The organism is Candidatus Kosakonia sp. 282A-S69, assembly GCF_029433855.1.
GTDB classification, from domain to species: domain Bacteria; phylum Pseudomonadota; class Gammaproteobacteria; order Enterobacterales; family Enterobacteriaceae; genus Kosakonia; species Kosakonia cowanii_A.
This window is the reverse complement of the sequence record NZ_JAROAU010000003.1, coordinates 2,597,158-2,654,828: the sequence shown is the minus strand read 5'-3', so window position 1 is coordinate 2,654,828 and position 57,671 is coordinate 2,597,158. Positions and strand designations below refer to the sequence as shown.

The following is a 57,671-nucleotide window of genomic DNA, read 5'->3' as shown; positions in this document are numbered from 1 at the left end:
TCGAGCAGAGCGAAGCTCTGACATTCGAGTCTGTCGCAAGGGACTGGCATACTGCCTGTAAAAGGAAATGGTCTGATTCCCACAGCGAGAGAGTTCTAAAAAGCATGGAAGATGGTCTCTTTACTGCTATTGGTAGAAGAAAAATATCCGAACTTAATACCAGAGATCTCCTTGCCCCTATCAAGGCTGTTGAAGCTTCGGGGCGATTGGAAGTTGCTGCCCGATTACAGCAAAGAACAACGGCAGTAATGAGATATGCTGTCCAGAATGGGCTGATAGATTACAACCCTGCTCAGGAGATGGCAGGAGCTATTGCGGTAGCTAAAAGAGTCCACAGGCCAGCTTTACCATTCGAACGATTCTCAGAACTTTTAGAACGAATTGATAGTTTCAAGGGTAGAAAACTCACGAAGTTAGCCGTGAAACTCACATTGCTCATTTTCATTCGGTCAAGTGAACTCAGGTTTGCTCGTTGGTCAGAGATAGATTTCGACAATGCCATGTGGACTATCCCTGGGGAACGTGAGCCATTGCCAGGGGTCAAACATTCTCATCGAGGCTCAAAAATGAAGACCCCACACCTCGTGCCGTTAAGTCGTCAGGCTTTAGAACTCCTCAAAGCTATCAGAGAAATCAGCGGTGAATGTGAACTTGTGTTCATTGGTGATCATGATTTTAGAAAGCCTATGAGTGAAAACACGGTAAACAAGGCTTTAAGGTCTATGGGCTACGACACTACTGTTGAAGTATGTGGACATGGTTTTCGTGCGATGGCATGTAGTGCGTTGATCGAATCGGGAAAATGGTCAAGGGATGCAGTTGAACGGCAGATGAGCCACCAAGAGCGAAACTCCGTTCGTGCTGCCTACATTCATAAAGCAGAACACCTTGATGAAAGAAGGCTTATGTTGCAGTGGTGGGCTGATTACCTTAATGCCTTGAAAGATAGGTTTATCAGTCCCTTTGATTTTACAACAAAGTAGCTTGATCAACGATTAACTATCCACTGGCATAGCCGTGTGATATGATTACAATGGCTATATTTTTAATTTAAATTTAATAGGTAAAAAATGTCCACAATTAACCCCGCAATTTTTTCTTTTTTCTCTGGTTCAGGATTTCTTGATCTTGGATTTGAAAAAAATGGTTATGAAGTGGTTTTCGTGAATGAATACCATGCTCCGTTTATGGATGCATATAAACATTCGAGGAAAAAATTAAATATAGCACCACCTCGTTTTGGGTATGCAGAGTGCAGTATTGAAGATGTAGAACATGAAAAAATTAAGTCTTCTATGCTTCAACTTAAAAATGAGGGGCGATTGACTGGATTTATTGGTGGTCCACCATGCCCGGATTTCTCTGTAGCGGGTAAAAATAAAGGTCGAGATGGTGAAAACGGTCGGCTTTCACAAAGCTATATTGATATCATTCTTGAAATGAAACCAGATTTCTTTCTTTTTGAGAATGTTAAAGGTCTATACCGTACCAGTAAACATAGGGAGTTTTTTGACCATTTAAAAACTCAATTAGAATCGGTTGGTTATTGTTTGCATGAAAAACTAATAAATTCTATTGAGTATGGTGCTCCTCAAGATAGGCAACGAATCATATTGATTGGTTTCCTTGATGAAAAATATGCAAGTCAGTTCAATTGGGGGCAAAGAGTCTACCCTGAAAGAACTGCATTTGAATATAATTGGCCGACGACAAACCAATTTTCAGAAAACACTTCTGTTATAAAACCAAAGGGTATCCCAGAAGAGTTAACAGTAGAGCATTGGTTCAAGAAAAACCAGGTTGATAATCATCCAAATGCAAAGCATGTATTCGCGGCAAGAGCAGGGCTTGCGAGGTTTTTGACTGTCGAAGAAGGGGACGATAGTAAAAAATCCTATAAAAGATTGCATAGATGGAGATTTTCACCAACTGCTGCTTATGGTAATAATGAGGTACATTTACATCCTTATAAACCAAGAAGAATTACTGTTGCCGAAGCATTAGCAATTCAGTCTTTACCAAAAGAATTTGAATTACCTGCTTATATGACTCTGTCTAATATGTTTAAAACAGTCGGTAACGGTGTACCCTACTTAGCAGCGGCCGGTATTGCCAAATCTATTATAGAGCATTTAGGAATCGAATATGAGAGTAACTGCGGCGAACTTAGCACAGGCGATTGCCAATCTACCAAGAAACACGCAGTTTAATTATGTAAATGTGCGAAATTCGGGAAGAATCATTGTAACGAATGTCCAACTTCCCGAAGGCCCAATAGAATTTAAAAGATTCGATCCAAAAAAGGGTGAGACACTACATAGTTCTAAATCGGAAAGCATCTCCACACAAATGCTGTGGAGATTGGCTAATGCTTTACAGGAAGATGTCCCTGTCAATTTGGATCGTATTTTTGGTGCAAGCTATAATACACGTGCTGTTCTCGAAAGCCTTTTGGCCCATACTCCTGAGTTTTATTGGTGTAAGCTTGATCGCCTTGAGGTAATGAACACTCAGAAAAACATTAAAAAAGGTCACAAGCACCTTATTTATAGACCAAATGACCCACATGAAAATGGTGTAGCAATAGAACATATTACTAATGTTATAATTTCTGAGATGAATTTAGATGTTGTCCATCAATCAGTTGATATAGAGACAATCTTACCTACTAAAGGAATGACGATTGAGGAAAAAAGACGTCATGCACAAATTCAAATCTCATTAGTAAAAATAGGTCATTACTTAGGTTATCGAACATGGGTTGCAGCAAATGATCGAGGCCTCCAATATAATGGAAAATCTATAGCCCAAATGGATGGGGTCATAGATAATTTAAGAAATGAACAAGTGCTTCAATCATATGATAAAGCTATCAAGGAAGCTCGGCTTATAGATTGCATTTGGTTTCGAAATGGAAAATTAATGCCTGCAGTTATGGAGATTGAACATAGCACTGGTATTAAAAGTGGTTTGGTAAGAATGAAACAATTTTATGATTATGCACCACAGTTAAAAAATATACGTTGGACCGTTGTGGCACCTGACGAATATAGAAATAAAGTTATAGAGTTTTCTAATATGCCACAGTTTAAAGAATTAGATACTCGATTCTTCCCCTATTCTGCTGTAGAGGAACTCTATTCATTATGTGCAAGAAGGAATCCTCAAGGAATTACAGACGATTTCCTCGATGCATTCATGGAAAAGTGTGTGACACATTAGTACTCCATAATCAGTTACCGGAGCAAATTACTTTGCTCTGGTTGGTTAACTGAAAATTAGTATTAAAATATGAAGGTGTTTATTTTATAAATAAATATCAAATTTAATGTTTTTTTCAATGATTATTTCTAAGAGCGGTTTATGAGAGCAATTAGCCCCTTTGAGGAATTGAAGAACTGGTTTAATCTTGATAACTACGAACCGATAAAATCGGTTACAATCAAGGAACTGCATAGAGAAATTGTGTTTAGAGAAGTGATTTTTGATAGTATAAATTTTGAATGGGAAGATGAAAATCAAAATTTGAAGTCAATCCTTGACGGTAATCCTATTTTAAGTAGACAAGAAAATTATCATGATCCCTATGTTAAGGGACAAAAACATGTTGTACAGATAAGTTTCGGTGATATAGAAAAATTAGAAAAAAAACTAATAATGTTTGATATGGATTTCTTTGAACAGAATGGTGATTTCAAGAAAGAATTAAAAAATAAACCCATAACACAAACCATGAGAGACTTTTTTCTCAACAAAAATAGCAGCAAGATGTATGTATCATTTGATTTGGGGTTATCTAGTGATGAGGAAATTATATCAGCCCTGCAAACTATGCTTCCAACTCTAAGGAAAGAATACGAGATTGATCCAGTAAAAACAGAAAAGATAGGGCTCGCAAAAATAAGAAAACTTATCGATTACAACATTATTCCTATGATGGACCTACTAATTTGGTCAAAATTCAAAAAAGCAAAAATCTCAAATATGGTCTTGTCTCGTGTGTTGTATCCTGATTTCACTCACGAGATTAGAGGCGAAGATCACATTAAAGATACAGATAGGCCCGTTGCTGAGAAGGCTTTAAATGGAGAGATAACTCGTAGTTTGGAGTACTTTCTTAGTAAAAACAGTCATCTCACCAACATACCGATTTCAGAACTCGGATCTCTCTAGCTATAAATCATCATGCATTTGTCAAGGGGATGGTGAAAATATTTTTCTTCCCCTAAATTTCTCTCCATTCTTCCCTCATCTAAATTTTCAGTTATCAGCACTCCCTTCATAGATACAAATCTGTGTGGCTAATATCTCCTTAACGGAAGCGGAGGAGACAGCCAAATGAATACAACCAATCAAAGCTTAATTCGTTTACCAGAAGTCTTGAAACGAATTGGTTTCGGCAAGGCCTGGATCTATCGTCTGATCAGTGAAGGTCGGTTTCCGGCACCCGTTAAGATAGGAGTTCGTGCCGTTGCTTTTATCGAGAGTGAAGTTGACGAGTGGATTCAATCAGTTATCGAAACAAGTCGAAATAATGTTGCTTAGTTAATTTGGGGAGACATGTTATGAATATCGAAGAATTTGTGAGTGAAGATAACCATATGTGTAATCTGGGTCAGGAACTTTTTTGTGAAATTTTCGAACCCGGAGCGATTTACGATTTACCTGATAATGAGTTTAACAGAAAGATTGTTTACTGGTTAAGCCAGTATTTAGTGGGGAATCTAAGAGAACCGTTAGATTCGATCTCTGAGCTTAATATTTTCGAACAGTTTTATGTTTATGAGACATGGTTCTCGCTAATTAAATGCCCTGATGAAATTAGGAGTTTATCGAAACGGATAATTCGATATCAGATTGGGCTGAAAACTCTTTTATAAAAATGTAAAGTTTGGCCCCATATTTTGGCATAAAACCTTACAAAATAACTTACATTATTTTGGTTGCCGTTTATTTGCAAGGCAGTGAGATAGTTTTCGAAGTATTAGGTGTACATAACCTATATTCATAATAGCATTCGGTATAATGGGGTTTATATTTTTTAGAAAGGGCTATGACGATCTTTAGAGTTTTTGATACTACGCAGTAAGCTTATTGCATTTGATAAATTGGAGATTAATTCATCCTTGGTATTATGTTTTTTATTGAACTCTGCTAATTTTTCGAAATAAAACTCTAAGATCGATATAAAGAATTTTGCAAAAGAACATAGTAAAATCATAGCCTTAAATAGAGCAAGAGTATGCATGTCAATAGCATTCTCTATTAATGTCAAAATATCATTAGGGTTTTGATCATAAGTTTTATATAATACAATTGCCGCAGAAAAGAATAATGCACAATCATTTAGAGACTTAACTGACTTGCCGACCTTTTTGAAAAAAAATGAAATGAATAAACCACCTATCATTGCACTAATTAAAAGAATGTCTTCTTTATATATTGTCATTAAAGGTGTTGTTAAATTAAATATTTCTAAATCAAATTTATCCACAAGGTACTTAATGCTGATACTAAGGGCTACCAATAAACCCAAGAAAAAGATGCCCTCGATAATTATTTTCCTAAAAAAAAATCGTTTTAATGATGGTGTCATTTAAGCTCCCAGCAGTGATTAATATACATTATGTAAAATTTTTTAATTAATTTAAATTATTACAAAAAATAGCTCATGAACGTTTCAACTAAAAACTGTAGCACCACTATCTCAAAAAAGAAATAGGGTGCTAAACCATATGTTATGTAATTTGGTTTTTATTCTAATAGTTCAATTTGAAATGATAACTAACTGACCATTTTTTTCGATGAAGGAATTGGGCTACCGACAATTGATAACGTTATGTTAGTATTCGAAGTGATTATAAAAGTTATTCTTTTATATTTCCCCAAATTTCTAACCAACATTGATAGATAAATGATCTTAGTTATTATATATTAGATGATATAATAAATCGAAAGGATTTATTATAGATTATCATTTGATTTCCACGTAATATGAAAACCAATCTTGTCAGCTATCATGAGGGAAAAAGGAATGACAAAAATAGTTAGTTTTATTAATTTAAAAGGAGGTGTCGGAAAAACGACAACTTCAGTCAATATCTCTGCCGTGCTTGCAAAAAAAGGATATAAAGTTTTAGTGATTGATTTAGATCCACAAACGAATGCAACAGTTTCTTTAGTAGATCAGAATAAATGGCAAGAAGTACATGATTCAGGGCAAACACTGTACCACCTTTTTAATGATAGATTAAATGGAACTAATGACTTTGATATTAACAAAGCTATACTAAAAGATGTCGGTGGGATAAAAAGATTAGATTTATTACCTTCAAGCATTCATTTCGTTGAAATACAAGATAATATTCCTGATATGGACACAAAAGCATATGTTAGTCATGTAGATGTGCTTGGAAATACTATTGAGCCTATTAAAGAGGAATATGATTACATTATAATTGATTGCCCACCTAATTTGGGGGCTATCACATTAAATGGCATATCCATCAGTGATTACTACATTGTCCCAACAGTCCCTGATATCTTATCAAAAATTGGTATAAGTTTGATTCTTAACCGGATAGACAATTTTGTTTCTAAAAAAACAGCTTGTAAAATTGAGCTTGGTGGCATTATTTTTACTAAAGTCGATTATCGAACTAATCTACATAAATCTACCATGCAGGAGCTAAGATCGGGTCAGTTAGGTAACTTTGTTTTCGATAATGAATTCCCCCAACGAATCTCAGTTGCAGAGGCTCCCACAGACTCCAAACCGTTCATAACTTCTTCAATTGCCCAGAAAAAGCAAGACTTTTACGATACAAAGGCAATCATTGAAGCCATTACCAATGAATTTATCGCATGTGTTGAGGATTGAAAATGACTCAAATTTCCAAAAAGGATATTATAGCTTTTAGTCGAGTTCTTTCTGAGCTTGCGGAATCAATTGGTAGAGAACCTGAAATTATTTTAGATCTCATAGCTAATAAAAAACCAGGAAAATCTATAAAGCCAACATCTTCCATTGTGACTGAACCTGTAATCAGTGATGTTGCATCCACCATCAATTTATTTGAAGATTTTAAAGGAAAAGATAAAGACACTATTTTCGATGCTCTTAAAGAACTACACAAAAACGATTTATTATTTCTTATTAAAAAATACAATTTGGGCTACACACGCTTGAAGTCACAAGAAACTATTGCTGATTACATCGCTGATTTAGTTAGCAAGCGAAATACAGATGTTTTTATTAAGCAGAAATAAAAATGAAATTTGTTCTCCCTTCATCTATGGGAGAACATTTCAGTTTCATAAATGATCACCAATATGTGCTATTGCAATCTTAGGATTTTCTGTTGGGATTTTGTTAAAAAAACCAAAATATATCCTGTTGTATCTATACGTTCCTGTTTTATTGCAACCGTCTTCATATTCTAATTTATAATGAAACTCACAGTTTACATTTTTATATATTACACCGTTAACTTTGAAATCTCTTTTCAACTCTCCAATAGAACGACGATTTTTTCCTCCCCCCTCTGGTGTTACTGGATATATTAGAGATGCTTTCATTGCATTAATATTATTTAAAGAATCATTTGGTATTATTTTGTAACTATTAACGAAATATAAAAATTCAGTAATGCCTTTAAGAAAGTTTACATATCCACCTTCCATTTTGTCGATAGCATTAAATGTGTATGGTGGATTATCTAAGAATATTATATTCTTGAAAACCTCCTGGATTGCAGAAGCATATTCCTCAGAGCTTCTTGGGTGATTTTCTAGAATACTCTTACAAAATAGAATAAGGTCTTCTTCATTTTCTATAAATCCAGTGGTTCCGCTGATAGGGGAAGTACAAAGTGGATCTTTGTACACGGATAATAATCTACCTAAATGGATGGGGGGGGGATTATTGATTAATAACTGCAGATTTTCACAATTTAAATCTAACACCTCAGATTTTATCTTATAAAATTCATTCATCAGACCCCCATGGTCAGATGAGGTTGACATAATAAATTCGATAAATTTTTGATCAAAGGTATTTGAACGAAAAAATTTTTTGAAATCAGAACATACTTTAGATACAAAATCTTGTAGTCTTAAAATCTTCGTTAAAATATCTAAATTATCCTCTTCAAAGGATAGGTTTTCGATAAATAAGCAAATTCCAGCCTTCATCCTATTTCCTTATTTAGTGATATTAGGAATGTCGAAAGATCCTGTCATTATTGTATACATATCAAGTGTTTGTTGATCAAAAAAGCCCTTCGGCCAACTTGAAAGTTTTCCATCTTTGCCAATAGATATCTTTTCTGCAGTAGATTCATTATTCTCATGTGAAATATAAAATAACGAAATTAGCTCAGGTGAAAAGTCAGGAGATGTTCTTGCTACGACACGGATTCCGTTGAGAAGGTGATCGCTATGAGTTTCTATCAATACCTGTACTCCCGCTTGAGCAGTGTAAGCTATTAATCTACCCATATAGCTTTGTCCTCTGGGGTGCAAATGGGCTTCCGGGTTTTCTAAAACTACTAATTCGCCGGGTTTTGCTAAAAGTAATGCTGAGACAATACTCAAAGCATAGCTATAACCAAAACCAATATTTTTGGGTTTAGTTTGTTTTCCTGACTCAGCCTGTATTGTGTTATAAGCAATGTTTGCATTAACTTCCAATTTTGGATGTATTTTATAATTTGGGGATATTTCATCCATCCATGCCTGTATATTATTCGCAACCCTGACATTATTATAATTATGATGTATTCTTGGGTCGTCTTTGTTTGGATTACCATCTTTCAGTATTAGTCTATCTTGTCTATTCATTATATTGTCTAATACTTCGATGACATATTCACCTTTTTTCCCCAACCAATCGCTATGAAAATTGTGTTGTGATAAAGAAATATTGTCTCTTGGACCAATACGTTCGGCTTCAATATATTGAAAATTACTTGCATTTATAAAGTCTTTGATTTTTTTAATGCTATCCATACCTGAAATACATGGAAGTTCATTACGAAGATTTGCTGAGTCCTCTTGTGTAACCCCCCAACTGACTTCACATTCTTTAACTGATAGAGTGATTTTCAGTTGATCATCATCTGAAATAAAGTCATTAATAATATCGTCAATACGACCAATGTTTATCAGTTCACCATTTAACTTTATATCATTTTTACTACCAAAATCAGACTGTAACACCATACCTATGGCTTGCATTACTGTACTCTTACCGACAGAGTTATTACCACAAAATACATTTAGACCTGACAAATCAAAAGATTGCTCTTTGTATGATTTAAAATTTTTGAGTTTTATCGATTTAATAGGGAGCATTATCAATTACCCTCATTAGCATTAACAATCTTAATGCCTGTGCTTTGTTCAAGAATTTTCGCAAAAGAATTGAATCTATATAATATGGTTATTTTCTTTCCTGTTGAGGTAGAGATAGAGTCCTTAAACCCTCGCTCTGCTTCAATGTAAGTCTGTGAATCCCATGTGGCATATTCTTTTGAATTGCTATCAATAGCAGAATAAAGGGTATCAACCAATTTATCAGAATTTTTAAGCAATAATTCTTCTTGTTCCTCAGTAACATAATAGAAATAGTAAATTATCACTTCATAAAGTTGCTTACTTATAGGTGATGTATTAGAGCCAATCTCTTTTATGAAAGCTAAATCACCGAAAACATCATAGGCGAGGTTTAAAGCCCTCAAATATTTTCTTTCTATTTGAAGATACTCGTTGCATTCATTCGAAATGTACGCACTTCCTAAATCTATTTCTTTTTCGTTTAATAAGTTTAGTTTATATAGATTTAAGTTTTCCATGGCTTTTGATAAAAACTTATCATAGGAATTAAAATTATAATTTTTAAAGCCAATATTTATAAATGCAAGAGCAGCAAGGCAAAGCTCCATATCCTTTTGTCTATCAGGCTTAACCTTACCATGCGTTGCTTGTTTGAATTCGTTTTTGGATGCCAGATACCGTAAAAACTTAACACTTGAACCTTGATTCAGGGCCGAACGAATTTCTTGATCACTTAACTTAACACCATATGTATTGATACGGTGGAATAATTCAACTATGAGATCAGTGCTATCTTTATTCATTTCTATAAAGTAAGCCGTGATTTCATATTCTCTTATGGCTCTTTGTTCAGTGCGAGTAAGCTTACCAAACTCTTTACCATTTAAATCCTCAAGGATATCAAGTTTAGAAAGTTTAAATTCTCCACTCATAAAATCATAAATTGTTGTGATCCGTTGTAAACCATCAACAACGACCCACTTATCTTCTGCGATTCGATTACCAAAATAAAATACAGGAAGTGGGAGTTTTAAGAGAATAGACTCGATTAATTTAGACTTCTTCTCATTATTCCAAATACGATCTTTTCTTTGGAAGTCAGGTTGTAGTTCAATATCACCAAAATGAACCCGATCAAAAATGAGAGATAAAACCGGAGTCTTGGAAGTAATTCTTGCAACACCAAGTTTAGCTTGTAGAGTTTTTAATTCCAAGTTCAACTGTGATGATGTTGTATCATTTTCACCCTCATCTACTCCATAAGTATTGGGTGACTCTATAAGTTCTTCTACAGTAGTATTATTACTAATTTTTAATGTTGGCACCTCTATATTATAATCAAGAGTCACAACTGAGTTAGCCATATCTGCGGAAAGCTCTTTAAATCTATTAAGAGTAACCTCAACCTTTTTTGAAGCAATTTCAGATGGGAATTTCTTCAGAACTATTTGATAAGCATCATCAAGGCTTTGAACTAATTCAACCTGCTGTTCATAAATTTTCCCAAGATTCAAATTGAGAAAATTATCAATTTTTTTTCTTAAAATTCTAAATTCAGAGCCTTGAACTTCTGATAATGTCGCTGCCTCATGGACATTATGACTACGCAATAACAGATGTTTTTTGTTTTCATACTTGAAATGTTGAATATAGGGTAAGTTAGCAAATATTGTTTCTGGTTGGTTCCTGCTCGAAGAACTACCGTAAAGAACCTGCTCTACATTACAAAAACCTCTAATATTTAAATTGCTGTAAATCGATTCAAGCTCTGATAATGAACGTGTTTTAGATTCAGAATTAGAAGAGACTTTATATTTACCGTTTTCACGATCAATGCTTATAATACATAGTGGAGGCGTAGAAGGATTAATTGGCTGTAGCTGTTTGCCAAAAAGAAGATTTTCGATGTCGTTTAGCACTTGTTCAAAGTTAAGCATTAGTGCTTCCTAAATCCATGTTAGAATTGAAAACCATCCTGTAGCATACCATCATTTGGGTATTGGTTCAATTTTTATCTTTACTTCAATAAAAAATTGCGTTATGCGTTTAAATGACTATGTTGCGTGATGGTATTTATGATGGTATTGATTATATTGTATTCAGAAAATGACATATAAACCAATGAGGTAAGTACGATGTTCGAGTCCGGCCTTCGCACCAAAGGATAAAGAAAGTGGCTAAGATCACTTAATTTTCCTGTACCATGTATCCGCAAGGCTTTCTGCGCTTTTCAGTCAACCTAAACAACCTTACTCACTCAAAAAATTTACTAACATGCGCAAATCTGGTTGAACATCCCGGCTAGATAAATCTTTATGAATATCACTTGATTAATCAAATAGGGATAGTAATACTTATTTTAACTATTTCTTATTTCTGTATTTGAACTCAATGAAAGCTTCCCCATGTTTATAAATCCTTATTTTCTCTATCCTATCTTTTCTTATATTGAGCGTTGTAAGTCTGGACAATTCTAATAGCCCTCAATAAAATCCTTAGCTCTCATGGTTTAAAAGGACTTAATTATGTCAGCAATTGATATGCAACCAGAAGAAGGGACGTTGCGTCTGATGACTCCCGGTGAGATAGCTATGGCTCGAAGGATCTATGGTGATTCGATTGTGTATAGCCGGGTATGGATACACTGCGATAGCTATTTACCTTTTGGATGGCAGCATCCAAAGTTTGCGATGACACCGAATGGTGAGCTGTGGTTAAGAAAAGAGAAGTATGTTGCGGACTACTCAAAAGCATCAGTATCAATCGGTCTGAAGCATCTATTTATTCATGAACTGGCGCACGTCTGGCAGCACCAGACAGGACGATGGGTAAGATTACGTGGTTCTTTTAGCTGGGCTGCTGATTATACTTACAGGCTCGATAAAGAGAAGCTTACGGATTATAGCCTCGAAAGGCAGGCATCTATCATCGCGGACTACTGGCTGTTAACGGTCTACGGAATGAGGACATGGCGTGATAATCAAGGAGATAAACTGATGGGCAATTACCGGGGCGTAGACCATTTAAAAGATGTTCCTGCACTCTATGAAAAAATCATTTATGGGCGAGGGTAGACGATGAATAAATTCATTTTAATCGCGGCTGTATTTCTGCTCACCGGCTGCCCAGGGCCTATGGATCCTGTTCCTCAAGAGCACCCCGCACAAGCCCGATTGGTCGACAATCAGGTATGCATCACCGTTCCGGCCAGGGCGGGCGATAAAATATTTTCTGTGCAGTTTGGTACTGAATCAGGCCGTGAGGTATACAAAACTTTTGGTCAGTCTAAGCAGCAACTCCCCGTTGTTCAGGGTCAATGCCTGCCCACGTTTGATTTTCAGTTCAGGCCGGGTGACAGGTACGCGGTTTATTATAAGTTAACAAACCCGCACACCGGGCCGGGTAAGTTGTTTGCCGCGCGGTTCTCGCTGGAGAAGAGTGAAAATGACCACCTGCAGCTGAAACAATACAGTCGTAGTGAATATTAGAATTTTGAGAGGATTGCTTTGTGGGCGTAAAACCAGGCCTGGCGGAAAAAACTCATTCTGGACGCTCTATTCAGTAGGAATAAAAACTTCAATTAATAAGTTATTTTCAGCGCGTCTTTCAGATGCGCTTTTTATTTTTTCTCAAAAAATAAATCTCACTTCTTAATATTTAAATCGCTTCAGAAGCTTCTTATTTTATCCTGTTTTTATCTGGACTTTATTTCTGTTTATTGGTGATATGTACAGGTTTTTAGCGCGATGCGGATGTGCTGCAACACACCCGCACCGCTCATCACAATCACTATTTACGGAGAATAGCAATCATGACTGACACGCATTCTATTGCACAACCGTTTGAACCAGAAGTCTCCCCGGCAAATAACCGTCAACTGACCGTAACTTATGCGAGCCGCTATCCGGATTACAGCCGTATTCCCGCCATTATTATGAAAGGGCAGTGGCTGGAGGCCGCCGGTTTCAACAGCGGTACGGGAGTCGATGTGAAAGTAATGGAAGGGTGCATTGTGCTCACCGCCCGAAAAGCCGCACCCGAAGAGAGCGAACTGATGCGATCGCTGCGCCAGGCGTGCAAGCTTTCAGCGCGGAAACAGAAGCAGGTGCAGGAGTTTATAGGAGTGATTTCCGGTAAACAGAAAGTCGCCTGAATATAAACCCCCTCCCGGCACAGAGCCGGGAGGGGGTAATTATCAGCAAGCGATCGTTCCCCGCAGCATATCTGCTGCCGACTCTCTTCTCTGTTAGTCACATATCCTCCCCGAAATGCCAGCATCAAAATAATCTCCCCAACTCCCCCTTTCCAAAATGCTATCCTGTCGCTGGATTCAGGCCGGGCGACATTCATGGTACTGGCCTGATTTTATTCCCCTTTTTAAAGTAAGGAGTAAGACAATGTCAGTTAAGAGAAAACACCTGACTCGCCACGAGGTGAAGCAAATATTGCTGGCAACAGATCGTGGGCTGCACTTTGCGCGGGATTACTGCCTCATCCAGATGTGTTTTTTACACGGGCTGCGCGTCAGCGAGCTGTGCGATATGCGCTTGTCCGATATCGATCTGGTCGGGCGGTCGGTTTACGTCCGGCGGCTCAAAAACAGCCTCTCGACGCAGCATCCGCTGTTCGATACCGAACTGCCTGCGCTGACGCGCTGGCTGAACGAGCGTCGCCGCTGGCGGGATGCGGACAGCGACTGGCTCTTCCTCTCGCAAAAAGGCGGGCCGCTCTCGCGTCATCAGGTGAGGTTGCTGCTTAAACGCTATGGCGAACTGGGGGGGATCAGTATCTCCGCTCATCCGCACATGTTGCGGCACGGGTGCGGTTACGCGCTGGCGGATTTGGGGCGTGATACGCGTCTGATACAGGATTATCTCGGGCACCGGAACATCCGGCATACGGTGATCTATACGGCCACCAACACACAGCGGTTTCTCAATGTATGGGGGGATGCTTCGCAAAATCAACCATTTAGTGCCAAACCGCAAAGTAGTATCAGAAAAATTTAGGGTAGAGTCAAAATTTTTCTGATGCCTCTTCAGGCAAGACGTTATCTTGCTGTTTTTAAATCGTTATTTTTTACAAGCACGTCGTAATAACGCATTAACCTTTACTGGCAACGTGATTCAGCTGTTCACGTTGCCAGTGTTATCTTCTCAACGTCCCGTTATTTTATCTCTCTTAACTTCACAAAAAGCGCGTTCCCTGACGTTTTATGCTGCCTTTATCTGTTTTTAAAAATCTTCTGCTGAACTCACCACTCTGGCACTAACGGGAAAGTCTGAAGCGGATTTTTTCGCCGCTGTTGTCGAGCAGGGCATGGCTCTGCCTCATTTTTATCAAGGAGAAGAAAATGAACATGCGGTTAGCAAACACGGCTTTTATCGTCTGGATAGGACTTACCGGCGCCGCGCACGCCGCAGACGGCACCATCTACTTCACCGGCAGCATCACCGACCAGACCTGCGAGGTCGACAGCGGCTCGCAAAGCATGAACGTTGATTTAGGCAAAGTCTCTTTGGCAACGCTCAATGGCGCTGCCGGAATGAAAGCCGCTCCGACACACTTCAGCATTACGCTCAATGATTGCCCCGGCACCGCCACCGCGCTGAAAGTGAAATTCGACGGCACTGCACATGCGGTTAATCAGCGCCTGCTGTCGCTGGACAGCGGAAGTAACGTTGCGAGCGGGGTCGGGATCGAAATCGCGGATAAAAATGGCTCTGTCATTCCGCTCTACTCAGCCTCAGGCGACTACACCCTTGATGAGGGCAGCAACACGCTGGACTTCACCGCCCGCTATGTCTCGACCGGCACGACGGTCACCACCGGTACGGCTAACGCCACGACGCAGTTCACCCTTAACTACCGCTAACGCCTGACTGACGCGGAGATACACCTTATCGGTGTACCTCCGCCTGACAGGGACGGTTGTATCCGGAGAGAAGAAGATGAACAGGCATCTGCATGTGGTGCTGGCGTTATTGCTGGCGCTGCTTTGCGGGCCGGCAGAGGCCGGGATCGTGATTGGTGGTACGCGTGTTATTTATGACGGTGATAAAAAAGAGGCTTCGCTCTCCATCCGCAACCCGAATAAATCGAGTGTTTATCTGGTGCAGAGTTGGGTCGATAGCGGCGAAGAGAGCCGTAAAGCGCCCTTTATCGTTACGCCGCCGCTGTTTCGTATCAACGCTGACGGAGAGAATATGCTGCGCATTATCCGCACCGGCGGCGCGCTGGCGCAGGATCGCGAATCGGTGTTCTGGCTGAACGTTAAATCGATTCCCGCCATCGATGACAGTGTTGCGCGTAGCAACATGCTGCAGGTGGTGATCAAATCGCGTATCAAGCTCTTCTACCGCCCCCGCGGGCTGCAGGGCGAGCCGGGCAGCGCCTATCAAAACCTGCGGTTCACGCATCACGGCAATCGCCTGACGGTCACCAATCCTACCCCTTTTTACGTCACGCTTTTCACCCTGAAAGTGGACGGAAACGAGATTAAAGAGGCAGATATGGTGCCGCCTTTGGGCAGCGCCAGCTTTATGTTGCCGTCGGCGGCAGTGTCACGCGTCAGCTGGCAGGCGATAAATGATTACGGCGGCATCAGCCAGGTTGAACGCCGGGCACTCTGAGAGGAAGGTGATGAAAATCCCGACTTCGCGGCAGAGGGCGTTGTTACCGGCGCTGGTGCCGATAGTAATGCTGCTGCCCGGCTCCCTGCGCCATGCGGACGCGCGCGAGACCTTTAATCTTCATGCGCTTGAGCTTGATAACCCCGGCCAGCAGATAGCCGATCTCTCTTTCTTTGCTGAACCAGATGGCCAGCTCCCGGGCACCTACCGCGTGACTGTCTATGTGAATGGTGAAAAGCAGGGCGAGGCGCAGGATATCGCTTTTGTCGCGGGCGCGGAGAACCGGCTGCATGCGCTGCTCACCCCCGCGATGTTGCGACGCTGGGGAGTGAAAATCGACGCCTTTCCGGGCCTGGCGGCGCTGTCGCCGGAGACACCTCTTGAGGATATCGGCCACTACATCCCGATGGCCACGGCAGAGCTGCAGTTTAGCCAGTTAAGGCTCAACGTCAGTCTTCCGCAGGCGGCGATGGATGCGCGCGCCAGAGGGGAAGTCGATCCCGCCGAGTGGGATGAGGGAGTGACTGCCGCGCTGCTGAACTACAGCCTGAGCGGGAGCCATCGCTGGCTTGATGTGGGCAAAGGCTCGCGCGACAGCTACTACGCCAGCCTGCAAAGCGGTATCAACCTCGGGGCGTGGCGGCTGCGTAATGACTCGACCGGATATTACGCCAGCGGCCACGCCAGCCGCTGGACGTCGATTAATACCTACCTGCAACGCAACATCAAAGGGCTGAAAGGGCAGCTGACCCTCGGCGACAGCTACACGACTTCGGAGATTTTCGACAGCGTGCAGTTTCGCGGCGCGCAGCTCGCCTCTGACGACAATATGCTGCCGGACAGCCTGCGCGGTTTTGCTCCGGTGATCCGCGGCATCGCCCACTCCAGTGCGCAGGTGACCATCAGGCAGAGTGATTACATCATCTACCAGAGCTACGTCGCGCCCGGGGCATTTATTATCCGCGATCTCTACCCTACCTCCGGCAGCGGCGATCTCACCGTCACCATCAAAGAGGCCGACGGCAGCGAGCGGACTTTTGTCCAGCCCTTCTCGGCAGTACCGATTATGCAGCGCGAAGGTCATCTGAAATATGCCCTGACTGCCGGAAAGTATCGCAGCGGCAACCGAACCCGCGATGAGCCAGCCTTTGGTCAGGCGACGGCCATCTACGGCTTGCCGCGCGGCATCACCCTTTTTGGCGGCGCGATCGCTGCGCAGCATTACCACGCCGGGGCGGCGGGGCTTGGTTTTGGGCTTGGCGATCCTGGTTCGTTGTCCGCCGATATGTCGGTTGCCCGGAGCACGCTGGACCGCAACGACACTCACCACGGGCACTCCTACCGGCTGCAATATGCCAAGGATTTTCAGGCCACTGATACCCGCTTCACCCTTGCGGCATACCGCTACTCCACAGCCGGGTTTTACACCTTTCAGGAGGCGAACGATCGGCGGGGCGGGGGCTATCAGTACTGGCGAGGAGTGAACAACAAGCGGCAAAAGCTCCAGCTCGAACTCAGCCAGAGCATGGGCGATTACGGCTCGCTTTATCTCTCCGGTTTCCAGCAGAGCTTCTGGCAGGAGGCGGGGTTCGAACGCACGCTCAGCACCGGCTGGAGCGGCAATTTCAGTGGTATCAGCTACAACCTCGCCTACAGCTATAACACCTACCCGGCTCGCGCACAGCCCGCAGAACAACAGCTGGCCTTCAGCATTCAGGTGCCGCTCAGCCGTTTTCTGCCTAACGCATGGGCGAGTTACAGCCTGAACAGTGCGAAGCATGGCCCCACTCGCCAGCAGGTGGGGCTCAGCGGCACGACGCTTGCCGATAACAACCTGAGCTACAGTATCCAGCAGAGCCACAGTAATCACGGTGCGGGCAGCGCGGGGAGCCTCAGCGCCGCTTACAAAGGCGGGCAGGGAGAGGTAAACGGTGGCTACAACTATGATGCGCACTATCAACAGATTAACTACGGCCTGAAAGGCGGTGTTGTCGCCCATCCGCACGGCGTAACCCTCTCACAACCGCTGGGGCAGGCGCTGGCTGTGCTGAAAGCGCCGGGTGCCCGGGATGCGAAAGTGCAGAACAACACCGGTCTCTATACCGACCGGCGTGGCTATGCGGTGGTGCCTTATGTCACGCCGTACCGGAAAAACCGGCTGGTGCTCGATACCACTACGCTTGGCGATGAGGTGGATATCGATAGCGCAGTGCAAACCGTTACGCCGACAAACGGTGCAGTGGTGATGGCGAACGTCAACACGCGGGTCGGGCGACGCGTGCTGATGAAGCTCTTTTATCAGGGCCGGCCGGTGCCGTTCGGCGCACAGGCGACGCTAGCGGAGGGGGGGAGTGGCATCGTCGGTGACGACGGGCAGGTATACCTTGCGGGCGTGGCGGATGAAGGAAAAATCAAAGTGAAATGGAACGCGGATCAGCAGTGTGTAGTCCATTTTCGCCTGCCGGATAACGTCGGCAACAGCCCGGTAATTGAAACAGAACAGGAGTGTCTGGCATGACGCGGTTCGTAAAATCACTCTCCGGCCTGCTGGTGCTCTGGTCCCTCTCCTGCGGTGTTAAAGCGGCCTGCGGTTTTGCCAGTAATTTGGCGGGTGAGATTGGGAATGCCATCAGCTTCGGCAACGTCTCGGTACAACGTGATACGCCTGTCGGTATCGTGATTGCGACGGCAGTTACCAGTGCCTATAACGGCGGGAATAACATCGCTGGGTGCCATGAGTCCTGGATTTACCGCTGGGAGATGAGCCAGTGGCGCGCTCTAAGCCCTCTCGGAAACAACATTTATGCGACGAATTTGCCCGGCGTAGGTATTCGCTTAACCAACATCGGATCCCGAAAACTTCTGCCTTACGATCAGCGCGTACCGCGGAATACCAGTGTCTACATCGGTGCCGGTATGAAAGCGGAATTAATTAAAACCGGCGCGATCACGCCAGGAACATTGACGCCAGGCGTGCTGGCTCGCGCCTCAATCGCCAGCCGCTTCTATTTTGCCAATGTCATGCTGGGCGGCACCAATACCGTTACCACTACGGCCTGCACAATCCTGACACCGGAGCTCTATGTGCTGCTGGGCGACCATGAAAAATCGCTCTTTTATGGCCCCGGCGCCTATACCGAATGGAAAGAGTTCTGGATTGAGCTGGAGTGCGATAAAGACGCCCGTATCTACGTCCAGGTCGATGCGCAACAGGACCCCTCAAACGTGCCGGGGGTGATGAAGCTGGACAGCGCGCCCGGCGATATCGCGGCAACGGGAATCGGTGTGCAGCTCTTTTTCGCGCCCGACGATCGGGCTGTGCGTTTTGGGCAGCGCAGGATTTACTTTACCTCGCCCGGCGGCGGCACCGAGACCGTCCAGTTCAAGGCGCGCTATTACCAGACGGCACCGCGCGTCAGCGCAGGTGTCGCCAGTGCAACAGCGACATTTACCTTAACTTACCGGTAGGTGGTGGCCTTGCAGCCCCGCTTATCGCAATCCTGTTGAGTACCCCCACCCAAACAAGTGATTGCGCTCCTCTTCCAGGCATGGACAATGCCTGATCGTGCGCCATACAAAGCAGAGCAAGAAAAAGGTCAGCAAAACCTGGAATGATTTTTGACGACAAAAAAGCGTATAAACAGGTTTTTCACCAGCCAGACAGCAAAGGAGTCGCGATGTTACAAAAAGAGGATTTTCCGGCAAAAACCAGGTGGGCGATTATCGCCATTGGCACGCTCGCCGGATTAGTGTGTGCGTTGTCCGGGGGGCTCATTGAGGCTCACGACTACGCGTTTTATCTGTCGCCGCTTGCCATTGCTTTTGCCAGCGTGCTCGCCTTTACCCTGTATCGGGTAAATGATGCTAAGCCGTGGCTCTGCGCGCTCCTGACGCTGCCGTTTATCGCGCTGATGACCGGTTGGCTGCGCTGGAACTTTCCCGGGCTGCCGAACGATGATTTTCACGGCACAAACGTCGGTGCAGCGACATTTCTGCTTATTCTGGTGATGCCGTTTCTGACGGCCTTCTGCACGCCATCCGCGCAGAAAGGGGATAAATCTGCCTTTATCACCGGCGCGCTGTGGAACAACACCTTTACTCTGGGCGTGACCGCGGTGATGACCGGGTTGTTCTGGCTGGTGCTGCTGCTGTGGAGCAAACTCTTCAGCATGATTGGCATCACGCTGTTTGAGCACCTCTTTTTTGATAACCCCTTTTTCCCGGCGATGGCGACGGGTGCTGCGATTGCCGCTGGCATTATCTTTTGCCGACGCCTGCCGGGGGCAGCCGGGCTGTTTCGTAACCTGCTGACGCTTGCGGTCAGCGTCCTGCTGCCGCTGCATGCCGTTATCTCTCTACTGTTTCTGGCCTGCCTGCCCTTTACCGGGCTGGCGATTATCCCGGCCTCTGTCTCCGCCGCGACACTGCTGCTGACCATGACGCTGCTGATGCTGGCATTCAGCGCCATGGTTGGTGAAAAAGCGCCGGCTGCGTCGCGCTGGTCGCGGGTGATTGCGCGTCTGGTGCTGGTGGCGCAGGGGATCACGCCACTGCTCGCCGCGCTGGCGGGCTGGGCGCTGTGGCTGCGCATCGCCGAATATGGCTGGACGGTGGATCGCGTTTACGGCGTGGCCCTTACGCTTCTCGCATTGATCGGGTCTCTGTTGCTGGTCCGCTATCAGCGCCGGGCCTGGACGCAGGGGGCGGCTAACATGAACCGTTTCACCGTCCTGATGCTGGCACTTACCGCCTGCGGCTGGTTTTTGCTGCATACGCCGGTTGTCGATCCGCTACGTATCTTCGTTAACAATCAGCTGGCGCGCTACGCCGACGGCAAAGCCAAAGCGGACGGAGAGGACCTCTACATGCTAAGCAACGCCGGACGGCGGGGTAAAGCGGCGTTACAGATGCTGAAGTCGCATCCGCAGTGGCTGAAAGATCCGGTGCAGCAGCAAGCGATGCTGATGCAAATCCTCGGCGGCGATAACGAAGGCGCGAAGAGAGGTATCAAAGAGTTGCAGCAAAGCATACCGCTGCGCACGGGCAGCGAAGCGCCGCCGGAGAGCTGGTGGCAGGCACAAACGCAGTATGTTGATCACACGCTGAGCACCTGCATGGTGGATAGCAGCGCCTGCCTGATCTGGATGCAGGATCTCAACGACGACGGCACACCGGAAGTGCTGCTCTATAACCGCAACGACGCCGGGATCTCGGTCTACACCCGTCAGGGCAATGAGTGGCGTCAGGCGGGCAGCGTCACGCTGTCGCAAAACGCCGAAAAAGCGCTGCGCGACAGTATGCCGAAAACCGTCAGCAAACCCTGGCGCGATCTGGAGATCAACGGTCAGCGCTATCCGGTGCAGTATTACGGCTTTGAAGGCCAGTAGACATTACGCCCGGCGGCATAAAGCCGGGCGAGAGGAGTGCAACAGTGAGTCCGAGCGTAGAAGAGGTGATTGCTTTTGTGCGTGAGTTTTCGGGATGTACCCGCAAAGCCATCGATAAAAGCACGCTGCTGGAAGAGGATCTGGGTATTTGCGGTGATGACGGCGTTGAGCTTCTTGAAGAAGCAGAGAAGTTTTTCGCTGTCCGTTTTGCAACGGATGAGGAGGATTTCCGCTCGCTTTTCTCGTTAAAGGAGAATGAGTACCTCTTTACAAGCGAAGGCCTCGATCTACTCGGCATCTGCTATTTTTTTCGCTGGTTGCGCGGCGAGCCAGAGCCCGTGGTGCGCGATCTCTCCATCGGGCAGTTGCATCAGGTGCTGGTGAAAGTGCGTAGCAAACAGGAGGGTAGTTGCCCCGCAACACCACGGAACTAATAAGTTTTATAATCGCTGAAATAAAAGTGCTGGCCTGTCTCATTGTCGACACGGATATTGACTTCGGCACCGGGAAAAAACTGATCCTTTTCAATAAACGGGAAAGCAATACCACGTTTGGTGATAACTTCCTCTCCCTTGAAAATATATTTTACCGTCACGGCTGCCGTCAGATGATTATTAAGTTCCTGATACTCATCAAACTTCAAATCAACGATATTTGCCTTAAGGTCAGTGCCGTTTTGTTCGGTTTTTGCATCGTTGGACTGGCTCCGCCAGTTAGTTATGCCGACATGTATGAAAAGAAGTACCACACCACCGGTAATAACCCAGCCTAACTTTGGTCCGAAGGTCGATAAAAATTCCATCATGATAGTTCTGTTTCTCCAGTAGTATAGATGCTTATCTTTTAAGAGATAATGCCTATCGGCGTTTATAATCCAGCATTGCATCACGCATATTAAGTATGTTCTTGGCTGGATCAGTTTTAAGATAGACCACAGGAATGGTTGAACCCTGCTTGTAATTATAAAGATCCATGGTTTTGATATTTATGAGTACATTCTTATTCTCATATGTCTCCCCATTTTCTGCGGTAAATTGGTAATCAACATAGATGCTAACTATGCCGAGGTTCGACGGTGTACGCGGTATAATCTGCGTAATGGTTGCATCGATATAACAAGGGTTGCTAAGTATTTTCTTTTTAGTAAATCCATCAAATATGCTTCTTATAATCGAGTAAACGATTGCAATAACCACTGCCGTTACAAGGATTATGGGGATCGCTTTCAGGTAATTGTCCATATGACCTTTTGAAGTTTAGTTTATCGGAAAAAGTTTCACGTATAGTATATGATTCGCTTCTTTCATAAAAAACTGCATTGTTTAATCTATCGATTAAGAATTAAGCAGCGAGGATAGCAAATAGATAAAATAAAGATATTAAAGCTATATTGTTTGCATCATTCTGCTAGAGCGACTTTTTATAGTACTGGTTTCACATCATCAAGGAAAAGGTGCTTAATAAAATGAAAATCTTTTGGTTCTTGTGAAGTGATATCTTTATCTCATGTAGTTCCAAAGAGCGCCGTAAACCTTTTGGTGCGGCGCTTCCAGAATTAACTACTTTCATAGTCGATATAGTAAAACTCCTCAGGTTTATTAGGGTTTAATCTTATTCTTAAAGGTTTGCCTACCTGAATTTCATCTTTATCGGTCACATAAACTCTGATACCTCTTTTAGAGAGAATGGCTTTTCCAGAAAAGTTATATTTTACCGTAACGACACTAACGATTTTATTATTGGCTCTTTGATATTTATCAGGGACCACCTCAGTGATAATGGCATCAATATCAACACCATGCTCTTTGATGTAAGCATCTCTTTTATTGCCTTGACTGGTAAGGAAAGCCACATACCCAGCAAATGTTAAGCCTATCAGCGGTATAATCCATGCTAACTTTGGCATGATATAAGATAAAAAATTCATAAGTCTCCTTTTATAAAAAACTTGTCAATACATTGAATGCTTGTGACAGAGAGGTGATTTTTGTTTCTGTACCACCAATGTAAAAACCTATCGTTCCACCATCTCTTTTGATTGCGATCCCTTTATTTTCTATTTTTAATCCGCTCATTGAAAAACCAAAGATGGGATTGACAGAGGCTGAAGTCATATTCACTGAAATATCATTCAGCTTAAGACTTGCAGCAGCATTTTTGTATTCATAATATTCACCTGGCGAAACTATCTCTACTTTCTCAGGGCTCTCAATAGTAATTTTCTTCGGCGAATAGAGGCTAACACCACCCTCAACAATTTCGTCCAGTCGCCCACCGATATGTCTGCCTACACTGCCTTTAATATCCACAATTTGATTAAGCTTAACCGTACGCTTTTCCATACCCTGAATATCGGTCACTACGCCCCGCTTATAGGTTACTTTGGTTGCATATGAGAGCGAGCCAGGCGAATCAAGTGACATGGCTAGCACCGGGTTAGGATGAGGATCGATGACCGCAGGTTTAGAAGGTGCTGGACCAATACGTTCATTGGTAGGCACGGGCGGCAATTGCGACTCCTGCCCCTGGGCATTCACCACCTGGCCAAACACCACTTCCGGCACTTCATACATGATCTTATCTGCCGCCAGGGTACTGACCGAGGCGTCGGTCTTGATCACCAGATTCTTGGTATAGCTGTTGTCGGAGTAACCGGTGACTGATTTGGTCTCGTTATCGACAATCGTCTCTTTACGGCCTTCGGCGCTCACGCAGATGGTCTGCCCTTTATTAAAGGTCTGCGTGTCGTGATCTTCCACCGTTATGGCACGGGTGAGCTTATGGTTATAGATCGTCTCTTTATGCACGGTCTCCTTGTGGATACCTTCAACGGAGACGTTCATATCCCGCTCGGAGTGGAGGTCAACCGACTCGTTGCCGAGCTTATCTTCGAAGAAGAGATAGCTGGCGTTATCTTTATTGCCGTCTTTACTGCGGGTCATAAAGCCCATACGGGTTGAGTCGCCCGGCAGATCCCACGGCGGCATGCTCGCTTCGTTATAGACGCGACCGGTGACAATCGGGCGATCCGGGTCGCCGTTGATAAAGTCGATAACCACCTCATCACCGACGCGCGGGATCTGCACACCACCAAAACCCTGGCCAGCCCATGCGCTGGATACGCGTACCCAGCAGGAGCTGGTGTCATCGCCTTTTGCATGACGATCCCAGTGGAACTTCACCTTCACGCGGCCATAGCGGTCGGTCCAGATTGATTCACCCTGCGGGCCAACTACGCGGGCGGTCTGCGGACCATGTGTGCGTGGCCACTCCGTGCGTTGTGCCGAACGGAAGGTGGTTGCCGCCGGGATCACCACAAACTGGATCTGATGAATAGTGTCGGAAGCGCTGCCGCTGGCGTAGCTGTTCTCTTCCAGCGTATAGGACGCGCTAACGACGAGGTAGTCGTTGCTGCTGCCGGCAAAAGGCGGGTTGCCGAGGGTAAAGGTATAACCTGGTGTGATACCGAGCGCCGTGCCGTTGGCGTCAATGCGCTGCTGCTCGGCCTGCCACTCCTCCTGGCGGATGCGGGCGTAAAACTCACCGTGCGCATGCTCGACAAAACGGCCCGGCCACTCGTAGTAGTCAATCTGGCCAGGGGAGGGCGAAGCAGGGTTCTGCCGCGCCTGAAACATCCACGCGTTCGGCTTGCGGAAGTCGTAATCATCGATGCTGTAAAGGCCGGGCGTCACGCGTTCGCTGATCGCCCACTGACCAATGCCCTCTTTATCCGTCGACCCGCCGGAAAGGGTGGCGTGATAGGGGATAACTTCATATCCGCTAAAAGGTTCATGATGCTCTGCCGCATCCATCAGCACCAGCGTGTGGGAATCCGCCTCATGGCGGAAGTAGAAGTAGATCCCTTCCAGTTCCATCAGGCGGCTAATAAAGTTGTAGCTGCTCTCCTGATACTGAACGCAATACTCCCAGTTACGGTAGTCACCGGTCAGCTTATCTTCCGTCTTAACGCCATATTCCGACAGCACGGTTTTAATAATGTCCGGCACGCGCTGGTTCTGGAAAATACGCTGGTTACGGTCGCGCAGCAGCGGCCATAAATCGGATTCAATTTTCAGGAGATATACCGCATAACGCACGCCATTAAGCTCGGTGCTTTGCAGGTTTACTTCGGTGATTTTGCCGTTGAAATAACGCGGTTGCAGGCTCTGGGTCGGCACCTTAATAGTTAAGGGTTTCCCTAATAGCGCTCTACGGTCGATATTGCCCTCTTCACTTAACATCGTGACGTTCAGTGCAAAGGATCGCGACATCACTTCTGTGCCGTTAAGTTTCCAGAACATCAGCGACTCGGCGCCGGCTGGCGGGGTGACGGTGATACGGTCAAACATAGCAACTCTCCCGGAGCGATTGCCCCGCGCTTTCAAAGGTTTGCGAGGTGTTTCTTTTTTTGGTTTTTTGCTGTGCTCACGGTTGGCGGGAATAAACGTTTAATGTCAATCCGTAACCATTCCATGAAAGAAGACATTTTACAGATCGACATCTTCAGATACAGAGCGCAACGCATGAAATCGAAAAGCTGAGTCGTATTTGCAGATTTTTCCTAAAAATATCGGCCTTTAGCGCAAATTCATCTGCCTGAAAAAATAAGGCCACTTGCGTGGCCTTATGTCGTTACATCTGTGGGTAAACAATATTTGCGCCGGGCGCTTCGCGGTGCAGATGGATAAAGTTAAGGTGACGTTCATATTGATCGAGAATATCGATAATCACCTGCTCTTTGTTGTAATCCATCAGATCATTCCCCTGACTACCCTCTAACAGGAAGGTCTCCAGGCGGAAGTAGTGCGACTTACCGCTGCGGGCGCGGTAGGTAAAGCCGGGAACGGAGTACTGCTGCGGCCAGACCTGGTAAACAAAGTCCTGCTCGTCGCCGAGAAGCACACGCAAATCGAGGTGACCGAGCGGCTTATCATCCTCCGCAGGCACACTCTCCAGCGTAACGCGACCGCCGCGCAGCTCCAGCTCCTTCGCCACATCCTGCATCGCCGGGTAGATCACCGTCTCCATCATCTGCTGGGTGTAACGCGTGCCCGGGTAGTTCATCAGGCGCGAGAGACGCTTTTTCCAGCTCAGGCGATCGTTGCTCGCCGGAATATAGGGCGCGGTTTCGCGGCTGGCGCTGGCGCGGCGGTGATCTTCCACCTTCAGCGACTTATAAAGCCCCGCCATGACAAAGAAGATCACAAAGCTGAACGGCAGACCCATGATCACCGTGGTGTTTTGCAGAGCTGAAATGCCGTTGGTCATCAGCATTCCCATCGTCAGCACGCCAATCGCCACCGACCAGAAGATACGCAGCCAGTTCGGCGCATCGCTGTTGATATCTTTCAGCTTCGAGGTGAAGTTACCCAGTACCAGCGAGCCGGAGTCTGCCGAGGTGACGTAAAAGAGCAGGCCGGTAATGGTGGCAACCGAGGCGCTCAGTTTGAACGCCGGGTACTGCGCCAGCAGGCTGTAGAAGCCGCGTTCGGCGTGCGCCATCACTTCCTGGGCAAAACCGGCATCGCCGTGAATGATCTCATACAGCGCGGCGTTACCAAATACCGACAGCCACAGCAGGGTAAAGGTGAACGGAATGATCAGCGTACCGAGCACAAATTCACGAATGGTGCGACCGCGGGAGATACGCGCAAGGAACAGGCCGACAAACGGCGACCACGCCACCCACCAGGCCCAGAAGAAGAGCGTCCAGCTGTTCATCCACTGCGTCGGGCGGTCAAAGGCAAAGGTATTCAGCGTCATGCCCATAAAGCGGTTGATGTAATCGCCCACATTCAGCACCAGCGCGTTGAGCAGGAAATCCGTTTTGCCCATAAACAGCACAAACAGGATCAGCCCGAGCGCCAGCGCGACATTCAGTTCTGAAAGAATACGGATCCCTTTATCCACGCCGGAGGTGACCGAAATGGTGGCAATGATCACCGACAGCACAATCAGCGCCATCTGCGCGGTTAACCCTTCCGGCACATCAAAAAGCACCTTCAGCCCGTAGTTGAGCTGCACCACGCCAATGCCGAGGGTGGTGGCGATACCGAAAATGGTGCCGATCACCGCCGCGATATCCACCGTGTGGCCAATCGGGCCATTAATGCGTTTGCCGAAAATCGGGTAGAGCGCCGAACGGATGGTGAGCGGCAGGTTGTAGCGGTAGCTGAAGTAGCCGAGCGCAATCCCCATCAGGGCGTACATCGACCAGCCGGTTAAGCCGTAGTGGAACAGCGTCCAGACCATCGCCTGGCGCGCGGCTTCCAGCGTCTGCCCTGCGCCTTCCGGCGGCTGCATATACTGCGTCACCGGTTCAGCGACGGAGAAGAACATCAGATCGATGCCGATCCCGGCGGCAAAGAGCATCGCCGACCAGCTTAACAGGCTAAATTCCGGTTTTGACTGCTCTGGCCCGAGTTTGATTGCCCCGTAGCGCGAGCAGGCCATATAGATCACAAAGACGATATAGAGCGTGGCGGCCAGCATGTAGTACCAGCCAAAGGTGGACGACACCCAGTTGACGGTGGTCTGGATCCACGCCGCGGCGAGATCGCTATAGAGAATGGTGACAAGTGAAAATGTCAGAATCAGTCCGGCGGAGGTGTAGAACACCACAGGATTGATTCTGTCTTTTTCACTGGCAGGTGGATTAATCATCGGTTACCTCTGGTTAATTTCCTGTAAATAAATCAAAAGATTACTAGCAACGTGCTGCCTCTTTTCTTGTTGTTTTTCCCTCATTTTCGTTATCAATAAAGCCTGCTACAGCTTACACACAGCCGCTTCGTTTTTGTAACAACGAAGGTACATTACCTTAACAAATTCCTTTTTTATATTGAACGTGCAATCAAAAAAAGATTAAATAGAGCCCTTAATTTGTGGTGGAGAGGGAGTCATGCCAAAGGTGGGAATGCAGCCGATACGCCGTCGGCAACTGATTGATGCGACCCTGGATACGATCAACGACGTCGGGATCAACGACGCCACCATTGCGCAGATTGCGCGCCGGGCCGGGGTCTCGACCGGCATCATCAGCCACTACTTCAAGGACAAAAACGGCCTGCTGGAAGCCACCATGCGCGACATCACGCGCCAGCTGCGCGACGCGGTGGCGGTACGCCTGAAACCGTTAGCGCAGGCCACTACCGAAGCGCGTTTACTGGCGATTGTCGACGGCAATTTCGACGAAACCCAGGTCCACAGCGCGGCGATGAAAGCGTGGCTCGACTTCTGGGCCAGCAGCATGCATCAACCGCAGCTTGGCCGCCTCGAGCGCGTCAGCAGCCGACGCCTCTTCTCCAGCCTGACGGCGGAGTTTCGCCGCGAATTGCCGCGCGAGCAGGCGCGGCTGGCAGCGCACGGCCTGGCGTCATTAATTGATGGCCTGTGGCTGCGCGCAGCCCTGAGCGGCAAACCGTTCAATCCGGACGTTGCCCGCACGCTCACCACCCAATTCATCCGCCAGCAGTTGGCTGGCGCAGAGAATCCCTGAGGAAGGAGGAATCATGTCCCGATTCGCAGAACAGCAGCTCTATATTGATGGTCAATACGTTCCCGCCGCGGCTGGAAAAACATTCCAGACCATCAACCCGGCCAACGGCGAAGTGCTTGCTGAGGTGCACGAAGCGGCGCAGGCCGATGTCGATCGCGCAGTCGAAAGCGCGCGTAAAGGCCAGAAAATCTGGGCCGCGATGACGGCGATGGAGCGTTCACGCATCCTGCGTCGCGCGGTGGATATTCTGCGCGAGCGCAATGACGAACTGGCCGCGCTGGAAACCCTCGACACCGGTAAACCGCTGAGCGAAACCCAGGCGGTCGACATCGTCACCGGCGCGGATGTGCTGGAGTACTACGCCGGGCTGATCCCGTCGCTGGAAGGGCAACAGATCCCGCTGCGCGACACCTCTTTCGTCTACACCCGCCGCGAGCCGCTTGGCGTGGTCGCCGGTATCGGCGCATGGAACTACCCGATCCAGATCGCGCTGTGGAAATCCGCACCGGCGCTGGCTGCGGGCAACGCGATGATCTTCAAACCGAGCGAAGTGACGCCGCTCACTGCGCTGAAACTGGCGGAGATCTACACCGAAGCGGGTCTGCCGGACGGCGTCTTTAACGTCCTGCCGGGCAGCGGCGCGGTCACCGGCCAGCTGCTGACCGAGCATCCGGGCATCGACAAAGTCTCCTTCACCGGTGGCGTGGCCAGCGGTAAAAAAGTGATGGCGAACGCCGCCGGTTCGACCCTGAAAGAGGTCACCATGGAGCTGGGCGGTAAATCGCCGCTGATCGTCTTTGACGATGCGGATCTCGATCTCGCCGCCGATATCGCGATGATGGCCAACTTCTACAGCTCCGGCCAGGTCTGCACCAACGGCACCCGCGTCTTTATCCCGGCGAAATGGCAGGTCGACTTTGAAGCGAAGATCGCCGAGCGCGTGGCGCGTATTAACGCGGGCGATCCGAACGATCCGGCCACCAATTTCGGGCCGCTGGTCAGCTTCCCGCACCGCGACAACGTGATGCGTTATATCGAATCCGGCCTCAGTGAAGGCGCGCGCCTGCTCTGCGGCGGCAAGCGTCTGACTGGCGGCGAGTTCGATAAGGGAGCCTGGGTTGCGCCCACGGTCTTTACCGACTGCCGCGACGAGATGACCATCGTGCGTGAAGAGATCTTCGGGCCGGTGATGGCAATCCTCACCTATGAAAACGAAGAGGAAGTGGTGCGCCGCGCTAACGCCACCGACTTCGGTCTGGCGGCTGGCGTGGTGACGCAGGATCTCAACCGCGCGCACCGCGTGATTCACCAGATTGAAGCGGGGATCTGCTGGATCAACACCTGGGGCGAATCCGCTGCCGAGATGCCGGTGGGTGGCTACAAGCACTCCGGCGTCGGGCGCGAAAACGGCCTGATGACGCTGCAAAACTACACCCAGGTGAAGTCTGTGCAGCTCGAAATGACCCGTTTCCAGTCTGTATTTTGAGTGAATTTTAACCTGAGGAGCGACTAATGGAATTTGATTACATCATCATCGGAGCCGGATCCGCAGGGAACGTATTGGCAACAAGACTGACCGAAGATAGCGACGTCAACGTGCTGCTGCTTGAGGCGGGCGGTCCCGATTACCGTTTTGATTTTCGCACACAGATGCCGGCGGCGCTGGCTTACCCATTACAGGGAAAACGCTACAACTGGGCATATGAAACCGAGCCCGAGCCGCACATGAACAACCGCCGCATGGAGTGCGGGCGCGGTAAAGGGCTTGGCGGATCATCATTGATCAACGGCATGTGCTATGTGCGCGGCAACGCGATGGATCTCGATAACTGGGCACAGCAGCCGGGTCTGGAGCGCTGGACCTATCTTGACTGCCTGCCTTACTACCGCAAGTCGGAAACGCGTGATATCGGCGCGAACGATTACCACGGCGGCGAAGGCCCGGTCAGCATCACCACCTGCAAACCGGGCAACAACCCGCTGTTTGCGGCGATGATCGAAGCGGGCGTGCAGGCGGGTTATCCGCGCACCGAGGATCTCAATGGCTATCAGCAAGAGGGCTTCGGCCCGATGGATCGCTTTGTGACGCCGAAAGGGCGTCGCTCGAGCACCGCGCGCGGTTATCTCGATACCGCGAAGAAGCGTTCTAACCTGACCATCATCACTCATGCCACCACCGATCGCATTCTGTTCGACGGCAAGCGGGCGGTGGGCGTGGAGTATCTGCACGGTGCCAGCAACACGCCGCAGCAGGTGCATGCGCGCCGTGAAGTGCTGCTCTGCGCGGGTGCCATCGCTTCGCCGCAGATCCTGCAACGCTCCGGCGTCGGGGCGGCGGAGCTGCTGAAGAAGTTCGACATTCCCGTGGTGCACGATCTGCCCGGCGTCGGCGAGAACCTGCAGGATCACCTCGAAATGTACCTGCAGTACGAGTGCAAAGAGCCGGTGTCGCTCTACCCGGCGCTGAAGTGGTGGAACCAGCCGAAAATCGGCGCGGAGTGGCTGTTTAACGGCACCGGCATCGGGGCCAGCAACCAGTTTGAAGGCGGCGGCTTTATCCGCAGCCGGGAAGAGTTTGCCTGGCCGAACATTCAGTACCACTTCCTGCCGGTGGCGATTAACTACAACGGCAGCAACGCGGTCGAAGCCCACGGCTTCCAGTGCCACGTTGGCTCCATGCGCTCGCCGAGCCGCGGCTTTGTGCGCCTCAAATCGCGCGATCCGCGTATGCACCCGGCCATTCAGTTCAACTACATGGCCCACGAGCAGGACTGGCAGGAGTTCCGCGATGCGATCCGCATTACGCGGCAGATCATCAACCAGCCGGCGCTGGATAAGTATCGCGGGCGTGAGATCAGCCCTGGTATCGAGTGCCAGACCGACGAAGAGCTGGATGAGTTTGTGCGTAACCACGGCGAGACTGCCTACCATCCCTGCGGCACCTGCAAAATGGGCAGCGATGAGATGGCAGTAGTTGACGGGGAGGGGCGCGTCCACGGCCTGCAAGGTCTGCGCGTGGTCGACGCCTCCATCATGCCGCTGATTATCACCGGTAACCTCAACGCCACCACCATTATGATTGGCGAGAAGATTGCCGATAATATCCGTGGCCGCACACCGCTGCCGCGCAGCAACGCCGACTACTTCGTGGCGGGCGATCGCCCGGTGCGCGGCGAGCCGATGCGCGCGTAGCGTCAAAGCCGGTAGGGCGATCTTACCGGCTACTTTTGCTCCAACCGCAGGCAGTGCGTCACCCGCTCGATCCCTTCCGTTGGCACAAAGCCTGCGCGTTGATAAAAGCGGAACGCCGCCTGCGGCGCGTGCGTGTAGAGACGATCAAAGCTCTGCGCGGCGTGGGCGATAATTTCGCGTAGCAGCACGCTGCCCACCGCCTGGCTGCGATACTCCGCGGCCACATAGAGGTGGCGCACCCGGCCTGCGCGATCTTCCTGCACGAACGGGTCGATATTGAGCCCACAAACGCCCACCAGCTTGCCGTCAAGCAACGCGCCCAGCAGCAATTCGCCCTCTTTATCAAAGCGGTTGTGCTGATTGAGCCAGTTCTCCTCAAGCCTGCGCAGCATATTAAACCCCTCCGCCACGCTCGCCTGTTTTAGCGCCTGAAAACCGTCGACTGCCGGGGTAATGGCGGTGATATTCAGCCTCATAATACCCTCGTTATAGAGTGAGATAGTCCTGGCGCAGCAGGCCAAACAGCCAGTCATTGTGCCAACGGTTATGCAGCCAGTAGCTCTCGCGCAGTTCACCCTCCAGCATAAACCCCACCTTTTCCAGCAGGCGGCGAGAGGGGTGATTGCCAGCGGTGACCGTCGCCGTCAGCCGCCGGATGCCGCCCTGGTGGAAGGCGAAATCGCACACCGCCTGTAACGACTCGCGCGCATAGCCTTTTCCCTGCGCTTCGGGAGCAAAGAGAAACCCCACTTCGGCGCAGTCGGCTTCGCGATGGATATACCCAGTGACGCCAAGCCTTTCGCCGCTCGCTCTGTCGCGCACCACCAGGCAGAGCCAGTGCGCGCTCCCCGGCTGCCAGTGCGGCAAGCGGCAGGTAAAAGCCTCCTCGATCTCCTCGGGCGAACGCGCGTCCGAGACATAATGCTGCACTTCGTTGCTCGCCATCAGGCGGCTAAAAAAATCGCGGTCGTTCTCCTCGATTTGCCGGCAGATTAGCCGTGGCGTGTCGAGGCAAAAGGCGGGGGGAGTGTCGGCGTCTTTATTCATCTCATCGCTGTTCTGGTGGTAATCATTACAAAGAGATATATGTCAGATACGCGCCGAGGTAAACCAGTAAGCAGCCAAACCAGATCTTCCCCACCAGCTGATAATCCTCTTTTTTCATCCTCTTCCCCCTGTTCAGAAGGTCCAGGTCACGGCAAGCGTGCCGGTTCCCTCATTGCGCTGCGAAACAATCGGGCTGTCGCCCGCGCGATCGCCAAGCCAGGTATAACCCGCGCTCAGAAGGGTTCCCCAATGTTCGTCGAACTGGTGGCTCCAGGTGAGCGAGCTGTTGACGCCGTAGAAGCCGCCTGCGCGATCATAGGGGCGAAAACCGCTGCGCTGGCTCTGCCCCGCGCTGACGCCATAAAAGGTGTTGATATAGCGGCTGTCGCCAAACAGGGCGGCAGACTGGAGTGCTACGGTATCGCTGGCGCTCTGCACCGGCAGCAGCGTCACCGAGGTTTGATACTGCACGCCCTGGCTGTCGGTCAGCGGCAGTGTCGCTTTCCCTTCAACAGCGAGCCACGCCGTGATCGACCAGCCGACGGCAAACGCCGTATTCAGCGTGGCATCGATTTTCCCCATCCCCTTCAGATTATCCGCGCCGTCGCGCCAGGAGGAGTTGCGCTCATCGCGACCGAGGCCGTAACCCAGCGTATGCTCAAGATAGAGACCGTTATCGCTTTGCAGGTCGTAACCGATGCCCTTTTGCGAATCAATGAAGAGGGCGTTATCACGCGCCTGAATCAGCGGAACGAATTGCAGGCGCTGCTTGTCTGAACCGCTGTAGCGCGGCGCAGACTGTGCGCCGATACCTACAGTAACGCCATTTTGTGCCGATGGATCTTCATCGGCCTGCGCCGCAGAGGCGGTGGCTGCCAGCAGGGCGCAGAGGCTATACAACGTACGTTTTCTCGTTATCATCGTCTCATCTCATCGGTGGGAAAGGGTGTGCGCAAGCGCTGAAAGGGAAGATAGTCAGGTCGTATCAATAAACCGTCAGCAAAGTGTTAAGAAACGGTCAAGGTGGGGACATGGTGGCGAAAAGAGTGCTGGTGATTGAGGATGACGCGGATGCGGCGGGCGTGCTGGAGGCCTATCTGCGTCGTGAAAATTATGAGGTAACGCTGGCGAGCGACGGCCTGGCCGGGCTGGAGCTGGCGCAGCGCTGCAAGCCGGATCTGATCCTGCTCGACGTGATGCTGCCCGGTATGAACGGCAGCGAAGTGTTGGCGGCGCTGCGGCGTAAAAGCGATGTGCCGGTGATCATGGTGACGGCGCTTGGCGATGCCCCCGATCGCATTGGCGCGCTGCGTTACGGCGCGGATGATTATGTGGTGAAGCCCTATCACCCCGGCGAAGTGGTGGCGCGCGTGCAGGCGGTACTGCGGCGCACACAGCGCGCGGAAAGCCAGGAGGAGGTGTTGCGCTGGCAAAACCTCGCGGTCGACACCGTCGCCATTAGCGTGACCGTTACGCAAGAGGATAACCAGATGCGCGCGCTGGAGCTGACGCCGACCGAGTTCTCTCTGCTCACCACGCTGATGCGCCACCCCACCCGCGCCTTCTCCCGCCAGCATCTGCTGGAGCACTGCCTGCCCGACAGCGAAGCGCTGGAGCGCGTGGTCGATACGCACGTCTACAACCTGCGCAAAAAGCTGGAGAACGCGGGCGTCAGCGGCGTGTTAAGCAACGTGCGCGGCGTCGGTTACCGGTTTCGTCAGCCATGAAAAATCCCGCTCATCACTCACTCTGGCGCTGGATCTGCGTGCGCATCCTGGCGCTGGCGATTGGCACGGTGATCATCATCGCGCTCTGTATGTGGCTGCGCTACGCCGTACAGAACGTCTGGATTTTGCACGCCATGCCTGCACCGGTGCGCGCCGAGTTTCTGCTCCTGAAAGAGAACCCGGAGATCAACCCGGTGCGCTTTCATGACATTGTCGATGCCTGGTGGGGGCTGAGCTACTCCACCCCCTCTATCGCCTCGACGGACTGGATCATGGTCGGCGTACTGGTGCTGGTCATGATCCCCTTTATCGTTTTTATGGGGCTGCGCTACGCTCGTCCGCTGACCCTGCAATTTAGCCGCCTGCGCGACGCCGCCGAAGCGGTGACGCAGGGAGTCTTTGGCGCACAGGCGGAGCTGGTTAAAGAGGCGCCTGCCGAAATGGTGCGCTTCGCCAGCGACTTTAACGGCATGACCCGCCAACTGGCGCGCTATGAGCGCGAACTGCGCGCCTCCCATGTGGCGATGGCTCACGAGCTGCGCTCGCCGCTCACCGCCGCGATTGGTCGCCTGCAGGGGATGCTGGATGGCGTGTTTGAGCCAAGCCCTGCCCAGATGTCGATGGTGATGAAGCAACTTCAGTTGCTGCGCCGCTTAACGGATGAACTGCACCTGCTCTCGCTGGCGGATGCCGGGCAGCTGATGCTCAACTGCCAGCCTCTGTGGCTGGATGAGCTGCTGCGTGAACGCGCGGCGTGGATGAAGCCGCAGGCCGACGCCAGCGGCTTCACCTTTACCCTGAGCGCGCCAGCACCCGCACCGCTGGAGGGGGACGCTTTCCGCTTAGGGCAGGTTTTTACCGTGCTGATGGAGAATGCGGTGCGTTACGGGCGGCAGGGCGGTCATCTGCGTATCACGCTTTCATCACAGGCGAGCGGCTACCTGATTGATTTCACCGATGACGGCCCCGGCGTGGAGGCTGATTTCCTGCCGCTGATGTTTGACCGCTTCACGCGGGCCGAAACTTCGCGCGCGCGCCATTCGGGCGGCAGCGGCCTCGGGTTATCCATCGCCCAGGCGATTATCCATGCCCACGGCGGCAGCATCAGTGCCGCGCTGCCGGAAACGGGCGGGCTGGCGATTACCCTTCACCTTCCATACGCTTTCGGGGCGCAAGAAAAGTTGCAGCCTTGATAGAACCTTGACGAAACGTGGGCTGAATCTCGACGCGTCACGCCTGTAATAGCGCCATTACCGATCCGGAGTGGCGCTATGTCAGAACCGTTTATTCCTTACGCACGCCCGCTCGCGCTCAGGCTTTTGCACGCTGCACGCGGGCTTCCTCTCCTTCTTCTGCTGGCGCTGGCGGCGACCGGCTGTGGCGAGAAGAAAACCGATAAACCGGCACCGCCGCGTCCGGTGCGTTACCTGATTGTCGCCCGGAGTGCGGCCATGGCCGAAACGGTGCGCACTGGCGAGATCCGCGCCCATGATGAGACAGCGCTGGCCTTTCGCCTGGATGGCCGCATGATTTCACGAGCGGTGGATATTGGCGCGCGGGTGCATGCCGGGCAGGTGCTGGCCTCCGTTGAGAGTGAAACCGCTCAAAACCAGCTCGCCAGCGCGCGCGCCGATGTGGAGAGCGCCCGCGCGGCTGAGCAGGTGGCGGCGCTGAATCTGAAACGGATGCAGGCGCTCATGCCCTCCGGGGCGATTGCCCGCACGCAGCTCGACAGCGCCCGCGCCGACTGGCAGTCGGCGGCAGCAAAACTGAAAAGCAGCAGCGCCGCGTTACGCAACGCCGAGCAGAATCTGAGCTGGACGCAACTGGTCGCCCCGGCAGATGGCATCATCACGCGCGTGAACGCCTCTGCCGGGCAGGTGGTCAGCGCCGGGCAGGCGGTCTTTACGCTTGCCACCAGCGAAGCGCGCGACGTGGTGTTTGCCGTTGCCGACCCGCGACAACTTTCCTCCAGCGTGACCTTTAGCGTTGCGCTGCTGGCGGACCCGTCAGTGAAGACGAGCGGCAGCCTGCGCGATATCAGCCCGCAGGCCGATCCGCAGACGCGCACCTGGCAGGTGCGGCTGACGCTGGCGAACCCGCCCGCCGCAATGGCGCTCGGAGCCAGCGCCACCATTGCCCTGCCTGAATCAGCCTCGGCGGGCTTTGCGGTGCCCGCCTCGGCGTTGAGTCGCCTTGGCAGTCAACCGGCGCTGTTTGTGATTGATGAGAAAAGCCGGGCGCAGCCGCGCGCGGTGACGTTGGGTGGGTATAGCGCCTCATCGGTGTTTATCCGTGCGGGCCTGCGTCCCGGCGACAGAGTGATTACCGCGGGCGTCAGCAAGCTGCGCGCCGGTGAGCAGGTGATCGCCGGGGAGTTGCAGCCATGAAACGTTTTAACCTCTCGGCCTGGGCGCTGGAACATCAGCAACTGGTGAGCTTCTTTATGGGGCTGGTGATGGTTATGGGCGTGCTCTGCTATCAGCAGTTGCCGCGTAATGAAGACCCGGCGTTCACCATCAAAACGGCGGTGGTCACCGCCCAGTGGCCGGGTGCCAGCGTTGAAGAGACAACGCAACTGGTCACCGACGTGCTGGAGAAGAAGTTACAGGAGGTTCCGCATCTCGATTTTATTGAGAGCGAAACCCGCGCCGGCAGCACGATTATCAACGTCAACCTGCGCGATGACACGCCGCCAAAAGCGGTGCCCGATATCTGGTACCAGGTGCGGAAAAAGATGCAGGACAGCGCCGCCGATCTGCCGCAGGGGGCTCAGGGGCCGCAGGTCAATGATGAGTTTGATGACACTTTCGGCACTATCTATGGTTTTACCGCCGACGGTTACTCGCCGCGTGAACTGCGCGATCGGCTGGAGACGATTCGCCGCAGCCTGATGTCGCTGAAGGATATCGGCAAAATAAGCCTGATAGGCGAACAGCAGGAGCAGATTGTGATCGCCTTCTCCCCGCGTCAGCTGGCGGGAATGGGGCTGGATATTGAGCAGATCAGTGCGGCGCTGAAGGCGCAAAACGCCATCGCGCCCGCCGGCACCATCCGCACCGGCGAGGATAACGTGGCGCTGCGTGTCAGCGGCGCGTTAAGCACCGAAGCGAGCCTGCGGGCGGTGACGCTGCATATTAACGATCGCTATATTCCACTGACGGATATCGCCACCGTCACTCGCCAGGCCGCTGAGCCGCCCGCGCCGCAGTTTCGCGTCAACGGGCAACCGGCGCTGGGGCTGGCGATCTCGATGGCGTCGACCGGGAATATGCTGCGCTTTGGCAAGGCGCTGGATGCGCGCATGGCGCAGATCCAGGCACAGTTGCCGCACGGCATTGAGATGGTGAAAGTCGCCGACCAGTCGCAGGTGGTGAGCGGGGCGGTAAGTGGTTTTGTCCGCGTGCTGGTGGAAGCGGTAGTGATTGTGCTGGCCGTCTCTTTTGTCTCGCTGGGCCTGCGCGCAGGCCTGGTGGTGGCAGCCGCTATTCCGCTGGTGCTGGCGATGACCTTCGCCGGGATGATGCTTGCCGGGATTGGCCTGCAGCGCATCTCCCTCGGCGCACTGATTATCGCGCTCGGTCTGCTGGTGGATGACGCCATGATCACCGTTGAGACGATGGTCGCACGCCTCGAAGCGGGGGAGTCGCGCAGGCAGGCCGCCACCTATGCCTTCAAAACCACCGCCTTTCCGATGCTCACCGGTACGCTGGTGATGATTGCCGGCTTTATTCCCGTCGGCTTTGCCGCCTCCAGCGCCGGGGAGTACTGCTACTCGCTCTTTGCCGTGGTGCTCATCGCGCTGCTCTGCTCATGGATGGTGGCGATCCTCTTCTCTCCGCTCACCGGCACCTGGCTGCTGCCCGCGCGCATCGATAAGCAGGGCGAGGATGCCGGCAGGCTGAAGCGCGGCTATCAGGCGTTGCTGCGCCTCGCGCTGCGCTGTCGGTTGACCACACTGGCATTGGCGCTGCTGGCGCTGGGCTTATCGCTGGTTGGCACCACCTGTTTACAGGGGGAGTTTTTCCCCGCCTCGGATCGCCCTGAGCTGCTGGTGACGCTCTCGCTGCCCGCCAACGCCTCGCAGACCGAGACGCAAAAGCAGGTGGAGCGCCTTGAACGGGCGCTCAGCGGTAATCAGAATCTCGATCGCTACAGCAGTTATGTCGGTTCCGGCGCGGTGCGCTTCTACCTGCCGATGGATGTTTTACAGGACAACGAGAACACCGCACAGCTGGTGGTAGTGGCAAAGGATCTCGCCGCCCGTGACCGGCTGCGCCAACAGCTGGAGAAGCTGCTGGCAAGCCAGTTCAGCGCGATTACGTCTCGCGTGTCGCCGCTGGAGCTGGGGCCGCCGGTGGGCTGGCCGGTGCGCTACCGCGTAAGCGGGCCGGATTATGCCAAGGTGCAGACGCTGGCGCATCAACTGGCGGCGGCGATTGGCGGCTCGCCGCTGACGCGGGAGGTAAATCTGACCGCCGGGGAGCCGGAGCGGATGATCCGCTTACAGGTCAGTCAAACCGCCGCACGCGCCGCGGGCGTCTCCTCGGAAAGCATTGCCCGGATGCTTAATACCGTCTGGTCCGGCACGACGCTGACCACGGTGCGGGATAATGACCGGCTGGTGGAGGTGGTGCTGCGCGGCAACGATCGCGAGCGGCTGGATATCGGCACGCTCGCCACACTGATGTTGCCGACCGCGAACGGCACAAAAATCCCGCTGAGCGAAGTGGCGACCCCGGAGTGGGGGCTGGACGACCCGGTGATCTGGCGTCATCAGCGGCTGCCCTTTATCACCGTGCAGACGGATCTCGCGCCCGGCCTGCGCGCGGAAGCGGTATCGTCGGGCCTGCGCCCAACGGTGGATAAGCTGCGTGCGCAACTGCCTGCCGGGTATCGCATTGAGGAGGGCGGCACCGTTGCCGAATCGGACAAGGGCAACGGCTCGGTGTATGCCGTGCTGCCGGTAACGCTGATCATTATGCTGCTGTTACTGATGGTTCAGCTTCAGCGCTTCTCGCGCATGCTGCTGGCGGTCACCATGGCGCCGTTTGGCCTGCCGGGGATTGTGCTGGCGATGCTGCCGACCGGCACGCCGATGGGGTTTGTCGCGCTGCTGGGGGTGATTGCGCTGGCGGGGATGATCATCCGTAACGCGGTGATCCTGATTAGCGAAGTGGACAGTAACCTGCACCTTGGGATGCAACCTGATGAGGCGATTATCGCCGCGTCGGAGCACCGCGCGCGACCGATTATGCTGACCGCCTGCGCCGCGATCCTCGGCATGATCCCCATCTCCCACCAGGTGTTCTGGGGGCCGATGGCCTACGCCATTATCGGCGGGCTGCTGGTGGCAACGCTGGTGACGCTGACGGTGTTACCCGCCGCGTTCAGCCTGGTGCTGCAACTCAGCGCCCGCTTAGCCCCTGCGCATTGGGCGGCAGATAAAGGTTAAGGCTACCGCGCTACAGAGCGGGAAGATAGCCAACTGCAGCCAGGGGTAGATCGCCTCAACCGAGGGGGTTAACGCCCGGTCGAGTTGGCTACCAAACAGCAGATTGCCCGCCAGCACGGCAAAACCGCCCGCCGTCGCCAGCGCGCCATAGTGCGCGCCGAGCGTGGCGTCATCGGCGAACCACGGCACCATATCTTTCGCCGCGGGCACCAGCAGCATCTGCCCGAGGGTCAATAACGAGACAAAGCTGATGGCGGGCAGCAGCCGCGTCCAGCCATCGGGTGGCGTGCTGGCTGCGCCCAGCGCGACGCTGGCAAAACTTGCGGAGATCAGCAAAAAGCCCACCGGCAGCATGCGCGCGGCACCAATGCGGCGCGTTAAGCGGGCGAGGGGCAGTTGCAGGGCGATAATCAGCACCGAGGCCAGCATAAAGAGCGGCCCGAGATCTTTTTCGCTGCCGCCCGCACGCTGGATCTCGACCGGCAGCGCCAGGTAAAGCTGGTTGTAGCTCAATAACCATGAACTGTAGGCAATGATAAAGGCAACAAAGCGCGGCTGGCGAAAGGTGGTCCACCACGGTGTGACTGCCAGCGTCTGGCGTTTTGACGGCGCGGGAGGCAGACAGAAGAAAAGCACAATCAGTGCCACGACAAACACGCCCGCGCCCGCGAGCGCCACCTGGCGAAAACCGAGCCCGGTCATCAGCGCGCCCGCCACCGGGCCGAGCACCGCGCCCAGCTCGCCGCAGACGGCGAAAAGCGCAAACCACTCGGCGCGGCTACGCTTACCGCGGCTCTCGCTCTGGGCACCAGCGCGCGCCAGTAGCGCTTCAATTGAGGGGGAGAAGAGCGCCCCACCAATGCCTGTCAGGCAGGCACCGACAATAACCGGTCCCAGCGAGTGGCCGAACGCCAGCATCAGATAGCCCGCGACGCGGATAATGCAGCCACAGAGGATGATGACGCGTGCGCCAAAGCGATCCGATAACGCACCGCCGATAAAGAACATCCCCTGCTGCGAGAAGGTGCGCAGCCCGAGCACCAGCCCAATCAGGCCGCCGGAGAGGAGTAGCTCATCGCGCAGGAAGATCGCCAGAAAGGGCACCACGGCGTAGAAGCCGATATTAAAAACAAACTGGCTGCCGAGTAAAACAGGCGGCCAGAGCTGTTTCGCTGGCCGCAACTGGGGAAAAGACATGCGGAAATCCTGACGTCAGGCGATGAAGTGGATATGGTTTTTGCCATGACAGGGCGATGGCGTGATTTTCGCCTTCACGCGAAACACCTCCCACAGCAGATCTTCGGTGAGGATCTTCTGCGGGGTGCCGCTCGCCACCACGGCCCCGTGCTGCATCACAATCAGGCTGTCGCAAAACATCAGGGCATGGTTGAGATCGTGAATGGCGACGATGCTGGTCACCGGTAGCTCGCTGATAAGCTTCATCAGCTGCAACTGATGGTGAATGTCGAGATGGTTGGTCGGCTCGTCGAGCAGGATCTCCGATGGCACCTGCGCCAGCGCGCGGGCAATCTGTACGCGCTGCCGTTCGCCGCCCGACAGGGTCAGCCACCCCTGCTGGCTTTTCTCCAGCATGTCGACGCGCGTCAGCGCCGCAGAGATGCACTCATCATCCTCGGTACTCCAGCTTGAGAAGGGGGAGTGATGGGGAATACGCCCCAGTTTCACCACGTCGCGCACGCGCATATTCGCATCGGTCATACCGTGCTGCTCAACGAACGCCACCCGGCGGGCAAGCTGCTTTTTAGGCAGCCGGTGAAGGTTCTGCCCGTCGAGCAACACGCGTCCTTTATGCGGACGGCGCAGCCCCGCCAGCACGCGCAGCAGGGAGGATTTCCCTGAACCGTTCGGCCCCAGCAGACCCACCGTTTCGCCACGCGCCACCGTCAGTGAGACATCATTGACGATCACTTTTTTACCCACCTTCCAGGTGATGTTTTCAGCGGCGATGCTCATTAGCGATTCCTTGAACGGTAAATAATAAAGGCGAAGAACGGCACGCCGACCAGCGCGGTGACGACGCCCACCGGCAGGCTCTGCGGGGCGATCAGCATGCGCGAGGCGATATCCGCCAGCACCATCAAAATCGCACCCGCCAGCGCACAAGCCACCAGCAGCGTGCGGTGCAGCGGCCCAAAGAAGAAGCGCATCATATGCGGCACCACCAGCCCGACAAAGCCGATGGAGCCAGCCATGCTGACGATTGTGGCGGTGATGAGGGCGGTGGTGGTAAAGAGCGCGAGGCGCACCCACGGCACGGCGATGCCTAACGAGGCCGCCGCATCATCGCCAAAGGTAAAGGCATCCAGCGCCCGCGAGTAGTAGAGGCAGACGGCCAGCCCAATCAGCACCACTATCAGCACCAGTTGAAACTCCGGCCAGCGCACGCCGCTAAAGCTGCCCAGCAGCCAGAACATCACGTCGCGCGCCTGTTGTGCACTGGCAGAGGTGCTGATGGTATACGCCGTGACGGCGTTAAAGAGCTGCGAGGCGGCAACCCCGGCCAGGATGGTGCGCTCGTTGCCGCCGCGTGCGCCGTTGGTCAGAAACGCCACGAATGCAAAGGCGGCGAAGGCCCCGGCAAACGCGCCTGCGGAGAGCGATACGGCGCCTGCGCCGAGGCCCAGCACGACCACGGAGACCGCGCCGGTCGATGCCCCTGCCGAGACGCCGAGCACATAGGGTTCCGCAAGGGCATTCTTCAGCAGGCTTTGCAGCACCGCGCCACAGATCGCCAGCCCCGCACCGCAGCAGGCAGCGACCAGCGAGCGGCTGAGGCGGAAGTCCCAGATCACGCTCTCATAGATGCGATTGAGCGGCTCGGCGGTCAGGCCAAGCTTATTACCAATCGCATAAAAAACGCTGGGTAACGGGATTGCCAGCTCGCCGACGCTGGCACCTACTGCAATCACCACCACCAGCAGCACAATGGCAAGCAGAGCGGCGCTGCTTAACAACAACCTTTGTCGCGTCGGGTGCAACGCTGCCATCAATTAAGCCCCATCTTTCTCAGCTGTTCGGCAACCTGCTCTGCGCCAAAGATGGTACGAATGGTGGGGTTCATCGCCTGACCATCCATTACCACGATATGGCCCTTTTTCACCGCCTCAAGCTGGCTGACGGCAGGATCGCTCTTCAGGAACTTAATTTTCTCCTGCGCGTTATCCAGCGCCCAGCGGTTGCGGTCGAGGCTGGAGACCACGATCACATCCGGGTTGGCGGCGATGATGCTCTCCCAGCCGACGGTCGGCCACTCGGTTTCGGTGGTAATGGCGTTATGGCCGCCGAGCACATTGGCAATAAAGCCGGAGGCGCTGTTTTTGCCGCCAACGTAGGCGTCAGCGGAAGGCGATGAGCTGGAGAACCAGAAGACAAAGGAGAGATCTTTTTTGTTTTTACCAAACTCTTTGCGCAGAGAGGCTTCGCGCTTTTTGAAGTCGGCAACCAGCGCCTGGCCGCGATCTTCAACGCTGAAGATCTTCGCGAGATCCTCAATCTCCTGGTAGAGATAGGTCATGTCCCACAGCTTCTGGCGGCTGCCGTACATATCGCCGGTGCCCTTTTTGGTGGCGCACATGCCCGGCGACATATAGCTGTTAACGCCGACGGTGGCGAGATCTTCGCGCTTCGCCACTTTGCTCTCCGGCCCCAGCAGCAGCGGCGATTGCGCGGCAACGAAATCTGGCGTTTGCGCCAGCACAGACTCCAGCGTCGGGATCTCCACCGTCAGGGTTTTGATCTTCGCATTTTGCGCAGCCAGCTGCGGCAGCACTTTAGTCGGCCAGAAGGCGGTGGCGGCGATTTTATCCTCTAAGCCGAGCAGCAGCAGGATCTCGGCGGTGTTTTGCCCCAGCGCGACCACATGCTCAGGGGCTTTGTTGAAGGTCTCTTTGTAGCCGCAGTTTTCGAGGGTGAGGGGATACGTGGTGGCATAAGCAGAACTTAATGAGGCAAGCGCCAGCCCCAGCGCGCAGAGAACCTTCTTCATTCAACACTATCCTTCATTAACATTATGGTGATTTATGGAATCATCGAAATAGTTTCGCAATGATAATGAATCCTATTACGAATGCGAGATCTTCTTTGCGCAGGCAGGTTGATTTTGTCGTCAGGAACATCTCTGGCATTCAAATGAAAGTGTAAATATCGCTATTTAATCTAAATTCCGCTCCGCTTTGGTCGATAACGCCACTAATGGCAACGCGTGATGCACGCGTTGCTAAATGCTCTCTCTCGCTCTCTCATTCAAGGGATCACTATGTCAGTCAGGCGTTTTTCATTACTTGTTTTTGGTCTATTACTCACTATCTTCCTCGTTAGCTCGGCGTCGAACCTCTGGTCGCTTACCCGCAGTAACGACTCGCTGGATAACGTAAACAAAGAGATCCGCGTGGTGCTGTCGGTCATCGATCCGATTAACCATAGCCGTACCCTGCGCGTACGCCTGATGGAGGCGATGATTAACGCCTCGCTGGGCGACAGCCAGAAAACGCAGGCCTCCCTTGAGAGTGCCAACGAGGTGATGCAAAAAGCCTCGGCGGCGTTTAATAACTATCTCGCCGCGCCGCGCGTTGCTGGTGAAGATGCGCTTGCCACGCCCTATCGCCAGGCCTGGCAGAACTATGTTGATAACGGTTTACGTCCGTTGATGGATGCCGCAAAAAACAACGACACTGCGCGCTTCAACCAACTGGTCAGCACTACCATTCCTCAGCTGGATCGCCAGTTCGAGATCACTCTTGATAACCTGCTGGCGTTCCGTGAGAAGTATGCCCAGCAACTCAACAATGAGGCGCAGAGCCGCTTCGTGAACAGCATGATGACCATCGGCCTCTTTGCGCTGCTGTTTACGCTGATCATTGTGGGGATCTTCATTCTGCTGCGTCGTCGAGTACTCTCGCCGCTGGATGCCGCCCGTCTGCACTGTCAGAAAATGGCGGCGGGCGAGCTAAATCTGCCGGTGGTTTCCAACTCGAAAGATGAGATTGGCGGCATGATGAGCGCGCTGGAGCAGATGCGTCTCTCGCTGGTGCAGATTATCTCTCAGGTACGCAACTCCAGCCAGAGCGTAGCTTACGCTGCAGAAGAGATTGCCGCGGGTAACACCGATCTGTCGGCCCGTACCGAAGAGCAGGCCGCTTCGCTGGGGCAGACCGCCGCCAGCATGGAAGAGCTGACCTCTACCGTGAAGCACACCTCGGAAAACACCCAGCAGGCCAACAGCCTGGCCGGGAATATGCGCAGCGCGGCGCAGGAGGGGAACGCAATTGTTGAAGAAGCGGTGGTGTCGATGAAGGAGATCGAAACCAGCTCAGGCAAGATCGGCACCATTATTGGCATTATTGAAGACATTGCCTTCCAGACCAACATCCTGGCACTTAACGCTGCCGTGGAAGCGGCGCGCGCAGGTGAGCAGGGGCGCGGTTTTGCGGTGGTGGCCACCGAAGTACGTAACCTTGCGCAGCGCTCCTCCGTGGCGGCGAAAGAGATCAAGGAGCTTATTGAGCTCTCTGGTCGTCAGGTGCTGGTGGGCAGCGATCGCGTTACCAGCGCGGGCGAGAGCATGCAGCGCATTATCAACTCGGTGAAGCAGGTCTCTGAACTGATGTCGGAAATTGCGCTCTCTACCGGCGAGCAGAGCCGCGGGATCGATCAGATCAACCTCGCGGTGGCGCAGATGGATACTGTTACCCAGCAGAACGCCGCGCTGGTAGAAGAAGCCTCTGCCGCAGCCTACTCGCTGAAAGAGCAGTCTCAGCTGCTGGAAGAGGCAGTGGCGGTGTTTAAGCTCAGCTAATCGGGCAATATCGTCAATGCGAGGCCAGCCATGTTATGTGGCTGGCTTTTTTATTTTTTTGGCAATCAAAGTAGGGCGGTAATTTAATCATTCACCTAACGCATCCATATAAAAAATAATCTGAATTCTCGTTTCCTGTTTATTACCTCTAAGCCGCGGTGTAGCGATTTATTGATAATGCTGCGCTGTTATTGGTGAGAGGGAATAAATGATGACTACAGGACGTAAAGAGGGAACATTGCGTCTGATGACGCTCGGTGAAATTGCCATGGCGCGCCAATTTTACGGCGATGCGATTGTGTATAGCCGCGTCTGGATCCACTGCGACAGCTACTTCCCGTTTGGGCTGCAGCATCCGGATTATGTGATGGCGCCTAATGGGGAGATTTGGTTTAGAGCGGGGCGTTATAAAGATGACTTTTCCTTGCCTTCTGCAACATTGCAGGAAAAACACATCTTTATACATGAGTTAGGGCACGTCTGGCAGCATCAGCGAGGGCGGTGGGTACGCACCCGAGGTCTCTTTAGCTGGGCAGCAAATTATTTCTACCGGCTCGATAAAGAGAAGCTTACAGATTACTCCCTTGAGCAACAGGCCTCTATTCTGGCGGATTATTGGTTGCTTCTTATTCATGGTGTTGATATTTGGCAGTTGTTTCAGACCCAGAATCAGCCAGGACGATATTGTGGAAACGATGATATTCGTGATATCCCGACACTGTATCGAGAAATTATTACAGGCAGAAGGTAAGGATGATAAGAACAATAAGAACAAGTGTGCTATTGATGGCAGTGTGTGTGTTACCTGGCTGTATCGGTTTTTCTGACAAAATGACACAACAAACGCCAACTCGGGTCGTTTTGAAACAACATGAAGTTTGCGCACTTTCCATCATGAAACCCGGCGAACAGATGGTCTCGGTTGAGATCTTCAGTACTGGCGAAGGAAAGCGTTTTGAACTCTTTCCAGACAAGCCTCGCTATATCGCGCCAGATGAGTGCCTGCCCATGTTTAGCACTGCATTCAGGGCAGGGGAAAAATATGCGTTTTACTGGAACGTTGTCCCTGTGAAAGGCGATGCTTACCTAATTACCGCCCAATTCACCCTTTCCACCGACAGCGCAGGGCAACCTTCTTCGATCACCGAACTCAACCCCTGACTAGCCTTCCAGATATTTATCCACCAGGTTCACGGTATAGGTGCTGAGCATCAAAATATCCCAGCACCGCATGGCAAAGCTTTCATCATCAGGAGTACTTGCGCTGAGATAAGCTTTGAAGTCGCTCTCAGTCACGCTTAGCCCGGTTTTGTATTCAGGATAATCCTCCAGGAACTGCTCAAGCGTCGTGTCGCCACTCGCCAGTTTTGCAATATCTTCCAGCGTATTGTCAAAAAGAACGGTACTACGACGCACCCTTCTGGCCACCGTTTTTTGTCGTAGCTGCAGGAGTTTTGTCCAAAAATTATGGTTAAGGCTTTGTTGTTTGACCATTTTTTCTACTTGTATTGTAGATAAATCTGACGGCATATAAACCTTTGCACGCCTGAATAGATTCCGGGAGTCGCGCAACGCATTGCTGAATGCTAACGGATAAGCCGTCACCTTTTTACCCAAAATATGTGCGAGGGCTTTACCGGTGGGTAAGAAACCGAAGGCGCCAAAGCAAGACTCAAGTTTTATCTCACGAATTTGACCTAACTTGATGGGCGGTGACTCACGCAGGCCGAGCCCTTTAATCACTTCTGAGAGTTCATAAGCATCCATATAGTTAGCAATACCCGGCGCGCCATGCAGCCTGACCGTCAATATCGGGCCATCTACAAAAAAGGAGGCATCGCGCCCAAGGAGGGAGGCTGTACGTAGCCTGCTAAGAGAAATATCTCCGGACAAGACGCCGTACTTAGTAAATAACTCATCAGGAAATTGGCTGGCGTTGATAATGCCATTTTGACTGACCAGGCGCTTATCAAGAAGATGGGGGTTGACCATCATAAAGTCACCATTACCGAGGCTGTACATCAGGTGATGTATAGCGAACGAGGGAGAGGAGGTATTAGCGAATACCACCAGCTTGCCTTTCTCCATCGTCTGCAAGGCAGCGCGGTCCGTCACCTGTACCGCCGTCGTGAACAGGCTCTCAGCCGTTGCGGTAATCGTCGATCCCCCTTTCGCGGCGTTCAGCAATGCCCCTAACGACTCTTGTAGCGCCGCGGCCTGTTCCGTCGCCAGCTCTCCGGCCTGTTTCAGCAGTTCAGTGCTTTTAGCGGCAAGATCAACGTCATCCGGCAATCCTGGAAGATTTTCGGCAAGGGATTTCAACGAGGGAGATTCAGGGCGCAGGAAATTTTTGGGTTCGCCAGCAATAATCTGCAGGTCCGGCAACTGCGCATTTCCCCTACGCCTGAAGGTTCCATTCACGAACTCGCCGAGCTGTTCTGCGGTTAATATTTGTTTGCCATCACTGAGGCTGCTATCGAGCACGTTATTTTTCACGCCGGCGAAGCGGCCATTACCGAGGCTCACCATGACATGGATTGGGCGCGGTCCTTTAGCCGGAAAATTAGGATCAACTTCCATAAACATCACGATTTCGCCCTGCTTTACGTTAAGCAGGTTTTCATAGCTATTAATGGCTTTGCTACTTGCAAAGAGGTCATCCACGTTGCCAGCAGAGGAGGCGCTGGTTCGTTGATATTTTGTTGCCTGACGTATGCCGGTGCGTAACGTTGTGGCCGGGCCTCTACTCATGAGTTCGGCATTTTCAAGGAGTGTGACCGCATACTCCCAACTGGTGTCAGGCGTTTGGTTTGTCAGCCTGCTACGCCTGGCAGCCGCGCGTACAGGATTGGCCCGCTCACTGTTCCCGAAGGCCATTTTTTTGTTGGTGTTGGCAATGTCAGCCACATTATCGACACTTTTTTTAGGAAAATACCAGCCAGGGCGCTTGAGGACGAATGCATTGGGCAACTGGCTATTCGGCCCCCGCACGAGATAGGGGCTAAAAGAGCCGTAATCTATTTTTACCTTATTTAGTTGATCCAGTGGATAGTCAGCATATTTTATGAGCTTCCTTTCGGAGGTAATGTTGGCGTATTTTTGCGCCCACTTTTCCTCTGGCATAATGATTGGGCCACTTAACTCTTCATATTGTTCATAAAACTGTCCAGCAGTAATGTCAAAAGCGTAATCTCTACCTTCTTTGGTGCCAATAACCAGGTAATGATTCATTGCTCCCATATCCATGCCGTTAACAAAAAAGGCCATCCCCCGAAGTCGAATGTCATCAAAACCCTTTTTTTTCAGGAAATTAGCCATGGCCGGAAGGACAAGTTCACATTTTTCAGACGGGGATAATATTGCGTCACTTAATCCGCCGGTATTTTTTATCTCCTCAAGATAGGCCACGGCATCAACATGTGGAGTGCTGATAAGATTTTCAGTTACCTTTCCCTTTTCTAATCCTTCTCTCATCGGTTGCTCACCCATGGTAACTGTTGGGTATTTTATTGCTCCGCCACGTAACCCCCCATAATTTTTATTTATTACCCAATTGCCATCTTCAAAGATAACCGGCTCACCATAGCTCAAACGTCCGGAATTGTTGGGGTCAACGGTTCGCCATGTATGTGCATAATCATCCCAGCGTACCTGATAGAGATTCCCTTCAGATTTAATAAAATACTTCCTGTCTACTGTATCGTCTGCTGTAGAGGTATAAACGTCAACGCCGTGTACATGAGTCTTTGATAAATCGTCAAGGGAAATATTTGTGGTTATATATTTATCAGGGATGCTTCTGCCTTTTGATACTATCTGGAAATCAGTGCTGAATATATTGCCAAGGCCAGAGGTAAGTCTGCTTTTAGGGAGAGAGATTTTTTTTAAATCGCCCAGGCTAACAGGGGAAACCAGATCAATCAGTGCATTAGCGCTAATTTTTGCCAGACCGGATGCATTAATAAGTCCTTGTTTTGCCATCTGTTTTATCACATATTTTTGTAGGCCTCTGCCAGCCAGGCCAATTTTTCTCCCTTCACTAATGATCTTACCCATCCCTTTTGCATTTTTAAGCAGTGATGCAGCTTTAGTGCCCGCCTGGGAAGCAACAAAGCAAATACCCACGACATCAAGCATAATTGATGTGGTATCAACCTTGGATTCTGGGTCATCTATTGCTCCACGGATCTCAGCATAAAAAGGAATGACAATATCCGCAATTTTTTGCAGTACCGTCGACTGATATAGCGCCGCTTTGCGATTTGTAGCGGAGCGTAGCAGTACATCATGAAAAGCTTTATTCAGAGTTTCTAATAACGTTTCTTGTGGTTGCTCAGCGTTAATTGAAAAATCATAGGTTAGCCCATAATATGCGCGATCTTTAAAAGGGTTGCTATAAGTAATGTCATCGCTACTTTTGTATAAGGTGTTTTCGATGAAATCTTCAAACTCTTTCTTTTTCCTTGTCTCAATTTTGTGATACTTACCGGCTAACACATTCTTGTTTTTGGGATCAAAATTTTTCAGGAAAAACGACTCCAGGAAAACGGACTCAATACCGTGATAGTGCGTTTGCTCCGGCGTAAGAGTGGCTATGGTTTTTAACCAGATATTCGCCATCATCTCATCATGAGAGAATACCCGGCTAAAAAGAGCGTCAGGGAAAAGAGAGAAGAAAATCCAGCGACCATCCTCAAGTTCAACAAATAACATTCCGCCATCGTGTTTATCATGAACATCTGTTGATTGAAGCACGTTAAAGTAGAAGCGCTTTTTAACTTTAGCGGTGATCTCATTTAAAGAGAGATCGGAAGAGAGAAGAAAATCTTTGGTGTTCTCACTGGCCTCGTAATCGCTATATTTTTCCTTATAGGTAGCGAATTGCTGATAATACTCGCTATCAGAGTTGAAGTATTCACTGCTTAACATATGCGACAATGGGGTATATCCCTCTGGCATCTTATTGATTTTTTTAAGAGGGTTCAACGAATAGGCGTCTGAATAATAAAGATTAACAACATCATCAATATCTGTAGACCTCAGGAGGCTATAGTTACTGTTGTTTTTTAATAACCAGTAAAGTAGAGGGGCGAGTAATTGATTTGCTTCTAAGTTTTCATCGTCTGGATAATTTTCTTTGTATATTTTCTCTGCTTCGTTATTGCTCCATTCTATATCCTGGTAATTTTTCTTCAGGGGTGGGAACTTAATTTTCGACTGCTGGATCGCTTCTATTAATTCCTGGCTCAGCGTATGGCGTTCGATGAGTTGTGCGATCATTGTTTGTGAAATGCTCAGTGTTTTTAACTTATCGAGCTCGGCTTGTGTATAGGCACCGGTTGCGGAGTTTCGGATAGCGATTTTTTGCAAAGTGAAATCTATCAGTAACTCTTCGGCAATACTTACGTTATCATCGCTTTCCGCGATTTTTTTCTTATTGGCAAGCGCTTTTTTCACAAAATCGATGCTGATATTCATCAGGCGATAATTTTTATTATAGTCGTCGATGACTTTCTGGTATTCGGCTTTGCGATCGAGAATGTTTTTCCTCAACGTGCTGAGTTGATTAATTCTGGTTTGATGGGTAGTAATTGTTAACTTGAGAGAGTTTATATTCTCCTGGGCGATGGGGATATCAACAGATAGCGGCCTCTCTAAAAGGAAATCAAGCCAGAAAGATATATCCTTCATACGGGCAGAGATAGCGTCGTATTGTTCTTTGATCTGCTTATCAATGGCCGCCGTGCTCAGCTGGGCAACCCTAATATTTGCCTCATTTACCGCAACTTTAGCTTGTTGCGCGGCATATAAATAAGCGCTCTCTTCTTCCTCGCTTAAGAACTCTTCACGATAGAGATTGAGTAAGTTTTGATTCCAGCTCAGATCTTCTTGTTCGCTACCCTTGGTCGGATCATAATAAGCTATTGATTTTTGCTGTTCTGATATTTTATTACTTAATGAAATAATACTGATAAGAGCATCGCTGGCCGGCTTTTCATAGAGCCTGTAAAACCCATCCTCAAGTGCTTTATGTAAGTTATGTAGAAAATCATCCAGCGACGTGAAATTATCCCGCCATAATATTGACTCTACTTTTTCTCGCGTTTCGCTATCAAGCGTAGCATCCTCAATGCTTTTAAGAAGAGTATCGATATCAAACGAATCTGCTACTATTTCTTCATCAAAGTAGTGCCATTCATTGTCCTCCCTAAAAAGAACAATAAATTTACTAACGCCATTTATAGTGATTGTGACACCACCTACATTAGGTTTTACCCAGCTGAAGTGCCAGTAACGATTTTGCAGATAGATATAATGCTCACCCGTTTTGCCTTGATATACAGTTCCCTCTAAGCCTGGCCCTGAGTTAAAGGGGCGCACAGAAGAATCTGGATCCCATTTTTTCATCTCGCCTATTAAATCAGCCGATAATGAATTAGGTGTTGAATTATTTTCTGTAGGATGCTTGTCATCCGTTGTTTTTAATGGGGACCATGTCGAAAGAGCCTCGTTATAATATATATTGAGATGTTCACGCCCGCCGGATTCAATTATTTTCCAGGTTTCTATTTTTTCTGAATCACGAAGTAAAATAGACACGACATGCCAGTAATAGCCGTTCACTAGTATATAGTGCTGACCGGTGGATTTATCTAAAAATAATTTATTACTTAATTTCTGTAATTGATCGGCTTTGACTTTTGCGGCGTTGTCAATCTTGAAAAAAGCGCTAATGTAATCCTCAATACTAAATTTGCCGACAGTTTTTACAGGCATAGGGCTTGTGTTAAATAGTGGTTCTGAGCCCCATTGTTGATTGATTCTCCTTATATTGATGATTCTTTTCTGCTGTGGATCACTGTTGTTCAATAAGATAGAAGCTGTCGAATCCCCTGTAATGATTATTGGCCAGTAAAAGCCATTGAGATAAATATAACTTTTATGGTTTTTATTATCTGTATAGATTTGAGCCTCATTGCCATCAACCATATTGTCATAATAAAAAGCGCTGGTTGTTGGCCAACTTTTAACCTTTTTATAAAGCTCCGGTAATACTGTGCTATTAGATAATCCAGCCGGTGAGGCTGTTTTTTCTGTCTTAGTGGGGAGGTCGGGGTAATTGTGCTTTGTGTTTTCGCTTGCAGTTGCTATCCAGGTATTGTTCTTGAGGTGAACATCAATTTTTAGCTCTCCCTCTTTTGCATAAGGATTGAGAGTGATGACTCCTTTCTGATTGTCTTTAAAATGTATCGGCCAGTACTTTTCGTTTATATAAATATAAAAGTTGCTGCCCGAACTATAAACAGAGCCTTCTTGCCCCTCTTTGAAACTGGAATTCACGAAACCTTGCCCAGAGGCCAGTTTCTCAACAATATCTTTTAAACTGTCGGAGATCTGAGAGGAGAGGATTTTGCTATCACCCTTATCAGGCGAGGCGTTCACCGCTATGCCTGTTCGGGAGGCACCCCTGCCCGGCGCAAATCTTTTTACCCGGCCGCTGCGGGAGAGTATCGGCACTTTTTTCTTATTTGTTGTGGCCGCAGACGTTTCACCTTCTGCCGCGGTTGTTGCAGCCGCCTTCTCTTCACCAACCTCGCTCTCTTCAGTGGTGGCCTCGTCAACTGTTTCGACGCTTAATTCACTTCCGGTGTCGCCTGTGAATTCATCTGATGTTGAAATACTCTCTTCTTCTTCACTATCCGCCATGCTTAATTGCTGCATCAGCTGCTGCATTCTCTCACGCTGTTCACGAGCCACCTGCTCCCAGGCTTCCTGCATCGCGCGCTCCGCGCTGGCCCGCACCACAGCGTTGACCCCGGCGTAACCGCCATACGCGAGACCGGACCACAGCGCTTCCTGCGGCAGGTCGACAACCACTTTTTTTGTCAGCGCGCTGGCATAGGTTTTTTTACCCTTAATCATCCGGCCACCGACAACAGTGGCGGCCACGCCATAACCGCCGGCCGGGGATAATGAGAGCGTCAGCCGGAACGCCAGCTTGGACAGCTCCTGATGGATAAGCCGATCCCGCGCACTGCGGCCCGGCGGCCCTTCACCCAGCCGCACGCGGCTCATCGCCCTGAGGTTCCTGTTCAGCGTCCAGCCGGTTTTCGCGCTGCGCAGGGCGATGCGTACGGGCAGGGAAACCGGCCCGGTCAGCAGTTTAAAGCCGCCTGAAATCGCCGCTGACAGTGCGCCGGAGAGGATCTTTTTCTCCGCCCAGTGCTGCACATCCGCAGAGACAGTGCGGGTGCCGGCCAGGATCTCTTCTGCCGTTGGCGGGTAGACCGTCGTCCCTTCCGCGGCATGTTTTAACGCCATGGCGACCCGTTTCAGCAGGCTTTCTGCCTGCGGATCGCTCTTGTCTGCAAAGTGCTGACGGTGCTCACTGAGCAGCTCCGTGAGCACGGTATCGAAGAGGCTGCTGGCGCGGGTGCGTGCCTCACCCGTCAGGCCCGCGAGAGAGGCCTCACGCAGAGCCTGCGCCCACTCCGCGATGCCGCGGGCCAGCATGCCGCTGCGGGAGAAGTTATCCGGCGCCCGGCCGGTGAGGTGGATGGCCTGCGTTTTGACCTGGCTCTTCAGGGTTTTCAGCGCCATCAGCCATTCACCGGCTTTCTCCTGCAGTGCTTTTCCGCCTTCATGCCCGTGTCCGCTCAGCCGGACGGCGGAGGCGTCAAGCTGCCGCCCGATCCCCGCCAGTTGCTCAAGGGCCTGGATCACTGTCTCATCCATCTGCGCGATCGCCTCCGCGCTTCCCGGTGCCGGGTGTGCCCGCAGCGTATCACTCAGCGCAAAATAAAATTCGTTAAACCTGGCCGTGTCCGCGAGCCGGGTGAGGGGAGAGAGCAGGGTCTCTATCTGGCCTGCGGCACTCTCCGCCATCTGCTGCCAGTGGTCGCTCTCTGCGGCAAGCCGCCGGGAAACCAGTTCATCCATTAACGCTGATTCACGGGGATCGGTGATTTTCCGGCTGACGTTTTGCTGCTGCTGTACCGCTTCCTGGCGGACCCACGCATAGCCCGGCAGGTGCCTGATTCGCCGCTCTGCCTGCTGTATTTCATCAAGCAGAAGCAGTGCCGTGTTGTTAATGGCCTGGCGGGTGCCTTCGCTGAGGAGCGGCGTCCGTTGCAGGGTATGCGTTGTGCGGAAGGCTGTGCGGCTGACTGCGCCCCCGGCAGAGTGTGCCAGCCAGACGGAGGCTGCCCGCACCGCACGCCCTTTTTTACGCCCCCTGTCCCAGACAACGTTTTTGATCCTGCCCGTTAAACCCGCCTCCTGCACAGGCTGAGGAGCCGCTGGCGCAGGCTCCGTCCGCTCTTTTTCCTGCAGCAGGTGAACGGCAACCGAGCCAAGTGCATCAGCCAGCGGTACCATGCTGCCGGCAAGCCTGGCGCGCGGCGATGTGCCCTGACGGGCCGCCCTGTTTACGGCGGCAATCAGCGGATTCCCCCTGAGGGCGCCCCCGTCGGGGGGGGTATCCACCGCCCGGAGGTACCGGGCATATAACTGATACCCCTGGCTCCAGTGCATGAGCTGTTCGGTGTTCATCTGCCCGGCACCCGGTTCCGTGAGCAGCATATCCAGGGCTGCGCGGCGTGCCTCCCGCGCGCCTTCAAGCAGCGTCTGCGCCCGGGTCTGCAGACGGGCCGCCAGCCGCTGGCGGGTTATCCGGCTTTCCGCAGCCAGCGAGGCTTTTAACAGACTGAATTTTTTATACTCCGCACTGAGCGCATGACTTTGTGCGAACAGGAGAGCCTCGAGTTTCTGGCGGCTGCCCTCGCGCTCTGCGGCCTGGCCCTGCTGCGGGAACAGTCTCTCAGCCGCGCGCGTGACCAGCTGCCCGCGCTGTTCGCGCGCCGTCTGTTCAACCTCCTCCTCCCAGTTCAGCGTGCTGACTCTGCGGGTGGCGCTGAGATCGTCCAGCGCAGCGTTCAGTTGCCGGATAAGGGCATTCACCACGGGCAGTGCCTGCAGCAGCTCAGGAGCGGGCGTGCCGTCAGAGTCGGTCACGGCATCAAGGGTATCAGTAAACCGGCGGGCGGGTTTAAGCAGCGATTCGGGGATGCGGCGGGCATCTTTCTGCAGAGTATCCCGGAGCTGACGCAGGGCGTTATTATCCAGCCTGACAAGGTTGTAACCCTTCTCATGATATTCGATAAGTTCGGGCAATTTTTTATTCAGCGCGTCCTGAATAAACTCACGCACGCCTTCTTTTTTATTTTCGTTCGGATGGTGGTTATTTTTTGCTGAGTTGTCCGGTGAGTGGCTTTTATTTTCCAGGATATCATCAGGGAAAAGGTAATAAATATCTCCGGCAAGCGCTGAATCATCATTTGTTAATGGTGAAGCATAAAAACCTTCCGGCAGTTCCGGATTCACCGTATCGGTCAGTTCAGTTATTGTGTCAGGAAGGTTTCTGGGAAGCGTATCATAGTCGGACATAGTCACCCCCTGATAATAATCTCTCGGACTTAACGATTAAAGGCGCTGATGTTGAATAACAGCAGGCTGTGAAAAATGTTAACTGCGAAGGCAATTTCTAATAATTAGCAAAAGGGGGAAGTGCTTCAACGCAAAGCTTTTCTTTTAGGATATTTCACCCGCTTTATATCGAAGCGGTAAAGGCTGGCGATCGTCAACATCGCTTTAAGGTCATAAGAAATAAGCTTTCTGAAATTTTTGTACTATTTTTTTTGCGTAAGTAAAACGATCGGTTTACTTTTAAATGATGCAAAAACGAAAAGATATCATTGAGGCCGCCGAGCGACTCTTCTATGACAACGGCTTTCACGCCACCAGCACTGACTGCATCTGTCGCGAAGCGGGCGTCTCCACGCGTACACTCTATCGCCATTTTCCATCACGCGAGCAGCTTACCGAGGCGGTAATGCAGGCGCGGCAGCAGCGGTTTTTTGCCGATCTGCGCGAGCCTGGCGATCCGCATGCCATCCCTACGCTATTTACCGTACTCGGCGACTGGATGGAGGCCTACGGTACCGGCGGCTGCTTCTTTTTGAAAGCCTGGGGTGAGTATGCGCAGGAGAGCGTGCGCCTCTCGGCGCTGGCGCTCGATTTCCGCTATCAACTGCGCGCTTACATCGCTGGTTGCGTGCATAACCCTGCGCTGGCAGATGCGATATGGATGCTGTTTGAGGGCGCAATAACGTCGGCGCTCATCATCGGTGCGCAGGCCGCCAGACGAGCCGGGGACGCGGCAGCACTGCTTACGGCACGCCAGGAGACGCCATGAAACATTCCCTTTCGCTCGCCGTCACCGGCTTCTTGTTGATTGCCGTCTCGTACGGGCTGGCGCGTTTCTCATGGGGATTGATGCTGCCCGCGGTCTCGCAGGCGATCCCATTCAGTCCGCGTCTGGCGGGCGTGCTTTCCGCCTGCAGTTTCCTGGCGTATTGCCTGTCGGTTGCGCTGGCATCACGGCTTTGCGCGCGTTACGGTGCAAGGCTTGCGGGGGTTATCTCTGCTCTTTGCGCAGCGGCGGGCCTGCTGCTGCTTGCCGTTGCCTCTTCTCCGTTACTGCTGGCAGCAGGGTTATTGATTGCCGGTTTTAGCGCCGGGCT

Annotated in this window: 46 protein-coding genes and 1 pseudogene (2 of these 47 only partly in view); 30 read left to right on the top strand and 17 right to left on the bottom strand. The window is 51.0% G+C overall.

Going from position 1 to position 57,671, the window contains the following annotated elements:
- From PU683_RS18200 to PU683_RS18175, 6 genes and pseudogenes are all read left to right on the top strand, one after another.
- Positions 1-983, top strand: a pseudogene (locus tag PU683_RS18200) (tyrosine-type recombinase/integrase); it begins 268 nt to the left of the window's first position.
- Between the two features lie 87 nt (positions 984-1,070).
- Positions 1,071-2,210, top strand: a complete 1,140-nt coding sequence (locus PU683_RS18195; protein WP_059236049.1) for a DNA cytosine methyltransferase — start codon at positions 1,071-1,073, stop codon at positions 2,208-2,210.
- Complete coding sequence (locus PU683_RS18190) at positions 2,146-3,222, top strand: hypothetical protein (protein ID WP_032301165.1); 1,077 nt, start codon at positions 2,146-2,148, stop codon at positions 3,220-3,222. The genes PU683_RS18195 and PU683_RS18190 overlap by 65 nt, the downstream gene beginning before the upstream one ends.
- Before the next feature lie 141 nt (positions 3,223-3,363).
- The gene (locus PU683_RS18185) at positions 3,364-4,173 is read left to right on the top strand and encodes a DUF6387 family protein (RefSeq protein WP_103848391.1); all 810 of its coding nucleotides are present in this window, start codon (positions 3,364-3,366) and stop codon (positions 4,171-4,173) included.
- A gap of 165 nt (positions 4,174-4,338) precedes the next feature.
- Positions 4,339-4,545 carry a helix-turn-helix transcriptional regulator gene (locus tag PU683_RS18180; RefSeq protein ID WP_277173915.1) on the top strand — a complete coding sequence of 69 codons (207 nt, stop codon included), beginning with the start codon at positions 4,339-4,341 and terminating at the stop codon, positions 4,543-4,545.
- Positions 4,546-4,565: 20 nt separating this feature from the next.
- The gene (locus PU683_RS18175) at positions 4,566-4,880 is read left to right on the top strand and encodes a hypothetical protein (RefSeq protein WP_277173914.1); all 315 of its coding nucleotides are present in this window, start codon (positions 4,566-4,568) and stop codon (positions 4,878-4,880) included.
- 161 nt (positions 4,881-5,041) lie between these two features.
- Here the strand turns inward: PU683_RS18175 and PU683_RS18170 are convergent, their stop codons facing one another.
- On the bottom strand, positions 5,042-5,596 hold the full coding sequence (locus PU683_RS18170) for a hypothetical protein (RefSeq protein WP_277173912.1): 555 nt from the start codon (positions 5,594-5,596) through the stop codon (positions 5,042-5,044).
- Between the two features lie 438 nt (positions 5,597-6,034).
- On the opposite strand from PU683_RS18170, the gene PU683_RS18165 reads away from it, so the two are divergent.
- Both PU683_RS18165 and PU683_RS18160 read left to right on the top strand, forming a co-directional pair.
- The gene (locus tag PU683_RS18165) at positions 6,035-6,880 is read left to right on the top strand and encodes a ParA family protein (protein ID WP_274919794.1); all 846 of its coding nucleotides are present in this window, start codon (positions 6,035-6,037) and stop codon (positions 6,878-6,880) included.
- A 2-nt stretch (positions 6,881-6,882) separates the two neighbouring features.
- On the top strand, positions 6,883-7,269 hold the full coding sequence (locus PU683_RS18160) for a hypothetical protein (RefSeq protein ID WP_274919795.1): 387 nt from the start codon (positions 6,883-6,885) through the stop codon (positions 7,267-7,269).
- 45 nt (positions 7,270-7,314) lie between these two features.
- On the opposite strand, the gene PU683_RS18155 is transcribed toward PU683_RS18160, so the two are convergent.
- Genes PU683_RS18155 through PU683_RS18145 form a run of 3 tightly spaced genes read right to left on the bottom strand, consistent with a single transcriptional unit; the run spans position 7,315 to position 11,273 of the window.
- A complete protein-coding gene (locus tag PU683_RS18155) occupies positions 7,315-8,193 on the bottom strand; it encodes a hypothetical protein (RefSeq protein ID WP_277173911.1) in 879 nt (292 codons plus the stop codon).
- 9 nt (positions 8,194-8,202) lie between these two features.
- On the bottom strand, positions 8,203-9,354 hold the full coding sequence (locus PU683_RS18150) for a DUF3696 domain-containing protein (RefSeq protein WP_277173910.1): 1,152 nt from the start codon (positions 9,352-9,354) through the stop codon (positions 8,203-8,205).
- A gap of 2 nt (positions 9,355-9,356) precedes the next feature.
- A complete protein-coding gene (locus PU683_RS18145) occupies positions 9,357-11,273 on the bottom strand; it encodes a DUF262 domain-containing protein (protein ID WP_277173909.1) in 1,917 nt (638 codons plus the stop codon).
- A 597-nt stretch (positions 11,274-11,870) separates the two neighbouring features.
- Between PU683_RS18145 and PU683_RS18140 the strand changes: the two genes are divergently transcribed.
- From PU683_RS18140 to PU683_RS18095, 10 genes are all read left to right on the top strand, one after another.
- Complete coding sequence (locus tag PU683_RS18140; protein ID WP_277174329.1) at positions 11,871-12,410, top strand: type IV secretion protein Rhs; 540 nt, start codon at positions 11,871-11,873, stop codon at positions 12,408-12,410.
- Positions 12,411-12,413: 3 nt separating this feature from the next.
- Positions 12,414-12,824, top strand: a complete 411-nt coding sequence (locus PU683_RS18135) for a putative T6SS immunity periplasmic lipoprotein (RefSeq protein WP_277173908.1) — start codon at positions 12,414-12,416, stop codon at positions 12,822-12,824.
- A gap of 323 nt (positions 12,825-13,147) precedes the next feature.
- Positions 13,148-13,489, top strand: a complete 342-nt coding sequence (gene symE / locus PU683_RS18130) for an endoribonuclease SymE (RefSeq protein WP_277173907.1) — start codon at positions 13,148-13,150, stop codon at positions 13,487-13,489.
- A gap of 244 nt (positions 13,490-13,733) precedes the next feature.
- Positions 13,734-14,345, top strand: a complete 612-nt coding sequence (locus tag PU683_RS18125; protein ID WP_277173906.1) for a tyrosine-type DNA invertase — start codon at positions 13,734-13,736, stop codon at positions 14,343-14,345.
- Positions 14,346-14,689: 344 nt separating this feature from the next.
- Positions 14,690-15,211 (top strand): fimbrial protein, encoded by a 522-nt coding sequence (locus PU683_RS18120; RefSeq protein ID WP_277173905.1) that lies wholly within the window; start codon positions 14,690-14,692, stop codon positions 15,209-15,211.
- Positions 15,212-15,287: 76 nt separating this feature from the next.
- Positions 15,288-15,968, top strand: coding sequence for a fimbrial biogenesis chaperone (locus PU683_RS18115; RefSeq protein WP_277173904.1), 681 nt, complete (start codon positions 15,288-15,290; stop codon positions 15,966-15,968).
- A 10-nt stretch (positions 15,969-15,978) separates the two neighbouring features.
- The gene (locus tag PU683_RS18110) at positions 15,979-18,486 is read left to right on the top strand and encodes a fimbria/pilus outer membrane usher protein (RefSeq protein ID WP_277173903.1); all 2,508 of its coding nucleotides are present in this window, start codon (positions 15,979-15,981) and stop codon (positions 18,484-18,486) included.
- A complete protein-coding gene (locus PU683_RS18105; protein WP_277173902.1) occupies positions 18,483-19,436 on the top strand; it encodes a fimbrial protein in 954 nt (317 codons plus the stop codon). The genes PU683_RS18110 and PU683_RS18105 overlap by 4 nt, the downstream gene beginning before the upstream one ends.
- Positions 19,437-19,645: 209 nt before the next feature.
- The gene (locus PU683_RS18100) at positions 19,646-21,355 is read left to right on the top strand and encodes a DUF4153 domain-containing protein (protein ID WP_277173901.1); all 1,710 of its coding nucleotides are present in this window, start codon (positions 19,646-19,648) and stop codon (positions 21,353-21,355) included.
- Between the two features lie 44 nt (positions 21,356-21,399).
- Positions 21,400-21,789: a hypothetical protein gene (locus PU683_RS18095; RefSeq protein ID WP_277173900.1), complete on the top strand. Its 390-nt coding sequence runs from the start codon at positions 21,400-21,402 to the stop codon at positions 21,787-21,789.
- Here the strand turns inward: PU683_RS18095 and PU683_RS18090 are convergent.
- From PU683_RS18090 to PU683_RS18070, 5 genes are all read right to left on the bottom strand, one after another.
- Complete coding sequence (locus PU683_RS18090) at positions 21,786-22,160, bottom strand: hypothetical protein (RefSeq protein ID WP_277173899.1); 375 nt, start codon at positions 22,158-22,160, stop codon at positions 21,786-21,788. The genes PU683_RS18095 and PU683_RS18090 overlap by 4 nt on opposite strands.
- 52 nt (positions 22,161-22,212) lie before the next feature.
- Positions 22,213-22,596 carry a hypothetical protein gene (locus tag PU683_RS18085; RefSeq protein ID WP_277173897.1) on the bottom strand — a complete coding sequence of 128 codons (384 nt, stop codon included), beginning with the start codon at positions 22,594-22,596 and terminating at the stop codon, positions 22,213-22,215.
- A gap of 314 nt (positions 22,597-22,910) precedes the next feature.
- A complete protein-coding gene (locus PU683_RS18080; RefSeq protein WP_277173896.1) occupies positions 22,911-23,282 on the bottom strand; it encodes a hypothetical protein in 372 nt (123 codons plus the stop codon).
- A gap of 10 nt (positions 23,283-23,292) precedes the next feature.
- A complete protein-coding gene (locus PU683_RS18075) occupies positions 23,293-25,704 on the bottom strand; it encodes a type VI secretion system Vgr family protein (RefSeq protein WP_277173895.1) in 2,412 nt (803 codons plus the stop codon).
- A gap of 283 nt (positions 25,705-25,987) precedes the next feature.
- Entirely contained in the window at positions 25,988-28,018 is a 2,031-nt protein-coding gene (locus PU683_RS18070) for a choline transporter (protein ID WP_277173894.1), read from the bottom strand.
- A gap of 238 nt (positions 28,019-28,256) precedes the next feature.
- On the opposite strand from PU683_RS18070, the gene betI reads away from it, so the two are divergent.
- Genes betI through betA form a run of 3 tightly spaced genes read left to right on the top strand, consistent with a single transcriptional unit; the run spans position 28,257 to position 32,045 of the window.
- Positions 28,257-28,853, top strand: coding sequence for a transcriptional regulator BetI (betI, locus tag PU683_RS18065; protein WP_023480351.1), 597 nt, complete (start codon positions 28,257-28,259; stop codon positions 28,851-28,853).
- Between the two features lie 13 nt (positions 28,854-28,866).
- Positions 28,867-30,339, top strand: a complete 1,473-nt coding sequence (betB, locus tag PU683_RS18060) for a betaine-aldehyde dehydrogenase (RefSeq protein WP_277173893.1) — start codon at positions 28,867-28,869, stop codon at positions 30,337-30,339.
- Positions 30,340-30,365: 26 nt separating this feature from the next.
- The gene (gene betA, locus PU683_RS18055) at positions 30,366-32,045 is read left to right on the top strand and encodes a choline dehydrogenase (protein WP_277173892.1); all 1,680 of its coding nucleotides are present in this window, start codon (positions 30,366-30,368) and stop codon (positions 32,043-32,045) included.
- Between the two features lie 29 nt (positions 32,046-32,074).
- Here the strand turns inward: betA and PU683_RS18050 are convergent, their stop codons facing one another.
- The 3 genes from PU683_RS18050 to PU683_RS18040 all read right to left on the bottom strand — a co-directional run bounded on the left by PU683_RS18050 (position 32,075) and on the right by PU683_RS18040 (position 34,013).
- Positions 32,075-32,524, bottom strand: a complete 450-nt coding sequence (locus PU683_RS18050; RefSeq protein ID WP_277174328.1) for a GNAT family N-acetyltransferase — start codon at positions 32,522-32,524, stop codon at positions 32,075-32,077.
- A gap of 7 nt (positions 32,525-32,531) precedes the next feature.
- Positions 32,532-33,092 carry a GNAT family N-acetyltransferase gene (locus PU683_RS18045; RefSeq protein ID WP_277173891.1) on the bottom strand — a complete coding sequence of 187 codons (561 nt, stop codon included), beginning with the start codon at positions 33,090-33,092 and terminating at the stop codon, positions 32,532-32,534.
- A gap of 132 nt (positions 33,093-33,224) precedes the next feature.
- The gene (locus PU683_RS18040; RefSeq protein WP_277173890.1) at positions 33,225-34,013 is read right to left on the bottom strand and encodes a MipA/OmpV family protein; all 789 of its coding nucleotides are present in this window, start codon (positions 34,011-34,013) and stop codon (positions 33,225-33,227) included.
- Positions 34,014-34,123: 110 nt separating this feature from the next.
- Here PU683_RS18040 and PU683_RS18035 point away from each other — a divergent pair, with 110 nt between their 5' ends.
- The 4 genes from PU683_RS18035 to PU683_RS18020 all read left to right on the top strand — a co-directional run bounded on the left by PU683_RS18035 (position 34,124) and on the right by PU683_RS18020 (position 40,274).
- Positions 34,124-34,819, top strand: coding sequence for a response regulator (locus PU683_RS18035; RefSeq protein ID WP_277173889.1), 696 nt, complete (start codon positions 34,124-34,126; stop codon positions 34,817-34,819).
- A complete protein-coding gene (locus PU683_RS18030; RefSeq protein ID WP_277173888.1) occupies positions 34,816-36,012 on the top strand; it encodes a sensor histidine kinase in 1,197 nt (398 codons plus the stop codon). The genes PU683_RS18035 and PU683_RS18030 overlap by 4 nt, the downstream gene beginning before the upstream one ends.
- Before the next feature lie 78 nt (positions 36,013-36,090).
- A complete protein-coding gene (locus PU683_RS18025) occupies positions 36,091-37,209 on the top strand; it encodes an efflux RND transporter periplasmic adaptor subunit (protein ID WP_277173887.1) in 1,119 nt (372 codons plus the stop codon).
- Positions 37,206-40,274 (top strand): efflux RND transporter permease subunit, encoded by a 3,069-nt coding sequence (locus PU683_RS18020; RefSeq protein WP_277173886.1) that lies wholly within the window; start codon positions 37,206-37,208, stop codon positions 40,272-40,274. The genes PU683_RS18025 and PU683_RS18020 overlap by 4 nt, the downstream gene beginning before the upstream one ends.
- Here the strand turns inward: PU683_RS18020 and PU683_RS18015 are convergent.
- Genes PU683_RS18015 through eitA form a run of 4 tightly spaced genes read right to left on the bottom strand, consistent with a single transcriptional unit; the run spans position 40,239 to position 44,280 of the window.
- Positions 40,239-41,471: an MDR family MFS transporter gene (locus PU683_RS18015; protein WP_277173885.1), complete on the bottom strand. Its 1,233-nt coding sequence runs from the start codon at positions 41,469-41,471 to the stop codon at positions 40,239-40,241. The genes PU683_RS18020 and PU683_RS18015 overlap by 36 nt on opposite strands.
- Before the next feature lie 15 nt (positions 41,472-41,486).
- Positions 41,487-42,248 carry a siderophore ABC transporter ATP-binding protein EitC gene (eitC, locus tag PU683_RS18010; protein WP_277173884.1) on the bottom strand — a complete coding sequence of 254 codons (762 nt, stop codon included), beginning with the start codon at positions 42,246-42,248 and terminating at the stop codon, positions 41,487-41,489.
- On the bottom strand, positions 42,248-43,285 hold the full coding sequence (locus PU683_RS18005; protein ID WP_431190950.1) for a FecCD family ABC transporter permease: 1,038 nt from the start codon (positions 43,283-43,285) through the stop codon (positions 42,248-42,250). Before PU683_RS18005 ends, eitC begins: the two co-directional genes overlap by 1 nt.
- Positions 43,282-44,280 (bottom strand): siderophore ABC transporter substrate-binding protein EitA, encoded by a 999-nt coding sequence (eitA, locus tag PU683_RS18000; protein ID WP_277173882.1) that lies wholly within the window; start codon positions 44,278-44,280, stop codon positions 43,282-43,284. Before eitA ends, PU683_RS18005 begins: the two co-directional genes overlap by 4 nt.
- A gap of 270 nt (positions 44,281-44,550) precedes the next feature.
- Here eitA and PU683_RS17995 point away from each other — a divergent pair, with 270 nt between their 5' ends.
- From PU683_RS17995 to PU683_RS17985, 3 genes are all read left to right on the top strand, one after another.
- Positions 44,551-46,089: a methyl-accepting chemotaxis protein gene (locus tag PU683_RS17995; RefSeq protein WP_277173881.1), complete on the top strand. Its 1,539-nt coding sequence runs from the start codon at positions 44,551-44,553 to the stop codon at positions 46,087-46,089.
- A gap of 211 nt (positions 46,090-46,300) precedes the next feature.
- Complete coding sequence (locus PU683_RS17990; RefSeq protein WP_277174327.1) at positions 46,301-46,840, top strand: type IV secretion protein Rhs; 540 nt, start codon at positions 46,301-46,303, stop codon at positions 46,838-46,840.
- Between the two features lie 2 nt (positions 46,841-46,842).
- A complete protein-coding gene (locus PU683_RS17985) occupies positions 46,843-47,250 on the top strand; it encodes a putative T6SS immunity periplasmic lipoprotein (RefSeq protein ID WP_277173880.1) in 408 nt (135 codons plus the stop codon).
- Here PU683_RS17985 and PU683_RS17980 read toward each other — a convergent pair whose 3' ends face one another.
- Positions 47,251-56,535: a hypothetical protein gene (locus tag PU683_RS17980; RefSeq protein WP_277173879.1), complete on the bottom strand. Its 9,285-nt coding sequence runs from the start codon at positions 56,533-56,535 to the stop codon at positions 47,251-47,253. It lies immediately after the preceding gene.
- A 286-nt stretch (positions 56,536-56,821) separates the two neighbouring features.
- Between PU683_RS17980 and PU683_RS17975 the strand changes: the two genes are divergently transcribed.
- Complete coding sequence (locus PU683_RS17975) at positions 56,822-57,343, top strand: TetR/AcrR family transcriptional regulator (protein ID WP_277174326.1); 522 nt, start codon at positions 56,822-56,824, stop codon at positions 57,341-57,343.
- Positions 57,340-57,671, top strand: partial view of an MFS transporter gene (locus PU683_RS17970; RefSeq protein WP_277173878.1) — the 5' end (the start) only. The gene runs 799 nt beyond the window's last position; 332 of the gene's 1,131 nt are visible here — the first part of the coding sequence; it begins with the start codon at positions 57,340-57,342; its stop codon lies off the right edge, out of view. The genes PU683_RS17975 and PU683_RS17970 overlap by 4 nt, the downstream gene beginning before the upstream one ends.

Bases quoted from the DNA above. Each gene is read 5' to 3' on its own strand.
- PU683_RS18195 (WP_059236049.1), top strand. From the start codon at position 1,071: ATGTCCACAATTAACCCCGCAATTTTTTCTTTTTTCTCTGGTTCAGGA.
- PU683_RS18190 (WP_032301165.1), top strand. From the start codon at position 2,146: ATGAGAGTAACTGCGGCGAACTTAGCACAGGCGATTGCCAATCTACCA.
- PU683_RS18185 (WP_103848391.1), top strand. From the start codon at position 3,364: ATGAGAGCAATTAGCCCCTTTGAGGAATTGAAGAACTGGTTTAATCTT.
- PU683_RS18180 (WP_277173915.1), top strand. From the start codon at position 4,339: ATGAATACAACCAATCAAAGCTTAATTCGTTTACCAGAAGTCTTGAAA.
- PU683_RS18175 (WP_277173914.1), top strand. From the start codon at position 4,566: ATGAATATCGAAGAATTTGTGAGTGAAGATAACCATATGTGTAATCTG.
- PU683_RS18170 (WP_277173912.1), bottom strand. From the start codon at position 5,596: ATGACACCATCATTAAAACGATTTTTTTTTAGGAAAATAATTATCGAG.
- PU683_RS18165 (WP_274919794.1), top strand. From the start codon at position 6,035: ATGACAAAAATAGTTAGTTTTATTAATTTAAAAGGAGGTGTCGGAAAA.
- PU683_RS18160 (WP_274919795.1), top strand. From the start codon at position 6,883: ATGACTCAAATTTCCAAAAAGGATATTATAGCTTTTAGTCGAGTTCTT.
- PU683_RS18155 (WP_277173911.1), bottom strand. From the start codon at position 8,193: ATGAAGGCTGGAATTTGCTTATTTATCGAAAACCTATCCTTTGAAGAG.
- PU683_RS18150 (WP_277173910.1), bottom strand. From the start codon at position 9,354: ATGCTCCCTATTAAATCGATAAAACTCAAAAATTTTAAATCATACAAA.
- PU683_RS18145 (WP_277173909.1), bottom strand. From the start codon at position 11,273: ATGCTTAACTTTGAACAAGTGCTAAACGACATCGAAAATCTTCTTTTT.
- PU683_RS18135 (WP_277173908.1), top strand. From the start codon at position 12,414: ATGAATAAATTCATTTTAATCGCGGCTGTATTTCTGCTCACCGGCTGC.
- symE (WP_277173907.1), top strand. From the start codon at position 13,148: ATGACTGACACGCATTCTATTGCACAACCGTTTGAACCAGAAGTCTCC.
- PU683_RS18125 (WP_277173906.1), top strand. From the start codon at position 13,734: ATGTCAGTTAAGAGAAAACACCTGACTCGCCACGAGGTGAAGCAAATA.
- PU683_RS18120 (WP_277173905.1), top strand. From the start codon at position 14,690: ATGAACATGCGGTTAGCAAACACGGCTTTTATCGTCTGGATAGGACTT.
- PU683_RS18115 (WP_277173904.1), top strand. From the start codon at position 15,288: ATGAACAGGCATCTGCATGTGGTGCTGGCGTTATTGCTGGCGCTGCTT.
- PU683_RS18110 (WP_277173903.1), top strand. From the start codon at position 15,979: ATGAAAATCCCGACTTCGCGGCAGAGGGCGTTGTTACCGGCGCTGGTG.
- PU683_RS18105 (WP_277173902.1), top strand. From the start codon at position 18,483: ATGACGCGGTTCGTAAAATCACTCTCCGGCCTGCTGGTGCTCTGGTCC.
- PU683_RS18100 (WP_277173901.1), top strand. From the start codon at position 19,646: ATGTTACAAAAAGAGGATTTTCCGGCAAAAACCAGGTGGGCGATTATC.
- PU683_RS18090 (WP_277173899.1), bottom strand. From the start codon at position 22,160: ATGATGGAATTTTTATCGACCTTCGGACCAAAGTTAGGCTGGGTTATT.
- PU683_RS18085 (WP_277173897.1), bottom strand. From the start codon at position 22,596: ATGGACAATTACCTGAAAGCGATCCCCATAATCCTTGTAACGGCAGTG.
- PU683_RS18080 (WP_277173896.1), bottom strand. From the start codon at position 23,282: ATGAATTTTTTATCTTATATCATGCCAAAGTTAGCATGGATTATACCG.
- PU683_RS18075 (WP_277173895.1), bottom strand. From the start codon at position 25,704: ATGTTTGACCGTATCACCGTCACCCCGCCAGCCGGCGCCGAGTCGCTG.
- PU683_RS18070 (WP_277173894.1), bottom strand. From the start codon at position 28,018: ATGATTAATCCACCTGCCAGTGAAAAAGACAGAATCAATCCTGTGGTG.
- betI (WP_023480351.1), top strand. From the start codon at position 28,257: ATGCCAAAGGTGGGAATGCAGCCGATACGCCGTCGGCAACTGATTGAT.
- betB (WP_277173893.1), top strand. From the start codon at position 28,867: ATGTCCCGATTCGCAGAACAGCAGCTCTATATTGATGGTCAATACGTT.
- betA (WP_277173892.1), top strand. From the start codon at position 30,366: ATGGAATTTGATTACATCATCATCGGAGCCGGATCCGCAGGGAACGTA.
- PU683_RS18045 (WP_277173891.1), bottom strand. From the start codon at position 33,092: ATGAATAAAGACGCCGACACTCCCCCCGCCTTTTGCCTCGACACGCCA.
- PU683_RS18040 (WP_277173890.1), bottom strand. From the start codon at position 34,013: ATGATAACGAGAAAACGTACGTTGTATAGCCTCTGCGCCCTGCTGGCA.
- PU683_RS18035 (WP_277173889.1), top strand. From the start codon at position 34,124: ATGGTGGCGAAAAGAGTGCTGGTGATTGAGGATGACGCGGATGCGGCG.
- PU683_RS18030 (WP_277173888.1), top strand. From the start codon at position 34,816: ATGAAAAATCCCGCTCATCACTCACTCTGGCGCTGGATCTGCGTGCGC.
- PU683_RS18025 (WP_277173887.1), top strand. From the start codon at position 36,091: ATGTCAGAACCGTTTATTCCTTACGCACGCCCGCTCGCGCTCAGGCTT.
- PU683_RS18020 (WP_277173886.1), top strand. From the start codon at position 37,206: ATGAAACGTTTTAACCTCTCGGCCTGGGCGCTGGAACATCAGCAACTG.
- PU683_RS18015 (WP_277173885.1), bottom strand. From the start codon at position 41,471: ATGTCTTTTCCCCAGTTGCGGCCAGCGAAACAGCTCTGGCCGCCTGTT.
- eitC (WP_277173884.1), bottom strand. From the start codon at position 42,248: ATGAGCATCGCCGCTGAAAACATCACCTGGAAGGTGGGTAAAAAAGTG.
- eitA (WP_277173882.1), bottom strand. From the start codon at position 44,280: ATGAAGAAGGTTCTCTGCGCGCTGGGGCTGGCGCTTGCCTCATTAAGT.
- PU683_RS17995 (WP_277173881.1), top strand. From the start codon at position 44,551: ATGTCAGTCAGGCGTTTTTCATTACTTGTTTTTGGTCTATTACTCACT.
- PU683_RS17990 (WP_277174327.1), top strand. From the start codon at position 46,301: ATGACTACAGGACGTAAAGAGGGAACATTGCGTCTGATGACGCTCGGT.
- PU683_RS17985 (WP_277173880.1), top strand. From the start codon at position 46,843: ATGATAAGAACAATAAGAACAAGTGTGCTATTGATGGCAGTGTGTGTG.
- PU683_RS17980 (WP_277173879.1), bottom strand. From the start codon at position 56,535: ATGTCCGACTATGATACGCTTCCCAGAAACCTTCCTGACACAATAACT.
- PU683_RS17975 (WP_277174326.1), top strand. From the start codon at position 56,822: ATGCAAAAACGAAAAGATATCATTGAGGCCGCCGAGCGACTCTTCTAT.